Origin of the sequence: Streptomyces sp. NPDC002138, from assembly GCF_040296485.1 — a bacterium.
Classification (GTDB): domain Bacteria; phylum Actinomycetota; class Actinomycetes; order Streptomycetales; family Streptomycetaceae; genus Streptomyces.
This window is the reverse complement of the sequence record NZ_JBEOXE010000001.1, coordinates 165,742-220,795: the sequence shown is the minus strand read 5'-3', so window position 1 is coordinate 220,795 and position 55,054 is coordinate 165,742. Positions and strand designations below refer to the sequence as shown.

Here is a 55,054-nt window from a genome sequence, read left to right as displayed (position 1 = left end):
AGTCGAAGGCGACGGCTTCGGAGAGCGGCAGGCCGGTCGCCGCGGACAGCCGCTCCCGCAGCACCATCGCCGTCAGCGAGTCCATGCCGAGGTCCCGCAGCGCGGTCCCCGGCTCCACCTCCTCGGGCGCGCAGCCGAGTACGTCCGCCGCCGCGCGCCGCACCAGGGCCAGTACGTCCGCCGCCGAGCGCCGGACGGGAGCCGTCGGGCCCGTTGACGCCTGCTCGTGCGGTGCCGTTCCCAGCGACCGCGCGGGCAGGTCGGCGAGCGCGCGCCGGCGTACCTTCCCGGAAGCGGTACGGGGGATGCGGTCCACCTCGTACAGCGCGGCGGGGACCTTGAAGGCGGAGAGTTCCCGGCGGCAGGCGGCCAGGATGCCGGCGGGGTCGAACCCGCGGTCGACCTCGATGTCGACGCCGTCGCCGTCGCCGACACCGTGGCCCTCGCCGACGCCGTGGTCGACGCCGTGGCCGCGCTCGCGGACCAGGTAACCGACCGGCACCTCGCCGAAGACGGGGTGCGGGCGTCCGGCCACGGCGGCGTCCGCCACCCCGGGCAGCCCTCGCAGGACCGCCTCCACCTCCGAGGGGTGGATGTTCACCCCGCCCCGGATGATCAGATCACCGGCCCGGCCGGTGATGACCACTTCCCCGCGGGCGTCCACCCGGGCCAGGTCGCCGGTGCGGAACCAGCCGTCGCGCAGCACCTCGGCGGTGTCCTGCGGCCTGCCGTGGTATCCGGCCATCACGCCGGGCCCACTCACCCACAACTCGCCCTCGCCGACGTCTCGTCCGGCCACGCCGCCGCCGACCCGGACCCGGGTGCCCGGCAGGACCCGGCCGCACGACTCGGCCGCCGTCGTGTCGCCCGGCGCCGCCATGGTGACCGGTCCCAGCTCGGTGCTGCCGTAGTGCTCCAGGTAGGGGACGCGGCAGGTCGCCTCGAACGACCGGCGGAACGCGGGCCCCGCCGAGGCACCGCCGCTGACGCACCCGCGCAGGGCTCCCGTGCCGAGGCCCGCGCCGTCGCGCACCTCGTCGAGCAGGGCCGAGTACGTCGTCGGCACCCCGCCGAGGAGGGTGTACGGGGCGTCCGTACGGCGCAGTTCGGCGCGTACCTCCGCCACCGTGAACCGGGTCAGGATCATGGCGCTCGCCCCGGTCGCGGCCGCCCCCACCACGCAGACCACGTGGCTCATGGCGTGGTGCAGCGGCAGGGGCCACAGCAGCCGGTCCTGCCGGGACATCCCCAGGACGCCGACGAGTCCGGCGGCCACCGGTGCGAGCCGGTTGCGTTGGGTGAGCAGTACGCCCTTGGGGGTGCCGGAGGAGCCGGAGGTGTACAGCAGCCAGGCCACTTCATCGAGCCCGAGGTCGTCCCGGGCGGGCGTCTCCGGTTCGTTGCCCACCAGTTCCTCGTAGCGCAGCAGGCCGCTGTCCGCGCTGCCCGGCCGCGGGTGGCTCGGCCCAGCCGGTTCCGCGGGCGGGTACGGGCGTCCGCGTGCCGGCGCGGCGGTGTCACGCTCTTCCGCGGACTCGGCCACCAGCACGACCAGCCCGGGGCGCGCCGCCAGGAGCGGCCGCAGCCGCGCCAGCCGGGTGGGGTCGGTGATGATCACGCGGGCGTCACTGTCGTCCAGCAGGTACGTCAGCTCCGCCGCCGTGCCGGCGGGATCCAGCGGCACGCCCACCGCGCCGGCCCGGGTGACGGCGAGCAGGCTCTCGACCGCCTCGACGCGGTTGCCGAGCAGGATCGCCGCCCGCTCCCCCCGCGCCAGGCCGAGCCCCGCCAGATGACCCGCCAGGCGCCCGGTTCTGCGTTCCAGCTCGCGGTAGGTCAGCCGGGTACGGCGGTCCTCGAAGGCCACCTTCTCCCCGATGCTCCGGGCGTGCTCTCGCAGCAGCACCGGGAGCGGCCTGACGATGTCCGCGTCTGTCGCCACGCGATCGCTCACCTGCTCGAAACCTCCTGAGTGGACTCGTCGTTGAGGATGCCGCCACGGCCCGACGGGTTCCTTCACGGTGGCACGAACTGGTCAGGCAGGCGCACGTCGATGCGGCTGATGCCTCACGGCGCCCCTCAGGGGCCGCGGGAAGAATTCCCCGGCCGGGTGCGCTGAGGAACGTATGACACGTGGACACGAGATCACCATCGACCAGGGCAACGAGCACGTGCGCGTCGTGAAGGACGGGCGGGTACTGGCCGACAGCAGGCGCCCCCTGGTGCTGCGCGAGACGGGGTGCCCCCCGCGGTACTACCTGCCGCCCGAGGACGTGCGCACCGACCTGCTGACCCCTTCCGAGACCCGTACCCACTGTCCGTTCAAGGGGGACGCCGGCTACTGGTCCGTACCCGGCGCCACCGACCTCGCCTGGGCGTACGCGGACCCCAAGCCGGACGTCGCCGCGATCAAGAACCACCTCTGCTTCTACGACACCGAGATCGTCTGAACCACCTGGGGTGCCGCGGCCCCCTGCCCGTCGGCCCGGTGTCTGCGCCCCTTCCCGTACCACGGGCCCCTGCCAGGAGTCTGGCAGGGGCCCGTGGTGCAGAGAGCCGAGGCGAGCCAGGACCTGTCCCTAGAGGAGCGGTGCCCCGGCCCGGCACGGCCACCGTCTGCCGGTGGCCTGACGGCCCGGCGTCACTTCAGGTGCCGGGTGAAGAACTGGGCCGCCGCGTCCCCCGCGAACTGAGGCACGCCGGTGTGCCCGCCCGTATTGGCGTGCAGCGTCTTCTCCTTGGAGCCGAAGGCGTCGAACAGGTCCAGGGCCGCCTGCCGGTCATTGCCTTCGTCGTCCCACTGCAGCAGGACGTGCAGCGGAATGGTGACCTGGCGGGCCTCCTCGAGTACGGCGCGCGGGATGAAACTCCCGGCGAACAGAACCGCGGCCGAGATGCGCGGCTCGACCACCGCGAGCCGGGTCCCGATGGAGATCACTCCCCCCGAGTACCCGACCGCGCCGCCGATCTCGGGCAGCGACAGGAGGGCGTCCAGGGCGCTCTGCCATTCGGGGACCGCCTTGTCGACCAGGGGGAGGACGAGGGCGTCAATGATCTCGTCGGTGACCGGCTCGCCGGCCGCCATCACCCGGCGCAGGTCGGCGCGGGCCTGCTCGGCGGCGGGCCAACGGGGCCGGTCGCCACTCCCGGGCAGCTCGATGGTGGCGGTGGCGAACCCGTCCGCCGCGGCGTGCAGGGCCCGGGCCACCAGCCGGGGGTACATCGTGCGCAGCCCGAGAGGAGCAGGGCCGGCCAGGATCAGCGGCGTGGGTGCGGACGCGGACGCGGATGCGGGCGTCCACAGGATGCCGGGGATCTCGCCGAGGGTGAATTCGCGTTCGAGGACAGCGTCGTCGAGACGCTGTTCAGAAGTGAAGTGCATGGTCGTACCTTTCGGAAGTGCCATGGAACGGCGCTCCCGGACGACCTATCGCCCGACCGTGGCCCCAGAGGGGAGCACCCATGTCGATACTGCGTTCACGGGTACCACCTCCTCGGTCTCTTGCACGGCCTCCGGCAAGATAGCAGTGGCCGCCGTGGTACCGCCAACGGGTTTTCACGGCGACTTTGTGGCGACCGCGACGGCGTCGCCGGTGCACGGCTGGGGCCCGCGGCGACCTACGGGCTTCACCTCACTGTCGGCTCCTGCGGCGGGGCGAGGTGGCCGCCATTGAGTTCCACCTGGGTGCCGACGAAGCGGGCGCGCATACGGCGGTCGTGGGTGACGATGACGACCGCGCCTTGGTAACCGGCCAGGGCTCCTTCCAGTTCCTCGACCAAGGCCGGGGAGAGGTGGTTGGTGGGCTCGTCCAACAGCAGGAGGTCGACGGGGGCGCTGACCAGTCGGGCCAGCTCGATCCGGCGCCGTTGCCCATAGGACAGTTCACTCACCTTCAGGCGCAGGTCGGCCGGGCTGAACAGGCCGAGCGACAGCAGGTGATCGGTGTGCTCGTCCAGGTCGCCTCCGCGGCCGTCGGCGAACGCTTGCGGGAGGGTCAGGCCCGGCGGCCACGGTGTTTCCTCCTGCCTCAAGTGCCCCACTCGCCCCCGCGTGCGCACCGTCCCCTCGTCAGGCCGTAGTTCACCCGCCAGCACCCGCATCAGCGTTGTCTTGCCCGCCCCGTTGGGCCCCGTGACCAGGAGCCGTTCCCCGGCGCCGAGTCGCAGCGACGGCACGTGCAGCCGGTCCCCGACACGGATGCCCGTGAGTTCCGCCGCCTGCTGTGACGTCTGATCGCCGGTGGTGGTCATGCGGGCGGCGAACAGCAGCGGTTCGGGCGGTGGCGCGACGGGATGGTCCGTCAGTCGTTCGACACGCTCCTTCGCGTTGCGGATACGGACCGTCGCCCCGTGGCCGCGGCCGCGGGCCCGGAAGCCTCCGTGGCCGAACACGGCGAACGGCAGCTTGCGCGGAATCGCCTCCAGCCGTGCCACGTTCGAGGCGGCCAGCTTCTGGTTGCGGGCGAGCTCGGAGGACCAGTCCTCGTACTCCCGCAGACGACGCCGGCGCTCGGCCGCTTTGGCGGCGAGGTAGCCGTCGTAGCCGTCGCCGTGACGCGTCACCTTGCCCGCGCGGACCTCCAGGATCGTGGTGGTGACCCGTTGCAGGAACACCCGGTCATGGGTGACCGCGAGTACCGTGCCGCGGTGCGCCCTCAGGTGTGACTCCAGCCAAGCCATCGCCTGGTCATCCAGATCGTTGGTCGGCTCGTCCAGCAGCAACAGCTCCGGCTGGGAGGCCAGGGTCGCGGCCAGCGCCAACCGCGACCGCTCTCCACCCGACAGCGTGCCCAGGGCTCTGTCCCGGGCCAGGCTCGGGAGCCCGAGTCCGTACACGGCCGCCTCCACCCGGGCATCGGCCTCGTATCCGGAGCGCGCCTCGTACTGCGCGACCAGGTGCGCGTAGGCGTCCAGCCCGACGGCGAGCTCCGCCCCCGCCAGGCCCTGGAGCCCGGCTTCGGCGTGACGCATCCGTGCTTCGAGATCACGCAGTTCGGCGAGAGCCACGTCAACCGCGTCCTGGACGCTGGCCTCGGCAGGCAGGGCCAACGACTGGGCGAGGTAGCCCAGGCCGCCGGGCGCGATCACGGTCAGCTCGCCATTGTCGGGCCGGTCCTGCCCGGCGATCAGTCGCAACAGGGTGCTTTTTCCGGCTCCGTTGTCGCCGATGATGCCGGCCCTCTCGCCCGGCTTGAGGCTGAAGGACACGTCGGCCAGCACGACGTGGTTGTCGTAGCGGCGGGTGACGTTCTGAAGAGATAGCTGTGCGGTAAGCATGCAAAAGTCCCCTGTTCTCGGCCGAGCCGATCGGAACCGGTGGATGGACGCATCCGCGCGCAAGGACACTCCGCGGCTCGCCGGGCAGGCGGCATCACGGAAGAAGAGCGCGATCGCGGATGAGAACGCGCGACGGCGGAGCCAAGCTCAACGCGGTCGCGCGGGGACTGTCAGAGGGAACCCATGCACAACACCGTAGGGCGCGAATTCGCGCGCCTGCAAGCCATTTCCTCCCGACAGCAGAGACCGAGCAGCCGTTGCCTGCCGCCGCGTCCGGAGCGAGCGCCGAGGAGTGGGCCGACCCGACTGGCGCTGGCAGATGCGCCACCGGATCACGACGCTGCCCGCGCTGCGTCGCTGGATCGAGGTGACACCGGCCGAGGAAGCCGCGATCGCGGGCGTCAAAGCGGGAAGGTGAGCATTGCTCGTGCCCCGTCGGTGGGATAAGAAACGCATAAGATCGAGTGCATGGGCGGGCGGGGGCGGGGCAGGCGTGGGCTTGGAGGTTGATAACTATGGTTCCCCTGCTTCTCGTTCTTCTGCTGGCTCTGATCCTCTTCGGCGCGGGATTCGCGGTGAAGATCCTCTGGTGGGTCGCCATCGCCGTCCTGGTGCTGTGGCTCATCGGCTTCGTCGCCCGACCCAAGGGCGGCAGCGGACGCTGGTACCGCTGGTAGCAGCACCACGCCACGCCCACGAACAAGTCCACACGCGGTACGACGGTGGCCCGCCCCTCCACAGAGGGGCGGGCCACCGTCGTGCCCGCACCTGATCCGTTCACGTCACGCGGGTGTGGGTGGGCGGAAACAGGCGATGACCACCTTCCCCGTCGGGCAGGCCCGCACCGTCCAGTCGTCGGCCAGGGCGTCGACGAGGAAGACGCCGCGTCCGCCGTCACGGTCGATGCTCGGCGGCCGGAGGACGGGGACCTCGCGACTGCTGTCGTGAACGGCGATGTGGAGGCACTGCTCGTCCCACGTCATGACGAGCTGCGCACTGCTGCGCGCGTGTACGTGGGCGTTGGTGACCAGCTCCGAGACCGTCAGCAGGACATCGCACACCGTCTGGGGCGTGCCCTCGGTCCACGCCAGCGTGCGCAGATGTGCGCGGGTCCAGTCCCGGGCCGTCTTGGCATCGGTGTCCAGTGGCAGGGAACGCGCCCAGCCCACAGCTCGTACGGCGCGATGGCCCATGACAACGGTCCTTCCCTTCCCGGCCTGTTCCCGTCGTCTGCCCCGGCGGAAGGCTCCCACCCCGCGTGAAAGGGATGAAGGGAAGGGATGGGACGTGCGTACGAGGTACTGGGGGACGCCGACACGGCCGATGGCGCCACCGGGGACGCCGGTGGCGCCGAACGCGCGGCCCGCACCGCTGAGCCGGCGCGGGCGGCCAGCGCGGTCAGGCGGCGGCGGGGTGGGGCCGGCGCAGTTCCGCCTGGCCGAACAAGAGCGCGTAGCCATCGGGGAGTTGGTGCAGGATGCGGGCGACGAGGTCGGGTCCGGCGAGGCGGGTGACGACGGCGAGTACGGCGCCGGTGTCCCAGCGGGTGGTGGCGGGGGTGGCGCCGGTGCGGGCGGCGAGGTCCTTGACGAAGCCCCATCCGGTGAGGTGTTCGGTGGCCGGGATCTGGGCGGTCAGGCTGAGGGCCGCTTCGACGGGCAGGCACTGGGCGAGGTCGACGCGTTCGTGACCGGTGAGCTGGCGGCCGAGGGCGGCCAGGACGTGGTGGACGGCTTCCGCGGCGCGTTCGCGGGTGGGGTAGGCGCCTTCGTAGCGCACGCGTTCCAGCATCTGGTCGAACGTCATGGCCGTCCGGGACGGGTTCGATCGAGACTGGTCGTACATGGCTGCGGTTGCCTTTCTCTGCGAAGGGTCCGGGTGTGCGGACGGTGGACGTAAGGGGTCAGGTGGGCTGGGGGTGGCCGAAGAGGAGGTCGTATCCGTGGGGGAGCTGAAGGAGGACCTCGCGGGTGAGGACGTCTCCCGCAGCCGCGGCCACGGTGGACAGGACCGCGCCGATGTCCCACAGGGCAGTCTTCTCGGTGGCGCCCTCGATCCACGCCGCGGTCGCCCGGACGAACCGCTCGGGCGAGAGCGGCTCAGCGGCCTGCAACGGGTTGAGGAGGATCAGGGCGTACGTCTCGGGGAGGCGGGCCGCGAGCTCGGCCCGCACGCTGCCGACCAGATGCGCGCCCAGCAGGGCCAGGACGACACGGGCCACCCGCTCGGCCTCTTCTTCGGTTTGGTACTCGCCGCGCTCCTGGACGTGGGCCAGGAACGACTCCCTGCGCATCGGCATCACGTCACCTCCGGAAAGGGGTGAAGGGGGCAATGGAGTGAAGGGGCAAGGGGGTGCGGAGGGCGGGGTGCCGGAGGGGGATTCGGATCGCCGCGCCCTCCGCTGCCGGCTGTACGGGGGAGGTCAGCCGGAGATCTGCTTGCGGTCCGCTTCGCCGCCGATGCTGATCTTGCGGGGCTTGGCGCGCTCGGCGATCGGGATGCGCAGGGTCAGGACACCCGCCTCGTAGTCGGCCTGGATGCGCTCGGTGTCCAGAGTGTCGGCCAGGACGAGCTGGCGGGAGAAGACGCCGAGGGGCCGCTCGGAGAGCTCCATCTGCACGGTGTCGCTCTTGGTTGCCGGGCGGCGCTCCGCCTTCACGGTCAGCATGTTCCGCTCGACGTCGATGTCGATCGCCTCTGTGCTCACACCGGGAAGATCGAACGCGATCACATACGCGTCGCCTTCGCGGTAGGCGTCCATCGGCATGACGGACGGCTTCGACCACGTACCCGACGTGCCCGACAGCTGCTGGACGATCCGGTCCATCTCGCGGAACGGGTCAGTGCGCATCAACATCGCGAAACACCTCCAGTTGGTTCAGGCAGAGACTGCCAATGCGCTTCAACGTGCTTCCGTTGTAACATGTCATCGAAACGATGACAAGCAGGTCGTCATCTGGAGGATGACAAACGACGGAGAGCCCCGTGAACGACGCCACCCGCCCGCCCGCCCCGGTCCCCTTCCCCGCCGCCGCGGCAGCGCTGGAAGCCATCGACCGGTCCATGAAGAACGCGCAGCGATCTTCCGCGGCCACACCGGCCACACCGGACGCACCGGACGCACCGGACGCACCGACGACCGTCACGCCGCCCACGGCCGATACCGGCCCGGGCTCCGGCCCCGGCCCCCATCAGGCTCTGGCCGCGCTGCTGATGCTGCGCGAGGTCCGCGAACAGCTCGCCGGCTGGGAAAGCGGACTGATCGAAACCGCCCGCGGATACGGCGCGAGCTGGGCCGACCTCGCCGGCCCCCTCGGGGTCGCCAGCCGCCAGGCCGCGGAACGCCGCTACCTGCGCCTGCGCCCCGGCGCGGCGGGCAGCACCGGTGAGGAACGCGTCCAGGCCACGCGCGACACCCGCGCCGCCGACCGCACCGTCACCGCCTGGGCCCGCGACAACGCCGCCGACCTACGCCGCCTCGCCGGCCAGGTCACCTCCCTCGCCGGTCTGCCCGCCACGGCCGACGACGCGGTCGGCGACCTGAACCGGGCTCTCGCCCACGACGACGCCGCCCGCCTCGTCCGCCCCCTGACGGCCACCCGGGCCCACCTGCGGCCCCAGGACACCGACCTCGCCGAACGCATCGACGCCCTCACCCGGCACACGGAGCAGCTCCGACAGAACACCCACGACCAACGAAGCACGTGAACGTGACGGGGAGCCCCGGCCCCGCCCCAGGGCCGGGCCTCGCCCACCTTGCGGTATCCCCACGCCCGGTAGGCCGCGGACGCCGCCCGGCTCCCCGCGTCCGCCGCGCGGAGGAGCGGCGAACCTTCGTCGCCCGGCGAGGCGCGGTGCCACACTGACCGGCAAGGGGGTGGGGCCATGACAGATCAGCCGTTCCAGGCGCCGAAGAATCAGGGCGCCGCAGGGGGAACGCCGCCGGACCGGCGGGCGAACGCGGCCGAGTTGAAGACGGCGATGGAGGAGACGCTCAGGCTCAAGGGCAGCGAGATCACCACGTGGGCCCGTGCCCGGATCCGCTCGCTCGACACCACACTGGCCGCGGCGCTGCACGGTACGGAGTTGCGAGACCTCGACCAGCTGCGGCGCGCGGTGTGGAAGGAGATGCTCACCGAGGTGATCATGGCGCGAACCAACGCGCTGGTCGCCTCGCTGGGCGCGAAGCAGGCGGATTCGGTGGCGAAGGCGCTCAAGGCGCTCTCCGCGGCCCAGCACGGGCTCATGCTCTCCCAGGTGCACCCGTTGCTTCCGGACATGGCTTCCTACCTGGGCGGCCAGTTCGCCTACGACACGGATTTCTGGACCGGCGTCGAGCGGGAACTGGCCGCCTTCATGGCGGACATCGCCGCGTACGTCCAGCGGATGGTCAGGGTCGAGCGGATCGTAGCCCTGCGCATGGCGAGTCTCGACGAGAGTCGGACGCTCCTGCGGCAGCGGCTCGACGCCGCGACCGTCCTGCGGGGCAGCGTCGCCGCGCAAGGGCTGGAGCCGTACGTGGGACCGCTGTTGAAGCCGATCGTCCTGGAGTGCCAGGCCGCGCAGCAGGCCCTTCAGTCCCTGCCGGACGCTCTCCTGAACCAGACCGGCGACCAGCTGCGCACGGCCGCCGCAGCCACCGAACAGGCCCAGACACAGCTCGTCACCGACATCATCGGCCCTCCCATGGACCTGTGCGTGGCGGTGGAATCGCGGCTGCGCGTGAGGATGTCGCGCCTGACGCCCGAGACGCTGCAGCAGCTCCAGGTGGTGCCGAATCTGCCGGCCGAGAGTCGCACGGCGTACGTGAAGCTCCTCGACTTCTATCAGGTGCCGTGGATCCACTGCGTGTGCGCGTTGGAGCCGAAGGTGATCACGCGGCTCCTGGAGCGCTGCAGCCGCCCCACGGGCATGAAGGCGCTGAAGGACAAGGTGCCGACGCATGACACCACGAACCTGTCCATGGCCCTCGAGGTGCTCAACAACCCCAAGGACGAACCGGACGTCGCCTGCGGCAAGCTCAAGCAGCTCGGCTTCACCAGGATCCCGCTGCCGACCGGCGTCACCGCGCTGAGCTGGCACGGCGTCGGCCCGGCCTGGGCGCCGAAGGCGTTCTCCGCGTCGTCCATGGAGACCGACCTCGCGTGCATCAAGCACATGGTCCAGGAACTCGGCCCGAAACCTACCCTGGACAAGGTCGCCACGTACTTCCAGGACATGGTCAAGGCCTGCGTGACCGCGTGCGCCCAGTGGGTCAAGGAGGGGCGCCCGGCGACGTTCAAAGCCTCCCCCATCGAGGTCAACGGCGCCGAGTGGCACATATCCGTGCGCAACGTCGCCGACAATCCGCAGGTGTTCCACATCGACAGCGGCTACGAGGCGTCCGTCTGGACCACGCGCTAGGTCGTCGGCGATGCGTACGGGTGGTTCGAGTGCTGCGGCTCGGGCCAGGCGATGGTGGTCTCGTCGGGCTGGTCGTAGTCGACACCATCGAGGCCCCATCCGTACAGCTCACGGAGCTGGGCCATGAACCAGGTGGCGCCTTCGGCCGAGCGCGCCAGTCCGGCGTGCGGGTCGGCCCACAGCTCCCGGACCTGGTCCTGGACCTTCGGGTCGAGCTCCCAGCCGTCGAGGCGGATGCGGCCCTGCTCGTCGGTGACGAGTGCGGTGGCGCCGGTGAGCTGGTCCCACAGGTCTTCTGCCTGCTGAGCGGTGGTGCGGAAGCCGTCACCGAGGACGGTGTGGAGGAAGGCGGTGTACAGGGCGATGGAAGGGATGGCGCTGGATGCCTGGGTGACCGCCGCCCCGGCGACGGCGGTGAACGCCCGCTGGCTGCCGACGAGGACGGTGTCGTTGAGCTCCCCGGCCGTGTTCTCCAGGTGCTGCTTGGCGGCGCCGATGGTGCCCTGGCGGTAGACGGGGGCGGTCAGTTCGGAGCCGATGTAGGTGAGGGCGGCGGTGGTGAAGCGGTCGGCGAGCAGGGATCGCCCGGCGAGGGCCTTGACCCACAGCTGCCAGTCGGCGCCGCCCATGACCTGCACGGTGGCCTCGGTCTCTTCTTCGGTGGCGGGTTCCAGGTGGAGGCTGGTGACCTTGGCGGTGCCGTCGGAGAAGTCCAGCGCGGGGGCCTGGTAGGGCCGGCCCAGGGGCTTGATCACCGAGTGGTGGACGGTGCCGGTGACCGGGTCCGTGCGGCGGGGCGCGGCGAGGCTGTAGATCAGGTGGTCGACCTTGCCGAACCGCTTCTCCACCAGGTCGAGCACTTCGGCCTTGCCCTGTTCGGAGAAGGCGTCGGTGTTGACGAAGGCGAAGTCGTTGCCCGCCTCGTCGGCGAGGCGGGCGGCGGCCGCGGTGCGGTACCAGCCGGCGGTGGCGGTGCGCCGTTCGGTCTCGGCGCCCTCGTAGGCGACGCCGACGCCCCGGATTCCGTGCTGTCGGAGTCCTGTGAGGAGGGTGGCCAGGCCGTAGCCGGCGCTGTGGCCGAGGAGGAGGACCACCGGGCCGCTGCCGTCGGTGCGGGCCGGGATCCGCTCCCACATCCGTTCGACCGTGGCGGCGGAACCGGTGGGGTGGGAGTTGACGATCAGGAAGCCGCGCTGTTTCGGGTCGATCTGCCGGAGGCTCACGAGGTGGGTCCGTTCCGCTGGTGGGTGTGGGGCCGTCGATGCCCAAGTGGTGCTGGAAGTGGGCCTCTTCTGGGAGCGTAACGGCGGCGCGGGTGGCTGATCCGTGCGATCAAGGTACGGAGAATCCGCTCGCGCGTTGTGGGGTCCGGCATTGACGGCTCCCCCGTGCGGCCGACGCGTGCCGCTGGTCGCTGGCGGTCGCGTGCCGCTGGTCGATGGCGAGTGCGGGGCGGTGCGGCAGCTGTCGGGAGGCCGGCCCGCACCGGGTGCTCACCCCAGGTCCGGGCGCCGCCGGGCGGTGGAAGTCTGGTGTTCGGGGCCGGCGGAACAAGGTAACGTCTTTGTCATGTTCTTCCAGGCACAGATTTACGAGTGAGAGCGTGACGGGCCCTTGCTGACGCCCTCCGACGTCGCCGCGCCCGTCCCCCACCGATGAATCCGTAGATCACTTCACATCACCACCGGGGAGAACCCGTGACCGACAGCAAGAACATCAACAACCCCGTGGGCCAGGGCGGCGGCCAGCGCAAGAAGCTGTCCCGCGCGGAACGGCAGAACAACGGTCCGCACCGCAACCGCGACCGCCAGGGTGCCGCCGACCAGAAGGCGGAGCTGGTGCGCAAGATGCGCGAGAAGGCACACTCGGCCGAGGCCGCCGAGCAGGCGGGCGACGACACCGCACAGAGCTGACGCACCGCCGCCGCACGGCGGCACCGCACGGGGCAGGGCCCGGACCGCGACACGCGGTCCGGGCCCTGCCGCCGTATCCGGACCCGGCCGGTCCCGCCACCAGCGGCCGAAACCCGGGGTCGGGCCGCAGCGCGCACGTCGTCATGCCGGACCGAGCCGAGGAATGACGGGTTCGCGCTCGGCTCACCGCCCGGGCTGTACCGGGCGCAGGCGGGAGACGGCGTGTTCCTGGCCGGTCGTGCCCTCGCGAATGGCCTGCGCACGGTCCATGATCCCCCATCCCGCGCCGCCCTCCGCGTTGACCTCGTCGCGTACGTCCCGCACGCCGTAGTGCCTGTACAGCTGCTCCTCCTCCGCCATCGAGAGCACGTTCCCGCAGTCCAGCGCCGCGCAGGGAGCCTGCTCGATCAGCGCCACCGGGTAGGGGACCACCAGGTGGCCGTCTTCCCACTCCGCCTGCCGCAGCGGGACGAACACGCCGCCCAGCCCCGATGTCCGGTCGATGATCCGTACCCATTCGGGCCTGCCGGTGGTGTCGTCCACCAGGACGTACTCCACCTGCCCCAGGCGCTGCCCGTGGTGGGTGTGCGCCGCGCATCCGGCCATGGCCGGGAGCTGGTCCTCGGTAATCACTGCTGCTCCTTGCTTCGCTGCCCTGATTGCTGTCGTCCGTCGGCTACCCGCCCGAGCCGGGGGGAAGCGCCGCGCGGGCGGCGATCCGGTACTCGCGAGTAGAGGTGGTGTGAGTGCGGAACGACCTGGTCAGCGGTCGTGTGCCGTGACGTCCACCGGCGGTTCGGGGTCCGCCGAGGGCAGCTCCGGCTCCAGGCCCTCCGCCACGTCGGCGGGCGGCAGCCCGGTGTCGGCCCGCCAGGCCTGGAAGACGAGCGTGGTGGCGGTGACCACGACGAGTCCCAGCAGCCAGCCACCGACCACGTCGCTGACCCAGTGCACGCCCAGCGCGACCCGGGTGTAGCCCACGCCGACCACGGTGGTCACGGCCAGGACCCAGGCCACGGGACGCCAGGCCCGGGGCACCATCGGGAGCAGGACCAGCAGCAGCACCGCGCAGGACGTGGTGGCCGTCATCGCGTGTCCGGAGGGGAAGGAATAGCCGGGGGCGTGCGAGACGGGGTCGGGCAGCTGCGGCCGGGCCCGCTCCACCGCGTTCTTGACCAGCAAGCCGATCTGGCTGCCGGCGAGGGCGGTGACGGCCGCCCACGCGGCCAGCCGCCAGGCGCGCCGGACCAGCAGCCACACCACCAGTGCGGCCACCAGCAGCCGCATCGTCACCGGATCCCACAGGACGCCGGTGAGGAACTCCAGCACGCGCACCCACGCCGGGTGGGCGAGGGCGGTCTCGTGCAGCCGCTGCGCCGTCCCCCGGTCGAGCCGGGAGAGCGGGGACCACCCGGACTCGACGAGCACCAGCGCGAGCGCGAAGGGGACGGCCGTCACCGCGGCGGCGGCCGCGGCCAGGATCAGCCGGGTGCCGTACGTCGCGTCGGGCCCGGAGTGGCGGGCCAGGAAGGCCCGGAGGGGCCGGACGAGCCGGGCGAGTCGGGCGGACAGCCCGGGGCGGCGGGTGGTGCGCTGTGCCATGGTGGCGGCGCCTCCGTTCGGGTCGGAAGGTCGGGGGTGGGCCGGGTGCCGCGGAACGGGCCCGTGCCCCGGGGCCGCGGGCCGGGCGGGTCAGACGCCCGGGTCCGCCACGATCGGATCCTTGACGCCGGCGCGTACGGCTTCCAGCTGGGCCGCGAACGACAGCCCGAGGAAGAGCGCCATCGAGGTGAGGTAGGACCACAGGAGCAGGGACATGACCGCGCTGAGCGGCCCGTACACGCTGCTGAAGGAACCGCTCGCGCCGACGTACAGGCTCAGCCCCCACGTGGCCGTCAGCCACAGCACCAGGTAGACCACCGCGCCGAAGGCCAGCCAGGTGTAACCGGGCTGGGCGCGGCGCGGGGAGAGCCGGAAGACCGCGCTCGTGGCCAGCACCGCCAGCAGGACCCCGACGGGCCAGCGCAGGATCTCCCACGCGCGGGTGGTGTCGGGGCCGAGCCGGTATACCTCGGCCACCGCGCGCGTGAGGTCGTGGCCGAGGACCGTGAGGATGAAGCTGAGTCCCAGCGGGAAGCCGGCCAGGGCGGCCATGAGCAGTCCGCGCGTGTACTTGCGCAGGAACGGCCGGTCGCGCTCGTTGCCGTAGATGCGGTTCGCGCCGCGCTCCACCTGGCAGAGCCCGGTGGTGACATTGACGAGTGAGAACAGCAGGCCGAGCCAGAGCGCTGCCTGGCCGCCGTCGCCGCCGTGACGCCTGCTCTGGCCCAGCGCGTCGTCGACGAGGTGCTGGCTGGGCCCGCTGGTGGTCTGGCGGATCGTCAGTTCGACGACGCGGCCGACCTCCTCGGAGTGCAGGACGCCGGACAGGCCGACGGCCGCGATGGCCAACGGTACGAGGGTCAGTACGGTCTGCAGGGCGAGCGCGCGGGAGTGGCTGAAACCGTCGGCGTAGCGGAAGCGCACGAAGGAGTCGCGCGCCAGGCTCCAGCCGCCGTAGCGGCGCAGGGCTGCCCAGGCCTCGTCGGCGGACAGCTCCTCGCCCTCCACGTCGCGTCTCTGCGGAACCCGTGTCGCGGTGCCCATCGTTTCCCTGCCTGCCTGTGTCCGTCGTGGTGTGCGTGCCGTCGTGGTGTCTGCCGTCGCCGTGTGTGCCGTTGCGGGGTGTGCCTTCGCCGTGGGTGCCTTCGCCATGCGTGCCGTTGTGCGGTGTGCCTTCGCCGTGTGTGCCTTCGCCGTGTGTGCCGTTGTGCGGTGTGCCGTCGCCGTGGGTGCCGTCGCGGGGTGTGCCGTCGCGGTACGGGAGTTCAGCGGTGCGGGGCCAGCGCCGTGTCCGGATCCGTGCTCGGGACGGTGCCGGCATCCGCGCCCGGGGCCGTGCCGGGCTCCGTGCCCACGGCCGTGCCCGGGGCCTCGGCGCCGCCCTCCGACGGCCGGGCCCGCGGCGCGGGCAGCGCCTCGGGCCGGGTTCCGGGCAGGGTCCCGGACCGCACCCGTGGCAGCCGTACGCGCAAGGCGCCGGGCTCGATCTCGGCCGTGAGGCGGGCGCCGCAGGCGATGGCGTCCCCGTCCATCTCCCGGGGCTGCGGGGTGGCGCACCGGATGTCGACCCGGGTGGCGCCGAAGTACTCCAGCGCGCCCCCGGCCACGCCCCCCGCCCCGGCTCCGGGCCCCCGGGGGGCCGCTTTCCGCAGGGCCCGCCGGGCGAGGTGAGCGGCTGCCGCGAGCCACCCCGCGGGGCCGCTGGGCGCGAACAGCACCACGTCGAACCGGCCGCTGTCGGCCCGGGCCTCCGGCAGCAGCGGCAGCCCGCCCTGGAGCACGCCGACGTTGCCGATCACCACCATCCGGGCCCGGCGCCGGAGTCGGCGCCCGCCGTCGAGCCGGATCGTCAGCCGGATTCCGGGGTCCCCGAGGTGGCGCAGGGCCGATACGACGTACGCGGCCCAGCCCATCCGGGACTTGAGGCGCGGCGAGGCGTCCTGGACCATGGCCGCGTCGAAGCCCGCGCCCGCCATCACCACGAACCGGGTCGGCTCGATGCCGTCGCCCCGCATCCGGCCCACGTCGATGCCGTGGCTTTCGCCCGACAGGGCCTGGTCCAGGGCGGTCAGGGGGTCCAGGTCGAGTCCCAGGTTCCGGGCGAGGAGGTTGCCCGTACCGCACGGCACGACCACCAGGCCGGTGTCGGTGCCCGCAAGCAGTTCGGCGCAGGCGCGGACCGTGCCGTCGCCGCCGCAGACCACGACGAGCGCGACCGGCCCGGCGTCGAGTGCCGCGGCGAGTTCCCCGCACGGGAGTTCCTCGCTGGTCGCGATCCACTGCTGCTCGGCGAGACCGTGCCGGGTGAGCACGGCCCGTACGCGGTCGGCGAGTTCGGCATCGCATCCGTGCGGATGCCGTACGACGACGGTACGTCCGGCGCCCCTCGGCGAGTCGGGCGGAGCCGGGGCGGCCTCGGAGGGCTTCTCCCCCGGCTCCGGGACCCGGCGGCGGCCGACCAGCAGGACCGTCCCGATCACGACCAGCGTCACGGCGCCGTTGAACAGGCCGCCCAGCACGTCGGTGGGGTGGTGCATGCCCCGGTACAGGCGCGAGGTCGCCACCGCGAGGGGTACCAGCAGCAGGAGCCCGGCCACGGGCCGGCGCCAGGCGCCGCGGATCCGTACGAGGGTCAGTACGGCAAGGCCTCCGTACAGGGCCATGGACGCGCCCACGTGTCCCGAGGGGAAGCTGGACGTCGGCGGCGCGAGGTCGAGGTGCGGGACATCGGGGCGCGGGCGTTCCACGACCAGCGTGATGAGGAGGAACATCGCGGACTGGACGGCGACCGACGCGGCGAGGAAGCCCGCCTCGGCCCAGCGCGGCGCCGGCGGTGTCAGCAGCAGCGCCAGCACGCAGACCAGCGTGAAGCCGGTGATCACCTGGGTGTTCGCCAGCAGCGACAGCCATTGCGTGAGCCCGTTGAGGGCCGCATCGCGGTGGGTGGCCAGGAACCGGTTGACCCCGTCCTCCGCCGACAGCGGCCAGTACCCGGCGAGCGGGCCGGTCACCAACCGGCCGATGGCCATCAGCAGCACCACGTGCACCGGCAGTACGAGCAGGAGCCGGGCGCGTCTCGCGGCCCCCGGGCCGCCGCTCCCGCTCACGCGAGGACCGCCGTGGGTGCGACCGCGGTCGGTGCGACCGCGGTCGGTGCGACCGCCATCGGGGCGGCTCCGACCGCACGCGCCCGCGCACCGGAGCGGTCCCGCGCGCCAGAGCAGTCCGGCGCACTGCACTCCTCGTAGCGCGGGCGATGTGCCTGCGCGCGGGCCTGGGGAGGCATCAACACGGGGATTCCCTTCGCTAGCCCGGTCGTTGTCCCCCGCCTGCCCACCAACGCCCCGCAGATGCGCCGCACTCGAGCGCCCGTGGCACCCGTGGCGCCCAGAGCCCGGAAGCGATGCCGCCGCGCTGTTGACCCACGCCACTGACACACGCCACTGCCCCACCCCACACAGGGCCTTCACAGGACCTTTGCGAGGGCAACAGCGGGGCTCACGCGCAGATGGAATCCCGGTACGGGTACACCCTGACCACACCGCGTGACCAGGCGACAGACCGGCATTCAAGCTGGACACCGACACAAAACCCGCCCCCAGGCCGCCCACCTGCAACTTTACTTTCGCCACGGCTCGCCTTTGTCAAGTCTTTAGCCACGAGGCGCCCTCATGATTTGCCTGGAGCAACCAACTATTTTTATGGTTGCCCGAAGCAACGATGCGGGAGGCGCAATGGCCGAGCGGGCGCAGTACGAGGAATTGGCTCGCGAACTCAGTGCCATCGGCGCCGTGAAGAGGGACCTGGGGCGGATCCTGCCCCCGGACTGCCCGGCCGGTTCGGCCGCCGTGCTGCACCTGTTGGACCGGCACGGAGACATGCGGATGAGCAGGCTCGCCGAGCTGCTGTCCGTGGACATGTCGGTGACCAGCCGCCACGTCGCGCACGTCGCGGACCGGGGCTGGATCGAGCGCGAACCCGACCCGGCCGACGGACGCTCCCGCATCCTGCACCTCAGCGCCGCCGGGGAGGAGCAGCTCGACGAGCTCGCCCGGCGCTCGTCGCGGCTCCTCGCCGACCGGTTGAGCGACTGGTCGGACGACGAGGTGAGCCGGCTCGTCCGGCTCATGTCCCGGCTGCGCGAGAGCTTCGGTGACTGCCGGTCCCCCCGGCGGGCACCGGCCACGACTGACCTGATCACCCGTACACCCGCATGAAGAACGTTAGGAAGCCCATGGCAACGACCACACCAGCAGGTGTGCGGGCCTCTCACGCCAAGCACGGAGGCGGCCAGGACGGCGCACCGATGACGCACCGGCAGATCATGGAGGCGCTCTCCGGGCTGTTGCTCGGCATGTTCGTCGCGATCCTGTCGTCGACGATCGTCTCCAACGCCCTGCCCGAGATCATCGGCGACCTGGGGGGCGGCCAGTCCGCCTACACCTGGGTCGTCACCGCGGCCCTGCTCTCCATGACGGCGGCCACCCCCCTATGGGGCAAGCTCTCCGACCTGTACAGCAAGAAGGCGCTCGTCCAGATCGCCCTGGTCATCTACGTGCTGGGATCGGCCGCCGCGGGTCTGTCCCAGAACGCCGGCATGCTCATCGCCTGCCGCGTGGTCCAGGGCATCGGCGTCGGCGGCCTGTCCGCCCTCGCGCAGATCGTGATGGCCGCGATGATCTCCCCGCGCGAGCGCGGCCGCTACAGCGGCTACCTCGGCGCGGTCTTCGCCGTCGCCACCGTCGGCGGCCCGCTGCTGGGCGGCGTCATCACCGACACCGACTGGCTCGGCTGGCGCTGGTGCTTCTACGTCGGCGTGCCCTTCGCGATCATCGCGCTGATCGTGCTCCAGAAGACCCTGCACCTGCCGGTCGTCAAGCGCGAGGTCAAGGTCGACTGGGGCGGCGCGTTCTTCATCTCGGCCGCCGTCTCGCTGCTGCTGGTCTGGGTGACCTTCGCCGGTGACAAGTACGACTGGATCTCCTGGCAGACGTACGCCATGGTCGGCGGCTCGATCGTCCTCGGCCTGCTGTTCGTGCTCATCGAGTCCAAGGCGTCCGAACCGATCATCCCGCTGCGGCTGTTCCGCAACCGCACCATCGCCCTGTCGTCGATCGCCTCGCTGTTCGTCGGCGTCGCGATGTTCACCGGCACCGTGTTCTTCAGCCAGTACTTCCAGCTGGCCCGCGACAAGTCCCCGACGATGTCGGGCGTGATGACGATCCCGATGATCGCCGGGCTGTTCGTCTCGTCCACCGTCTCCGGTCAGGTCATCACCAAGACCGGCCGGTGGAAGGCGTGGCTGCTCTGCGGCGGCGTGCTCGTCACCGCGGGTCTGGGTCTGCTCGGCACGATCCGCTACGACACGGCGTACTGGCACATCGCGATCTTCATGGCGCTGCTGGGCCTCGGTATCGGCATGATGATGCAGAACCTGGTGTTGTGCACGCAGAACCAGGTGGCGCCGTCCGACCTCGGGTCGGCCAGCTCCACGGTCACCTTCTTCCGTTCCCTCGGCGGCGCGATGGGCGTCTCCGCGCTGGGCGCGGTGATGGCCAACCGGATCACCCACTACGCGACGGACGGGCTCGCCACCCTCGACCCCAAGTACCGTGCGGCCGCGGCCGCTTCCAGCTCCGGCGGCAGCATCCCGCACATGGACAGCCTGCCGGGTCCGCTGCGCACCGTCATGGAGAGCGCGTACGGCCACGGCATCGCGGACGTCTTCCTGATCGCCGCGCCGCTCGCCCTGATCGCCTTCCTCGTCACGGTCTTCATCAAGGAGGTCCCGCTGCGGACGTCGGGCGGGCTCGAGCAGTCGGCCGCACACTCCGCCTCGCACTCCGCCGTGCCCTCCGGGGCGGCCGCGGACCAGGACAGTGCAGAGGCGCAGGCGCAGGCGGAGGCGGAGGCGGAGGCGGAGGCGGAAAGCGGTACGGCGCGGGAAGCGGCCACCGCCGCCCCGGTGGTGAGCGGAGCGACCGGTCCCCTGGACGGCGGCACCCCCGTCGGCGGCCACGTGCGCGGCTCCGAGAGCGCGCCCGTCCCGCGGGCCGCGGTGACGCTGATCTCCCTCGGGGGGCGTCAGCTCGACCGGACCGTCTCGCGGGCCGACGGCTCGTACGCCGTGCACGCGCCGGGACCCGGCTCGTACGTGCTGATCGCCTCGGCCGACGGCTTCGAGCCGCAGGCGTCGACGATCGTGGTCAACGGCGACCCGGTGGCGTACGACGTCCTGCTGAGCGGTACGAGCGGGCTGAACGGCCTCGTCCGCACCGCCGGCAGCGGCGAGCCCGTCGAGGAGGCCATGGTCATCGTGACCGACGTCCGCGGTGACGTGCTGGCCGCCGCGACCACCGGCGAGCGGGGCGAATTCGCCTTCGCCGACCTGGTACCCGGCTCCGTGACCGTCGCGGTGAACGCCCTCGGCCACCGCCCCGCGGCCCGGCCCGTAGAGATCCGCGGCGCCGGTGCCACCCGGGTCGAGATCGAGCTGAGCCCCGGGGCCCGGGTCCAGGGCGTCGTACGGGCGCCCCACGGCCCGCTCGACGACGCGCGGGTCACGCTGATCGACACGGCGGGCAACGTGGTCGGTACGGCCAGGACCGGCGCGGACGGCGCGTACGCCTTCGCCGACCTCGACGGCGGCGAGTACACCGTCATCGCGACGAGCTACCCGCCGGTGGCCACGGCCCTGACCGTGGACGGCTCCGGTGTCGACGACCACGACATCGAACTGACCCACCCCGGCGCATAGCCGGACCCGGCCCGCGGGGCGCGCCCCGGCAGGAGGCGCGCCCCGCGGGCCGGCCACTTTCACATGATCTCGACATGTTTTTGCAGGGAGAAAACGGGATGGGTCTGACCGCACGGATTCTCACGCGCGACGGCTGGGCCGTGTCGCACGCGATCGTCACGGTGACCGACCGGACGGGCGCGCAGGTGGTGCGCGCCGAAGCCGACGACGAAGGCGGCGTGCGCGACACGACCGCGCTCGCGCCGGGCTCGTACACCGTGATCGTCACCGCGGTCGGCTACGCGCCCACCGCGTCGAGCGCGATCGTCACGGCCGGTGGACGCACCGAGATCGGCACCGTGGTCCTCGCCCGTCAGGGGGGCGCCGAGCTGCCGCCGCCCGGGCCGTGGACGATCGATCCGGCGCACTCCTCGGTGGGCGCGGTCGCGCAGCACCTGGGCATCTCCAGCGTGCACGGCCGGTTCACGGAGTTCTCCGGCCGGATCGACATCTCGCCGGACGCGGTGTCGGCGTCGCGCGTGGAGGCACGCATCGGGGCGGCCTCGATCGACACGGGCAATGCCCTGCGCGACGGCCACCTGAAGTCGCCGGACTTCCTGGACGTGGAGACGTACCCGGAACTCTCGTACCGCTCGACGGGGCTGACGCCCGCCGGCTCCGACCGCTGGACCGTGCACGGCGAGCTGAGCATGCGCGGCGTCGTACGCCCCGTGGACCTGGACCTCGCCTACCTCGGCACCGGCGCCGACCCGTGGGGCGGCACACGCGCCGCCTTCCGCGCCACCGCCGAGCTGCGCCGCGAGGACTTCGCGATGAACTACAACCAGGTGGTGCGGGCGGGCATCGCCGCCATCGGGACCACCCTGAAGGTGGAGCTGGACATCCAGGCGGTACAGGGCGAGTCGCTGCCGCTGGCATAGGTACAGGCATAGGTACATGCATAGGCGCAGGTGCCCCTGCAGGTGCAGGTGCAGGCCCGCGGCGGGACCCCTCCCCCGCCCCGGCCTCCGCCCCGGTCAGGCGCTTTCGGCCTGGAACATCCAATGGCGATGTCCCAGTTCAGGCTCTGACCTGCGTCAGAGGCATAATCGCGCTCCGAGATTCCGGAATCCTTCCGCCCGCCTCCGAGGATTCCGCCGAGGGGGAATCTGCGACGGGCTCCGCGGGCGTTCCCGGACCGGATGGAGGCGTCGAAGGCGACGGCGTCGGCCCACTCGGCCGGCTGCTCGTCGCGCAGTCGACGCCACTGGGCGTTGCCGTGGAACGGGCAAGTTATTGAGAATTGAGACAGGGTCGTGATCCTTTGTTCGGGGGTTGAGGCCGGTCTGAGGGGTCACCGACTGTGTGACAGTCCGGTCATTCCGGGCGAGTGTCAGTGGTGCCTGCGATCGTGTGCGGCGTGGATGAACTCGTGGAACGTGTTGACGCTCAGGACCGTGTGCTGGGGGTAGTCAGTCGCCGGGACGCCGTTCGAGAGGGCTGGCTGCACCGGGTCGGCGTGGCGGTGTGCCGCGATAGGCGAGGCCGTTTCCTCGTCCACCGGCGGGCCGAGCACCTGTCCCGTTTCCCAGGGCACTACGAACTCGGGGTCGGGGGTGCCGCGGGAGTGGGCGAGTCCTATGAGCAGGCAGTTGCCCGCGAGATCAGTGAGGAGCTAGGAGTGCGGGCGGCGCCGTGCTTTCGGTTCAAGTTCCTCAACCGGGACGGGCTCAGCCCTCACTGGCTTGCGGTCTGTGACGCCGTGCTTCCGGAGATCGTCGCCCCTCATCCGGAGGAGGTGGCCTGGCACGGGTGGCTGACCGAGTCCGAGCTGCGGCGGGCTCTGCAGCAATGGACCTTCACTCCTGATAGTCAGGCGGTTTTCGATCGATATCTTGCTTGTCGTGCTGCCCCGGATTCCGCGCAGGAACGGTGTCCTTGAGCTGGGTCAGTGGGACGAAGGCGCCGGTCGTCCCGAGATCCCTGGGAGTGGGGCCGGCGGGGGTAGGAATGTCCGCGAGACGTTCGGCAAGGGCGGTGACCGCTTCGCGGTCACCTTCGAGTGCTTCGCGCTCGTCGTCGGTGAGGTCGACCTGTTCGAGCATCTTGTTGATGCCGTCCTTGACCGCGAGGAGCTGGCCCTTGGTCGACTCCTTGGGGACGTAGAAGGGGCAGCGGGCGCAGGCCATGCGGTGGGGGCACTTGGCGAAGAAGTCGTAGCTGCAGTAGCCGTCGCCGAGGTCGTAGTACTTCCAGGGCTGTTCGCCGCCGGCGGCGGCGCCGGTGAGGATGCTGTCGCGGTCGATGAGGACTTCGATGGTGCGGATGTTGCGGGCGAAGTAGTCGGCCTTTCGGTAGGCGGCGGTCAGGGTTCGTTGGAGGATCTTGGCGTAGTAGCGGGTGCTGGCGGGATGTTTGTGGCCGAGCCATTGCTGCAGGTCGCCGAGGCTGAGGGGGTCGCGGGCATTGAGGAGTTGAGTGGCGATGGTGCTGCGGGCCCGGTGGCTGGTGAGGGCGCCGCGGGAGTCTTCGGCGGGGATTCCGGCCTTCTGGCAGAGGGCCGGGATGATGTTGTCGTTGAGGTAGGTATTGCCCACCAGCTGGCCGCGGTGGCAGAAGAGGTGCTGGCGGGGCAGGCCGGTCTTGCGGTCCGCGAGGTCGGGCTGGGGCGAGCGGACGAGTTTCCAGGCGTCGATCAGTTCTCCGACCAGTGGGTCGACGGGCTTGGCGAAGGGTCGGCTGGTCTTGTTCTGCGGGATGTGCAGCAGGCAGATGGGGTAGGTCTCGCCGGTCCGTTCGTCGGTTCCTTCGTCCCAGGTGATGCAGTCCAGATCGAGGCGGCGGAGTTCGTCCATGCGACAGCCAGCGAACAGCCAGACGCCGACCATGGCCCGGACCATCTCGATGGGGTAGTAGGTGGCCTGCCAGCCCGCGGAGCGGGCTCGCGGGGTGCCGTAGGGCTTGAGATCCTCGCTGTTCAGGGTCAGGCCAGCGGCCATGAGCTTGGCCCAAGTCGCGTCGTCGATGATCCGCGGGTTGGGTCCCATGAGGGCGCGGAGCGACAGCGGCATGCTCAGCACCTGCCGCGGGTCGAACCGCGGCTTGATCCACTCCCATTCGGTGAGGTCGTTGAAGAAGCCGCGGATGCTGTCAATGCGGTTGGCCTTCCCGCTTGGCATCAGAGGCTGGCCGAAGCGAGAGCGGTTGCGGCTGTGCCCGGCCCACTGCCCGACGGTGGCGGTCATCGTGTCGGCGATGTACTCGGCCGCGATGTCACGCGTCCAGTGCTCGGGAGCGACGGCCTCAGGGTGTTTCTCTGCGGCCCAGCGGCCGGCGACCAGGATGGCCGAGAGCATCGACCGCTTTGTCCCGGGTTCGTGGGTGACCAGCCGCATCCACCGCAGGGCCGCATCCCGCCACTGGGGCGGGACCGTGGCCAGGGCCCCGGTTTCAGGCCCAGCCTTGTCCTGGTTGGTGCGCAGAGGCGAGGAGATGATGCCTTTGTCGGCCAGGACCCGGGAGATCTTGAACAAGCCCCGGCGGCGACCTGTCGCGCCGGTGGAGCGGTATTGCTCCATCAGGTCTTCCAGAAGGGGTTCGCGCAGGTCCTCGAGGTGAGGGCTGTTGTTGCTCAGCAACACGTCGATGGTCGTGTTGCGGACCTGCCAGGGCAGCAGGTGAGTGGAGCTCCGCCAGGCGGTCAGGGTCTCTTCGATGGCGTTGACCGCGGGCCGGATGGCCTGGGGGCCGAAGACGAGGTCCGCGAGCCGGGCCAGGCTGGTGATGCCGACGGTGCCGTGCAGTCGGTGGTGGCCGCCGAGCTGGTGGCCCAGGGCCACCACATGGAACCGGAAGTCCCCCGCCTCCGCCGCGGCCTCGGCCCACGTCGCCTCGTCCCAGACCCAGTACGGCCTCTGCTGTCGGTGGACCTCCTTCAGCAGGCGAAACCGCGCCGAGCCTGCCTTGCCTGGGTCCCAGGCTTCGGTGACCTTGTCGATCGGGATGATCAGGCGGGCCAGATCGGCCGCGGCCCGGGCGTGCATTGCCGTCAGCGGGGCGATGTGCTCCAGCGCGGTTACCTCCTTCGCTATCAGGTCGGGCGACAAGTGCATGGTCAGCCGGTTGCCGGGGGTCTGGTTCACGGTGTCTCCAGAAGACGGGCGAGGAGTCCCTCACGGTCGGCGTGGAGGGTGGTATTGGCCCGGTGGAAACGTGCTGCGAGCTCACGGCCGGACAGGTGGATGTAGCGCATGGTCGTGGCCAGGTCACGGTGGCCGGCGTACTGGGCGATCTGGTCGATGGTCCAGTCGGCCCGGGCCAGGTCCGTCAGCCGCAGATGCCGGAACGTGTGCGTGGAAAGGCTGGTGACACCGGACGTGCTGCTGAGACGTTCGACGATCTTCGACCAGCTCGACGCTCCGAGTGGACCACCCGGATTCCGGTTCGATGTCGACCGCAGCAGCGGCCCGCCGACTCTGCCGACCGCACTGCGTCGTTCGGCCAGGTAGGCCATGAACAGCCGCCCGGTCGCTTCGCCGTAGGTGACTTCCCGCGACCGCTTGGACTTCGTCGTCTCCGCCCTCAGCCGGATCAGGCTGTAGGCGGGGTCGAAGTCGTCCCCGGAAAGTTGGACGAGTTCCTCGCGTCGCAGAGCGCCGTCGTAGGCGAGCGAGATCATCAGGCGGTTCCGCAGCGGCTCGGCACGAGCCGCCTCCAGGATCCGCTGCCAATCGGCCTCCGTCGGTATCCACGGCGCCTGCTCAATACGCCGCACCAGGCCCCGCTTGGGCCGGCGCCCCCGTCTGCCCGCCTGCCCACGCCGAACCGGGTTCCGCTCCCGCAGTCCGTCCTCCACCAGGAACTCGTAGAAAGATCGGACTGCCACGAGCCGCTGCTGCACCGTCGCGTTCGCCAACCCCGGACCCGCCCGACTCGCGCCCTTCCGCCGCGGCCGGCCAGGCGGGCGCTCCAACATCTCCCCGACCCACGCCGCCACCGTGTCCGCCTTCGCGTACAGCGGTTCCGTACCCTCCGCAGCGCAGAACCGCAGATGGTCCTCCACCGCGCGGCCGTACGCGTCGATCGTGTTCGGCGCCCGCCCGATGTTCGCCATGAACTGCAACCACCTGCGCGCTTCTTGATCCGCTGCCAGGGTGGGGAACTTGCCCCACGGGACATCGACCATGGCTCAAGGCTGCCCACGCTCGATTCCACATAAGGCAGCCGATGCAGTGGCTGGACCACGCGGCAGAAGAGGCCGAGGACGGCCGCCTCAACTCCTACCCCCTCACCGTGGCCCGCGCGATCCTCGGGAGCCAGCCCGAGACCATCACCGTGCCCCGCTGGCTCTACCTGACCCTGCTGTGCTGCCTCGCGATCAACACCGCCTCGCAGCTGTTCCGCATCGCTGTCCCTTCATCCGCTGAACGCAGACCCCGTGAGCCTGTCCAGCGTCATCGTCTTGTCCGTCACCGCCCTGCTGATCACCCTCATCCGGGCCAGCACCAAGCAGCCGAAGGGGAAGTAGCCATGGGATGGGGATCCGCCTAAGGGATCTTCAACGACGTCGCCGCCCTCATCGAGGCCGGAGCCAGCGACGAGGTGAAGGAGAAGACCCTCACCAAGATGATCGGCAACCTCCGCGCCGAGGACTGGGACACCGGACTCGACAGCCTCCAGAGCTACCTCGACGACCCCGCGATCGTGCGCGCGTTCGCGGCCCACGACATCCGGTGGGAGGGCTGATCCGTCAGCGACAACGCCCTCGAAGCCGTCCGCTACCTGTGCATCACCGTCGTCACCCTCGGCATCGTCATCGGCTCCGTGCTGGAGCACCGCCGGAAGCCCTGAACACGCGCGAGGGGCGCGCCGCTTGTCTCCCCAGACCGGCGCGCCCCCAGGTGCTGATCACGATACGCCCCACCGCCCACACGGAGCGCACCATGACCAACACCGCCACCACTCTCCGCACGTTGATCGCCACCTGGCCCGATCTCCAAGCCGCCCTCGGCGACCGCCCCATCCACGGCGCCCAGGGCCGGGCCGTGACGTACGTCGGTGACGGCTGGCCCGCAGGGGTCGGCCCCGAAGTCGTCGCATGGGGACGGAGCCGAGGCTGCGCCGGGGTCCGCCCCACGTGCGACCTCGTGTCCCGCCACACGGACGGCAGCATCGCCCGGCTGATCGAAGTAAAGGGCCGGGGAGCCCAGACGTCGATCTCACTCCCCGACCGGCAGCGGAACGCCATGCTGGACTACGGCGTCGACTGGTGGCTGTACGTGGCCCTTAACTGCACGACTACGCCCGAGCTGCGCATCATCGAGAATCCCAGCCGCCTGCCCTGGCGGCTGTTCACGCCAGCCGCGGACATCCCGGCGGGCTCGTACCGGCGTGTGAGTGCGGAGGGTGTCTGGCACGTGGGGCACGACGTGGCGAGGAACGCGGGACAACTGACGTAGCAGCCGCGGCCGCATACCACCACGCACGACATGCCGGGCAATGTTGGGGTCCCGCTGTTCGGGGGCCTGGGAGTTCCACTAAGGGGTGAACAACCCACACAGGAGGTACATCATGCCCGACAACCAGACCGCCGGTATGTCCATGTGCGGCTGCGGCCGCCCCCTCATCACGCCGGCGCACCTCGTGACGGAGCTGCCGAAGCCGCCCCGCCACTTCGGCATCCCTGGCGAGCCGATCGAGTGCCCCGAGTAGCACGCCCAGCGGGCCCGTCACTCATTCAGCGTGGCGGGCCCAGGCGCACGCGCCATCACGGCAGGTCAGCAGGCGGCGGCACGACGCAGTCCGCGGAGGCGGGCGCGCCCCGTGCGGCAAAGGGTACGGAGTGCTGTGACCCGAAGCCGGAGTGATCGTGGCCCGGACATGACCGCACCCCGCCCCCGAGCAGCCGGTGGCGGGGTGCAGCAGACCCCCAGGTCAGGACACGTCACCTCGGACCGCGGTACCGATCAGGCCATCCGTGTACCACACCGTCTTGGGCGTGAACGCCCCCTTGCCGGTGATCGCGCCGGTCACGTTCTCGCCCGGCGCGAGCTCGACCGTGGCGATCTGGTTTTCGTCGGCACCCAACTCGGCAGTGTGCTTGCTGCCGTTGGTGTCGGTGATCGCGAAGTACAACGGATTCACGTTGATCGACTTCGAGCTGTTGTTGGTGACAGTTACCGACACGCTCGTGTACTCGCCGTCCTGCGCGATGACGGACTTCGCGAACGCCGTCTTCTTCCCCACCACGGCGACCGCGGCCTTCTTCTCCGCCGCCTTCGACGGGGCAGCCTGAGGAGCCTTCGACGGCGCCACGCCGTTCGCTGGCTGCGAGGCGGCCGGCGGCTTGGCCGTCTTGTCGCTGCCGCCGCTCACCGCCCCGATAGCGGCGATCAGGACGAAGAGGCCGACGATGCCGAGGCATCCGAACCCGACGATCTTCCCCACGGGGCTCTTCTTCGGTGCGGGCGGCGGGTAGCCGTATCCGGGCGGGGGTGTCTGGCCGTACGGGGGCTGCTGCGACATGGGCGGGCCTCACTACGCGTTCCGACGTGATCGCGCCAAGCTATGGTCGGGGCCCCGCGCAGCGTGCGGCAGTGGCCAAACCGTGACAATCGAAGATTCACTGGCTGGAGTCCACCCGCGCCGGGCCACGGCTCGCAGACGTGCGGGGCGTCGCTCTGCCACTCGGTCACCGGCAGGTCTCCGTAGACCACCTCGTCCGGGTCCGGGACCCCGAGCCGACGCCGGAACTCGACGACGTCCTCGTCACGGTGCGCGACACCGAGGATCATGTCGACCCCGCGCACGCGGATCGTCACCCGCCGGCCGCCGCCCGAGGGACTGATCCGGTGCACGACGATCGGGGCGTGTTCCATCCCCCCACACTGCGTCGTCCTGGTCAGTCCAGCACGCCGAGTGCCACCTCTGGCGAGCAATAGGGTTCTCTGTCAAGTCCGAGTGTGTTGCGTGTGCTCATCGTTGTGCCCCGGAGCTCAGCTGGCTGCATAGGTGAGAACGGAGAGCGTCTGTAGGTCGGTTTGGAGAACAGCTGTCGAGTCCGGGGTCGAGGTGTTGGTCAGAACCGGCAGCGGTGCGCACCGTCAGAGCGGCGACGTCGCCTGCGTTTCGTCTCCGGTGAGGGTGTGAGCAGGCCGCTGGTGGTGTCGCCATCGGCGGAGTAGAGTGCGACTTCATTATGAAGCACGTACATAAATCTGGTCTGGCCCGCGACGTCGATGGCTTCCTCTACGACCCTGGTGTCCGGGACTCCATGCAGGCGTTCGCGGCGGGCGACGACACCCTCACCCTGGAGACGGCCGCAGCCGTCCGGTCGGCCTCGCAGGCGGTCGACCGGTTGCGTTCGCAAGGTGCGGGGGGACGTGGGCTCAGTGCGGGGGCGCTCGACGTCCTCGCACGACTGAGCACGGCGACGGACGAGGGGCTGAGCATCGGCGAACTTGCCCGCGCGGCGGGGGTGAGTTCCCGCAATGTCACTGGCCTGGTCGACACGCTCGAGCGCGACGGGCTGGCGCAGCGGGTCCAGGACCAGCGCGACCGCCGGTCGGTGCGAGCCAGGATCACACCAGTCGGCCGGGACTGGCTGGACTCCTTCCGGCAGCCGACGCAGCGCGCCATGTCCGCCGTCTTCCAGGGCTTCACCGAAGACGAACTCGCCCGGTTCCGCGACCTGTGCCTGCGCGTGGTCGAGAACCAGCAACGCATCGAGCAGTACCTCAACGCGGACCGGCGCGACCAGCCGGCTCCCTGAACCGACCACGACGGAGCTCCACATGACCACCGACTCAGCCAACGCCGCCACCCGACGCACCGTCAGGGCCTACCACGAGGCCCGGTTCCGGGGAGACGTCACCACGGCCGCGGCCCAGATCGGCGAAAGCTTCGGCTTCCGCAGCCCGTTCATCACCTCTGACAGCCCGACCGGCCACCTCGACGGCCTGGACGGACTCCTGGGCATCGTCACCAGCGTGGAGCTGATCAGCGAGCTGTACGGCGAGACCGAGGCCACCCTGGTCTACGACGTCCACACCGCCCCGGCCGTAGGCATCACCCAGCGCACGGCCGAGCACTTCCGGCTCCACGACGGCCGGATCACCTCCATCACGCTCATCTTCGACTCCGCCCCCTGGCAGGCCATCATGTCCGCGGCCGGCCCGACCCACGACGAGGCCGTCACCCTGGCGTGACTGGCAGCGTGTCATCAGACGATGGAGTGCATCGACTGCGCCGCCGAAGCAAGTACCCAAGCGGTCTCGAAACTCGGTTCTGGCACAGATCTTGGGGAGCCGTCGCGGAGCGTGACATCGTTGTTCGATTGCGAGGGCCTGGCTCGTACGAGACGGCGTACGCCTTGTTGTCTGACGACCGGAAGTGACGCTCCCTCAGGTGCATTGCGTTCGCTGCTGTGGTGGGCGGTGGGCGGTGATGGTGCTGGGCATGCAGACCGACGCGCTGTTCTGGAACTGGCTGGTGTTCGGCGGGATCGACGATGTGGATGTCGAGGCCCTTACGGCCGCGTTCGGCACGGTCGAGGCGGTGGCGAGAGGGCGCGTGGCCGAGGCAGCGTGTCCGGACTGCGGCCGCTTCTCGGGCCGAGTCCACGACCGTTGCCAGCGCAGGCTGAGGGACCTTCCTCTGGCTGACCAGGGCTTTGTGATCCGGCTGACGGTCCGGCGCTTCATCTGCGGGTCAGGGGACTGCCCGCGCCGGACGTTCGCCGAGCCGTTCTCCCGGCTGACTGTCCCGCACTCTCGGTTCACCACGCGTCTCAACCTTGCCCTGGAGCGGGTGGGGCTCGCGCTGGCGGGGCGGGCCGGCGCTCGGCTGGCCGCCCAGCTCGGCTTCGGTGCGGGGCGGATGACCTTGTTACGCAGGGTTATGGCACTGCCACTCCGCGGGTGCTGGGCGTGGACGACTTTGCGATCCGTCGAGGCCAGACCTACTCCACCGTCTTGACCAGCGTCGAAGACCACCGCGTGGTTGATGTACTCCCGACTCGTGAAGCCGGGCCGCTGGCCGTGTGGCTGGACCGTCACCCTGGCGTGGAGATCATCTGCCGGGACCGGGCGGGCGCCTACGCCGAGGACACCCGGCGCGGTGCCCCCGATGCTCTGCAGGTAGCTGACCGGTTTCACCTGTGGCAGGGTCTCGGCCGGGCCGTGGAGACTTGTGTCGCCGCCCACCGCGGCTGCCTGCGCAATCCGACGCCCGGCGGCGGACTGCCGCAGGACACCTCACCGGGATCCGATCGGCCGGAGGACGACGTGGCGCCCGTCGGCCGGCGGGCCGAGCGCAAGAAGGCAGCACATGCCCTGGTCCACGAGATGCTCGCGCAGGGCCACTCACGCCGGGCGGTCGCCCGGCACCTGGGCTGGGGCCTCAACACCGTGCTCCGATACGCGAACGTCGCACGCTGGCAGGACACCATCCGCGAGAACCGGCCCCGGCCCAGCAGGCTGGACCCCTACAAGCTCTACCTGGAACGACGATTCACGGAGGGATGCACGAGTGTCACCCGGCTCCACGGCGAGCTGGTCGCCGAGCAGGCACCCGTCAGCTACGGCATGGTCCGTGCCCACATCGCCACCTTGCGCGGGGCTCCGTCCACTGCACCGCCGCGGCCGCCGACGGTTCGACAGGTGACCGGCTGGCTTACCCGCCACCCCGCCGCCCTGAGCGAGGAGGACCGCGTCGGCCTGAAGGACGTCCTGGCCCGCTGCCCCGAACTGGACACGGCCGCGAGTTCGGCGAGATACCCACCGGCCGCCTCGGCGCCACGCTCCCTGCATGGATCGACGCCGTCGACGCCAGCCAGCTGCCCGGGCTCACCGGCTTCGCACTCCACCTGCTCCGCGACCTCGACGCCGTGACCGCCGGCCTCACCCTGGACTGGAGCTCGGGCAGCATCGAAGGCGCCGTGAACCGCATCAAAAAGATCAAGAGACGGCTCTACGGACGAGCCGGATTCGAACTCCTACGCAAGATGATCTTGCTTCAGTAGTGCATCGCCCGGGTGTCGGCTCGCCGCTTCCCAGCCAGGAGATCAGAGTTCGGTCGTCCAGATCCCGACAGGATGGTCACTCGGGGGCAGCCACAACTGAGGCTGTGACTCACGATGCCCCTCGCCTGCCCGCTCATCCCAGTGGAAACGGCCCTCGGCATCGGGCCACGCGACTTGCAGCACGGGGAGAGGCGGCCGCCGGTAGAACCCGATGGCCTGCCCGAAGAAGGTCCGGTACCAGCCGCGATCAACCTGCCTGAGCCCGACCCGATGCCCGACGACAACATCAGAATGGCTCTGGCCGTCCGCCAGTGCTTCGCCCGCGGCGGACTTCTCTCCGAGGGTGTTGAGCATGCGGTGCATGGTGTGGACATCGAGCCCGAACATGGCGAGTTCAGGCCCGCCATGAGTGTGCGCGAGGCCGATCGTGTAGGCGAATCCAGGCCCGATCTCGTCTCCGGGAACCTTTTCAGTCTGAGGATCGGCGACCAGTCGGCAGCGGCACCACGGAGGAGCGGGTGTGGTTCTGCTCGCCGCGGAGCTGTTCGTTCTCGACTTCGAGGACGTTCACGATTCGTGCCAGCGTCTCTGTGTCGGCCTTGAGCCGCTTGTTGTCTTCCGGCACTTCGGCGAGTCGCTCCTGGGTCCGCTTCAGTTCCTCTCGGAGCTTCTTCTCACTGTCAGGAACGTGCCCCTGGGCACGCACTCTCGCGTAGAACTCGTCCTTGAGGTCGGTGTGCCGGTGCGTGAGAACGTGCCGTTTGACGTTCGCCTCGACGGCGAGCCAGGGCCGATCCGGCAGTCAGCCTCGCGTACATGGAGGTCGGTCCACCTCTGAAGGACGAGGTGTTCACTCGTAGGCGCAGGGGCTCTCGTCACCCAGTGCACACACCAGATCTTGTCAACACGCGTCCCTTCGTGCGCAACAGAATAGGCTGCAACACGAAGATTCAATAGGGAAGTGGATGCAGGCCTCCACGCGATCCACGCCCAGTGCACGCAGGGCTGCATCCCGGGTGAGCGGCGGCCTGCGGGGCCCTGTGCCGCGCATCGAGCAGCCACCCACGTGGACTCGCACGGGGCGCCGGCCGAGGTCGGTCTCCAGCTCCCACTCCGGCGGCGGCGCCACGGGGAACCGGGCAGCTACCTCGGCCTGCCGGGCCTCCTCGGCGGTGATCTGGTGCCGGACCCGTGCAATGGCCGGACGAGCCCTACGGCATCGGAACCACCACGCTCGCGTCCCCCCTCGACCCCCGGTTCCTGCTCAGCGACACCGAGTTCGCGGGGGTCCCGGCCACCGTGGGCAGCAACAACCCCGACATGAGCCAGACGGACGCCGAGCGCATCACCCTGGAGGCACTCAAGTTCGTTGCGGCCGCCGCCCAGTTCCCCGGCGGCATGCGGCCCTCCCGCACGGTCGATGAGGGCTGGCACGCCTCATCCTCCACACGATCGTGTAAGCCCGCCTGTGTGGGCAGCTCGGCCGGTTCGTCCACCACGTGCCCGAGCTGCCTGACCCGACCCGCTACACCCCCGGCGCCCGACCACACCCTCGACCGCGTCCGCGAGGCAGGCTTCGCACCGGAAATGGAGCTGTGGACAAGCCCCCTGGAATGGCGAGCAGCGTGTCGTGTACAGCGAGCCGTGCCTCGGCTGTGGTGGCGGTGCGACCGAGAAGGCGAACACCCCAGCCTGATCGTTAGCCCCGGCCGGCGCCTCCCTTCCGGCCGGGGCTACTCGCGGACGAGGTGCGCGAGGGGGACACCGCAGGCCCGAGCGATACGGAGCAGCATCGTAAGGCTCGGGTCTGACGTTCCGTACTCGATCCGGTGCACCCTCTTGTGATCGATTCCGGCGCGCTCGCCGAGGGCCTCCTGGTGAGGCGTGCGTCGGCCCTGGCCGCACGGATGCGTGCGCCGATGGCCCGTCGGCGGGCGACAGCCCACTCGGGGGGCGGATCGGTAGACACCCGACGCCTGACCAGGTCAGAGCCCCACGGAGTCTCTGACCTGGTCAGGCGCTTTCGGCTTGGAACATCCAGTGGTGCTTCTCGAGGTCGCCGGTCAAGCCGATGAGGATGTCCTCGGTGACCGGGTCGGCGTCGCCCGTCACCCGGATGCGCTCGCGCATCCGGGTGACGACGGCGGCGAGCGCGTTCACCAGGATCTTCACCGCCTCCACGTCCTTCACCCAACCGGCCTGCACCTCCGCGATCCCGCTGGACGACGCCACGGTGCCCGCACGCCCGTCCGGGGTCACGCCGAGGGCGGAGGCGCGCTCGGCCACCACGTCGGAATGCGTACGGGCCGAGGCGACGACGTCGTCGAGCTGCAGGTGGACGGATCGGAAGCGCGGGCCCACCACGTTCCAGTGCACCTGCTTGGCGACCAGCGCCAGGTCCACCAGATCCACCAGCGCGCCTTGCAGGGCCTCACCGACGATCTTCAGGTCGTCGGCGGGCAGGGCACTCTTCACGACGGACACGGGGTTCTCCATTCGTCATACGGCCGACGAGGTATGCGGCCGACGATCACACGGTGAAACGCCTCCTACCCTACCCACCCACATCAAAACGGTCGGTATCGGAAGCCCGTGGGGACCACCGCCCCGGTCCAGGGGGAGTCGGTCATACCGACGCGCGGTGTCTCGGCGGAGGGGCGTACGGGGCACGAGGCGGGGAGGCGACGAGGTGGAGATGCCGGGGCGCATCGGCGGGTACGTCGTGGAGCGCGAGCTGGGTGCGGGCGGGATGGGCACGGTGTACCTGGCGCGCTCCCTCGGCGGGCGCGCCGTGGCGGTGAAGGTGGCCCGGCCGGAGCTGGCGGCCGATCCGCACTTCCGCGCGCGGTTCCGCGCCGAGGTCGAGACCGCGCGCAAGGTGGGTGGCTTCCACACGGCTCCGGTCGTCGACGCCGATCCGGAGGCGGCGGCTCCCTGGCTGGCCACCGCGTACATCCCGGGGCCGACCCTTTCGCAGATGCGCGCCGAGCGGGGGCCGCTGGGCGAGACCGAACTACGCCTGCTCGGGGCCGCGTTGGCGGAGGCTCTGCAGGCCGTCCACGCCTGCGGCCTGGTCCACCGGGACCTGAAGCCCGGCAACATCATCATGGCCAGGGACGGGCCGCGCGTCCTGGACTTCGGCATCGCCCGCGCGGTGGAGTCGACCCGGCTGACCGCGACCGGGGCGGCGTTCGGCACTCCGGGTTTCCTGGCCCCCGAGCAGGCCCAGGGCGGGGAAGTGACCAGCTCGGCCGATGTATTCGCGCTGGGCGCGGTGCTGGTCGCGGCGGCAAGCGGCAGCACGTTCGGGGCGGGCACGCCGATGGGGCTGATGTACCGGTCAGTGCACGAGAGCGCGGACCTGTCCGCCCTTCCGCGCGCACTGGTTCCGGTGGTGGCCGCCTGCCTGGCCAAGGATCCGGAGCAACGGCCGACGCCCCAGCGGCTGTTGGACCTCCTCGCCCCGGATACCGCCCCGGAGATCGTTACGGAGACCCTGCCGGTGTCCGCTCCGGCCGCCCCGCCGGTGTCCGTACCGGCACCACCCGTACCGGCACCACCCGTACGGCACCACCCGTACGGCACCACCCGTACCGGCACTACCCGTACCAGCCTCGCCCGCACCGGACCCGTCCGTACCGACCATCGGGGCGGACGCCGAGGCGGACGGCGAGCGCACCGTCACCGCCGCCGAGGTCCGGCACCGCCCCGCCCCCGCCGACGCGGCACCGCAGGCCGCGCCCCCGGAGCGGAGCCCCACCACCACCGCGGGGCCGAGGCCGGGGCGCGGGCGGCTGGCCGCAGCCGGTGTGGGTGGCGCCCTGCTCCTGACGGCGGGCGCGGTCGCGGGTTACGTCACGTACTCCTCCGACGCCTCGGACGGCACCCCCTTCCCCGCGGCGACGCACCAGCTCACCATGTTCACCACGGTGGCGGGAGGTACGTACGAACTCGTGGACAGGACGCCGCGGCTGGAGAAGGCCGCGGACAGGAAGGACACGACGAGTGTCTCCGTCACCTACACCGGAACGAGCACGTCGTACGTGTTCCGGCAGGTGAAGATCGACGCCCTCTACGGTCGGCTCAAGCACCCGGAACAACACCGCACCAGCATGCTCCCCACGCCCGGCGCGTCGACGGAACCGACCGTCGTCTCACCGCGCAAGGAGGTCCGCTTCCCCGGATACGACGTCGCGTTCAGCTGCGAGACGCTGTCCTCCGGCATCGAGAGCCCCGTCACCTACTGCGCCTGGGCCGATGACAACACCGCCGCGCGCCTGGAGTTCACACCGGACCGCAGCATCGATCGGGCGGCAGCGGAAGCCCGTGAAATTCGCGACGACATCCACCGCCCGGTCTACTGACCGGCGCGCGGGTGAGGGACGCGTGGCACCTGGCGCTCCTCGCACGGCGTGTCCTACGGCCCCGCGGAACCGGCGGCGTCGTCCGCGACGCGGCGCCGGACCTGGTCCTCCTGGGCGAGGCGCCTCAGCAGCTCGAACACCGGGGCGCAGATCGCGAAGACGATGACCGCCCGCTCGGCCAGGGCGACCGGGTCGTCGAGGCCGTCCGCGCGCTCCAGGTCCAGCCGGGCCACCGACTCGGCCAGCCGCGCGTAGGCGGCCAGCTCGCCCGGGGCGTACTGGGCGTCCAGCCGCCGCAGCTCCTTCAGCGCCGCGGTCAACCCGTTCACGTGGGGTGAGGTGCCGGGAGCCTGCCAGTCCAGGGTCGCGAGCAGCTCCGCGACCTCCGCCCCGGCCGCCGCGTCGGCCTCCGCCTCCTCCTCGTCGCCCGCGGGGCCCTGTGACGCGACGGGCACCGGCAAGGCGTAGCTGATCGCTCCGAGGGCGCCTTCGGAGGTCTCGGCCTGGTCGACGGCTCCGAGCACGTCACGCGTGGCGGCGATGGACAGACCGCCGAGGGTGGTGAGCGCCTTGATCAACCGCAGCCGCTCCGCGTGCTCCTCGCCGTACTCGGCCAGGGTCGCCGCCGTCGGCCGCCCGGCGGGCAGCAGGCCCTGGCGCCGGAAGTACTTGATGCTGGCGACCGGCACGCCGGTCCGCCGGCTGAGCTCCGAAATCTTCATTCGGCCTCCCTGCTGCTCGTGCGCTCCGTTACCCGGCATCGGCATTGGCATCGGTGTGGGTGTCGGTGTCGGTGTCGGCGATGGGGGTGTCGGCGATTGGACACCAGAACAAGGTACTGCCACTATCTAGCATCTGGATACCTGAAGTATCCAGCATGGAAACGCAGCCGCACCGGAGAATCGATGCCACACCCCACGCCCCCCTCCGTGCTCCGCCGACCCCAGCTGTGGATCGGGACGGGACTCATCGCCGCAGTGGTCTCGATGGTGTTCGCCCTGCTCTACGTCGGCGGCAACGTCAACCCGAGGGGCAACCTGCGCGACCTGCCCGTCGCGCTGGTCAACACCGACAGCGGCGCCGACGCGGGCGGCCGCCACGTCAAGCTCGGCGAGCAGATCGTCGCGGGCATACAGAAGGCCGGCGAGGGCGACAAGAGCATCGACTGGCAGGTGGTCAGCCGCGAGGAGGCCGACAAGCTGCTGGGCCGCGGCAAGGTCTTCGGCGCCCTCGTCATCCCCAAGGACTTCAGCGCCACGGTGACCGCGCTCGGCTCCCCGCAGCCCGCGCCCCAGGGCAAGGCGGCTCCGCCGACCCTGACCGTACTGACCAACCAGGCCGCCGGCAGCATCGGCTCCTCCATGTCCTCCCAGGCCGCCCAGAAGGCCGCCCACGCCGCCTCCGCCCAGCTCGGCCAGGAACTCCTGAAGCAGGCCGGAGCCCAGAAGACCCCGCTCCCGACGGCGGCCCAGCTCAAGCTGGCCGATCCGGTGACGGTGACCGTCGCCGACGGCCACCCCCTCGGCTCCCGCAGCGCCATGGGGCTCAGCGCCTTCTACTACGCGCTGGTCCTGGTCGTCTGCGGCATGCTCGGCGCCAACGTGGTCAACTCGCAGGTCGACACCGCACTCGGTTACCTGCATACCGACTTCGGCCCCTTCCGCAAGCGCGAACCCGTCCAGCACACCAGCCGCGTACGCACCCTGGCCATCGGCATCGCGCTCATGCTCGGCCTGTCGCTGGTCATGGGCACCCTGGTCGAGGTCGCCACGGTCGGCATCCTCGACATGGACGCCTCTCACCTCGGCCTGCTGTGGCTCTACTCGGTGGCCACCATCGCGGTCGTCGGCATCGGCAGCCTGGCCCTGTTCGCCGCCTTCGGCACCCCCGGCATGCTGCTGGCCACCATCGTCTTCGTCGCGATGGCCGTCCCCTCCTCCGGCGCGACCGTGCCCGTCCAGGCGCTGCCCGGCTTCTTCCGGGCCCTGGCCGAGTTCGAGCCGCTGCGCCAGATCACCGAGGGGCTGCGCTCCCTCCTCTACTACGGAGCCCAGGCCGACGCGGGCCTCTCCCGGGCGTGGGCCGCGATGGGCATCGCCCTCGTCGCCGCCCTGGCCTTCGGCTTCGCCGTCACCCGCCTCTACGACCGCCGGGGACTGCACCGCATCCCGCACCCCGCCGCCGAGGGCGCGGAGGCCGCTGAGCCCGCCGCACCCACCGCACCCGTCGCCTCCTGAGCGGGGGCGGGTAGATCCACTGAAGGCCGCGTGCGGTGTCGGTGCGGCGGTCAGGTCCGGCAGCAGCCGATCTGACCGCCGCACCGGCACCGCGTCGCGGCCTTCGGCGCGTGCCCCGGGAATGCCCACGCGTGGGGCTGCCCAAGGGACTTCCGCGGTTCGCCGGAACCGGGCCGCACGACCCGGCGTCTGTCATGACCATGAGAGACCAAGCAGATCCCGGCCCCGGCCCCGGCCCCGGCCCCGAAGCCAAAGCCGAACCCGAAGTCGCACCCGAAACCGAAACCGACGGTGACACGCACAGCCGCCCGGCCTCCAGGACCGGAGCCATACGCCGTGTCCTCGCGGGGATCGGCGCGGCAGCCGGACTGCTCGTGTGGGCTCCCCGGGCGGCGTTCTCCATCGATGGCGGTTTCGAGGGCCATGCCCGCGACCTGAGTGTGGTGTTCGTCGATCTGCCCCTGATCCTCATCGGCAGCGTCCTGATACCGCTCACCACCTGGAAGCTGACCAGCCGCTGGGTCCGCGACCCCTGGATCGCCACCGCGGTCTCCCTCGCCGCGCTCGGCCTCGGACTGTGGGCCCTGACCGAGTGGTGGACGCCGCGACAGCGCCCCGACCCCGGGTACGGACCCGGTCTCTGACCAGGGCCGCCCGGGGGCCGCAAGTCCGGCGGACGCACGGGCGCGCGGACGTCAGGACGTCAGGACCTCAGGACCTCAGGACGTGGGACGGGACCGAGCGCCAGTCAGGGAGTGTCGCCGTCCCACCCGAACGTGCCGTCGGGATCGGCCTCCGAAGGGCTGTACAGCGCACGGCCGCCCGGCCCGAACATGCCCCGATCAGTGATCAGGAGCACGCCCTCCACCCGCTCCTGCTCGGGCAGGTTGGTCACGTCGAGAAGCTGGCCGTCCAGGGGGCCACCCGACAGGCGCACGTACAGCCGCCCGGGCGATGGCCGGACCCAGTAACCCTCGTCACCGCAGTACACCTGCCCATCCACCATGCTCATCCCGCCCGCCTGCCCTCTCCCCCGGTCCCCCGGCCCTGGTCACCCCACCAGCGGATGATCCCCCGCGCACCCGTTCCCGCGCCAGTCGCGGAGCGCGGCTCCCCGCGGAACTGTCACCTTGAGTGAAATCTCGGGAGGAATTCAGGCCCGTCGGTAGACGACGCTCGCCATCGGGGAGCGGGTGGTCCACCCCAGCGCGCCATAAAGCTCCCGCCCCTCGGGAGTCCCGACCAGGACGCCCACCCGCGCCCCCGACTCCCAGGCCGCGTTCTGCAGCGCCCGCATCACCAGCCCGCCCAGACCCCTGCGGCAGTGCTCCGGCGCGGTCTCGATCTGGTCCGGCACCGCGGTGGTCCCCGAGATGCCCAGCTGGCCGCGCGCGGCGAGCCGGCCGTCCTCCGCCCCCCTAGTGCACGTAGGTGTAGCTGTGCCAGGGCGAGGCCTTGGGGGCGGTGGTGCCCATCAGGCCGGTGGCGACGTACGCCGTCGACCGTCCGGTGCAGTCCGGGGTCTCGTACATGACCATGTCGATCAGCGTGTGATTGGTCAGCAGGGTTGCGCCGTTCGGGGGAAGCCGGTGGCAGCCCCTGACGGACTGGCTGTGCTCGACGGTCACCGCGATCACCTCGCCGCCGTGCGCCGACCCGTAGGAAACGGGGCCCGCGGCCGTGCGTCCCAGGCCCGAGCAGGCGCTGACGGAGGCCAGGAGCAGGGCGATCCCGGTCGCGGCGCGCAGCGCCCGGCGGCGCGGTGCGGTGTGCGTGGACCGGGTCTCGGGCTGGAGCGGTGGCACGGACATCGGCGGGCCCTCCTCATCTGTCGTGACTCGCCGTGGAAGCGTCAGACAACACCGCCATCCTGCCCCCTGGATCCGGGGTCGGCATCCAGAGCGCCCGCCCGTGGCGGCCGAGCCACCCGTCTGCCGCTTCCCCCTGCGGCCCAGACGCATTCTCGGTTCTCGCCACACCCCTGGAAACCCTGCGGGCCATCTCCCTCGCCGCGGGAAATGCGCTGGGATTCCACGGACAGTGGCGCCGACCCGAACGCCCCCGCCCGACGGGCCGCCACGGGTCGCGGCGGCTCCAACAGACCTACGCCAGGGAGGGGAGACTTTCCCCGCCTTAGGATGGCTGAATTTCGCTCTCAAGTTTTCGTAAAATCGCCACAACCATTCCACAAAGTGGTGCAAGTCACTCCCATCATGGTCGATATGCGAATGTACACCCTATTTATCCGCCTGGCTGGACGGCCTATGGCTTGGTTTCATTCAGGAGATCGTCAGCCACTGCAAAACGCCGTCACATTCCCATTTCGGCTGCGTTGATCAGCCATGCCCCAGGCGTGCGCGAGAATTCGCGCGCACCGTTCCCCCGGCCTGGCGATTTACTCCGCCGCGCCTGTGCGCGCGTTCGAGAATCACCTGGATTCGACACTAAGGATGAACATGAAGGCACGTGGTGCTGTTCTGCGGATCGTGGGCGCGGCCGTAGGTGCAGGTGCTCTGACCTGGGCCGCAGTCATCGGCGGCGTGACCGGATCCTCCGGCACGGCGGATATCGCAACGAAGTCGATCGCCGATGAGGGACCGGGTTATGCCATCGAGGACTTCGCCTACCCGAATGCCGACAAGATCCTCGCGGAGCAGAAGATCAAGCTCAAGAGCGGCGACGGCCACATCCTCCTCGCCCAGTGCACGGGAGCACCCGAGCTCATGGAGGTCTTCTCTCACCAGAACGAGAAGATCTGCTTCCGGGTCACCGGGGACAAGGGCTATCTCAGCCTGGAAATTCCCGCAGTGTTCGGAATCAAGGGAAACGCATACTCCTCGCAGGTCAACATGACCACGGGCACCGAGGAGAAGTCGTTCACCGTCAGCAAGGATTCGTGGACCGCCGTGGGTGAAACGGCGGACGAGCAGGGCCGCGATTTCATGCTTCTGGAGATCAGGACTTCCAAGTAACCGCCGCCGGGCCCCGCCCTCACGCGCCGGGCACACACCGGACGTCACTGCCGACGGCAGCGGCTCATTCCTTACGCTCCGAAAGAAGATCATGACTGAACCTCGTTTCTCCCCCGCGCGGGTGACCGGCCTACTCGTCACCGCCACCGCGACCGCCACCGCCGTCGCGGCAGGCCTCGTATCGGCCGGATCCGCCCAGGCCGTCGCGGGTCCCGATGCGCTCGCCGGTCAGTACGCCTTCACCGCGAAGCTGGTCATCGGCGACGAGACCAGCAGCCGTGGCTGCACCGGCACGCTGGTCGACGCCAACTGGCTCCTGACCGCCGCCAGTTGCTTCGCGACGACGCCCGGTACGACCGTCCCGGCCGGTAAGCCGGCGCTGAAGACCACGGCAACCCTCGGCGACGGCAAGACCATCGAGATCACCGAGATCGCTCCGCGCGCCGACCGTGATGTCGTCCTCGCCCGTCTGGCCACCCCCGCGACCGCTCTCGCCGGTGTCAAGCGCGCGAGCGCGGCACCCGTGGCAGGTGCCGATCTGACGGCCGCCGGCTTCGGGCGGACCAAGACCGAGTGGGTGCCCGACAAGATCCACACCGGTTCCTTCACCGTGAACGCCGCGGACGCCACCGGCCTCACGATCACCGGCAAGGGCACCGACTCCCTCTGCAAGGGCGACACGGGCGGCCCTCTGCTCAATACCGCCGGCGAGCTCGTAGGCGTCAACAGCCGCTCCTGGCAGGGTGGCTGCTTCGGAGGCAACCCCGCCGAGACCCGTACGGGCGCGATCGCCGCCCGCGTCGACGACCTGCGGGAGTGGATCGACGGATACCGCGCCACGACGCCGGGCTGGCAGACCGAGACCCTCGTACAGTCCGGTAGCAGCCTCTACCAGGGCATTCGCCTGCCCGACGGCTCCTGGACCGGGTTCACCGACCTCCAGAGCAAGGTCAACAGCCTGGGTGGAATCCGCAGCTCCGCCGTGGCCGGCATCAACGGTGACACGCACGTACTGGCCATCAGCGCAAACGGCGGTCTCTTCCACACCATCCGCAAGGCGGACGGCACCTGGGGCCGGTTCGGAGACGTCTTCGCCGCGGCCAACACCCTTGGCCACCTCACCCAGGTCTCGGCCGTCTCCATCGGCTACGACCTCCACGTCGTGGCCGTCGCCGACGGAAAGGCCTTCCACACCCTCCGCGACGCGACGGGCAACTGGACCCCCTTCCGCGACGTCAGCTCCGGCTCCGTCAGCAACGTCACGGCCGCCGCGACCGCCAGCGTCCGGGGCGAGCTCCAGGTCGGCCTCGTCAGCGGCGGAAAGCCGTATCACAGCATCCGTCAGGCCAACGGAACCTGGCTGCCCTGGGGCAATGTGGCCCAGGCCGCCGGCAGCACCGGCCCCATCACCGCGATCAGCATGGCCGGCGCCAACGACGGGACGCACTTCACCGTCGTCACCGACAACGGCACCCGCCAGTACCACGCGCTCCGCAACCCCGATGGCACGTGGAGCCCCTTCGGTGACCTGAAGCCCTACCTCGGCACCATCACCGCCACGTCCCTCTCCGCCGCCACCGTCAACGGGGAGCTGCAGGTCGCCGTCACCACCCTTGACGGCAGGATCCTGCAGATCACCCGCCACACGGACCGCACCTGGGGCGCTCCCGTGACCGTGCCGCTGGAGGGCCTGCCCGCGGCCCCGGGCGCTCTCGCCATCGCGGCCACCCTGCACAGCTGATCCGGCTTTCCGCCCCCGCGGCCCCCGGGGTCCCACAGGTGGGACCCCGGGGGCCGCGGGGGATCGATCCGTCAGGGCGTGGTGTGCGGGCACTGCCTGTCGGCGGCCATCGGCAGGATCCGCATCCGGCGCAGCAGGTCGCGGGGGGTGCGCAGGCTCAGGGTGCTGCGCCAGGTCATGTCGGGATGGCGGGAGCGCAGATGGGACAGCGCGCGGGTGCCCAGTCCCGTGGTCAGGAAGTGGTCATCGATGTGGATGTCGGTGATGACGGCTTCCGCGCAGTCCGAGCAGATCCGGTACTGGACCTGCCCGACCACCTTGCGGACGTGGACCAGGAGGAGGCATTCCTTCCCGGGGCCCGGGTCCCCGGGAAGGTGTGAGGACAGGAACTCCACTTCGCGGTAGGCGAGCAGCCGGCGCCGGAGGCGGCCCAGGAGGTGTGGTCGGCGGGAGTGCCTGGCTTCCCTCTGACCAACGGGCGCCCTCGGCGAGCCAGTTGGTGCAGGGGTGGACAGAGTGCTCGTCGGGCGCGCGTGTTGTCCGGACATGCGGCCCGTATACCCCGGAGCGCGCCGTCTAACGGGGCCGGTAAGGCGGCCCCGGTTCCGCCTCACACGGCCGGCGCGGAGCGGGCGGGGTGGGGCGGGGTGCGGCGGGGTGGCCGGCGCGTTCCGAGGGTGGCCTGGAGCTTGGAGCTGCGCCAGATGCCTTGGCCATCGGCGGGCCGCTTTGTGTACAACTCGGCGCCTGTCCCCGTAGGTTCGTAGTTTCCACCAGTACGAGGGGCCGTCGATCATGGCGAAGACTTCCCGATGAGGGCCGCGGCTCGTTCTGGAGCCGACGCCACAAATCGAGGGGAACCACCACGATGAGTGGTCAGTTGTACGACAACATCGGCGAGGCATTCGAAGGCTTCAAGACCCTGCCCATCATTCGCTACGCGGAGGTACCGGGCTTCCTCGCCCTGGTCGGCGACGTCACCGGCAAGTCCGTTCTCGACATCGCATGCGGTACCGGCTTCTACAGCCGCGAGCTCAAGCGCCGTGGCGCGTCCCATGTCTTCGGGTTCGACATCTCCGGCGCGATGATCGATGCGGCCAACTCCCTGGAGAAGGCGGAGCCCCTCGGCATCGAGTACGAGGTCGGCGATACGGCCACCCTGCAGGCTTTCGCTCAGCCGTTCGACATCGCGGTGGCGGTGCAGGCGTTCAACTACGCCGGCGACGTCGCCGAGATCGGGCAGATGATGCGCAACATCCGGCGCAGTCTCGTCCCCGGCGGTGCGTTCTTCCTGTTCGCGCAGAGCCCGGAATACGACTTCAGCGGCCCCTCGCTGGAGAAGTACGGGTTCTTGTGCGAGTCGACCGGTAAGGACAACGAGATCGGCCGGGGAACGCGGATCACGGCGCTGCTGGATCCGCCGGTCTCGTTCGAGGCCACCACACCGTCGAAGGAGACCTTCGAGCAGACGCTGACAGCGGCCGGATTCACCGGGATCGAATGGGTTCGGCTGGACGTCTCGGATGCGGGCGTGGAGGCGTTCGGCGAGGAGTTCTGGGCGGACTACGCCTCGAACCGGCCGCTGACCATGATCCGCTGCACCGCCTGACCGACGCCCCCGGCGGACCGAATGCACGAAGCACCTCGTGTGGGGATATCGGCCCTGACCCGCTCCCGGCAAGGGTGTTACTTTCCCTCCCGTGATGGAGCACCAGGACGAGACCAGGGCGGCCTACGACGGGGTCGTCGAGCTGTACGCATCGCTGTTCGCCAACCGGCTGGAGGAGCGGCCGTTCTCGCGAGCCATGATCGGCACCTTCGCCGAGCTCATACGCGCGACGGGGAACGTGCGGGCAGCCGACGTCGGGTGCGGGCCCGGGCATCTGACGGCCATGCTGCACGACCTGGGGCTGGATGCGTTCGGTCTCGACCTTTCCCCGGCCATGGTCGACCACGCCCGGCGGGCCCATCCGGCGCTGCGGTTCGACGAGGCCCGGATGGAGTCCCTGCCGCTCGAGGACCGCACGCTCGGCGGCATCCTGGCCCACTACTCGATGATCCATACCCCGCCCGCGGAAGTACCGCGGCTCCTCGCCGAGCAGGCCCGCGTCCTGGCACCGGGGGGCCTGCTCCTGGTCTCGTTCTTCGCGACCGAAGGGCCGGAACCGGTCCGTTTCGATCACAAGGTGACACCCGCGTACAGCTGGCCGGTCGACCGGTTCGGCGAGATGCTGGTCGAAGCCGGACTCGTCCCGTTTGCCCGGCTGCTCCACGACCCGGCCTCCGAACGCGGCTTTCTCGACGCCCACTTGCTGGCCCGCCACCCCTGAAGCGGCGGCTGACTGCTCCCGCCCCGCCACTCACTCCCAACCCGCCATCTCTCGGATGATTCTCACCCGCATGCTCCGGACCAGACCGGGTATACGACCCCGGCCAGTGGAGGACGCTCGAGGTGAAGGCGGGACGCATGAGCCAGGTGGAAGCCGGTAAGGGCCGGCAGGTCCTGTTCAGTGGGCCCATGGGGGTGTCCGCCGCTTTCGAGAGCGGTGACAAGATCGCCCGGGCCCGCGATCTGGCCCGGTCGTTCCTGGCCCGCGTGCAGGCTGCCCACGGGTTTCCGGTGTCCGCGCGAGCGATGGAGGTCGTGGAGCTCGTCGTCAGCGAGCTGGTGACGAATGCCCGCACCTATGCCCCGGGTCCCTGCCTGCTGACCCTGGAGCTGAACGGCGGCGCCGTCGAGGTCACGGTGTGGGACAGCGCTCCGGTCATGCCCACCGCCAGGCCGGCGGATCCGGAGCGGGTGGGCCAGCACGGGCTCGAGATCGTCATGGCCGTCTGCCGGAGCTTCGAGGTGCATCGCGAGCCGGTCGGCAAACGGATCAAGGCGGCGGTGGTACTGGCCGATGACCCGGGCGGCGATGTGGCCGGCCACCAGTTCGGCTAGGGGGTGTCTCTTTCGGATCTCGCCAGGGGATCGTCCCGGCCCAGAAGGCGGCGGCCCGACGGGGTCAGGGCAGGGAGGCGGCGGGCGAGCCCCGGTTCCCGGCGGCTCTGCTCACAGCCAGCCCTGCTGCGCCGCCTTGAGCCCCGCTTCGAACCGGCTGGTCGCGTGGAGGCGTTCCATGAGGGCGGCCATCTGACGTCTGACGGTACGCAGGGACACGCCCAGGCGCTTCGCGGCCGTCTCGTCGGTCATCCCCGAGGCCAGCAGCTTCAGTAATTCCAGCTCGGCCGTGGTGGGGCGGGTGTCGCTGGGCCGCGGCCGGTCCGCCCCCAGGGGGACGGCGGACTCCCAGGTCTGCTCGAACAGGCTGACGAGCGAGGCGACGATGCCGGGTGCGCTGGTGCACAGGGCGCCCAGGCGGGAGTTCTGCGGGTCGATGGGGACGACCGCGACGGTGCGGTCGAACACCAGGAGGCGCGGCGGAAGCAGCGGACTGGTGCGGACCTGGGCGCCCTGCTCGGTCAGCCACCGGGCGTAGGCCAGTGTCGTCGGATCGTTGCGGGTGCTGTCCTGGTAGACCGAGCGCATCTCGATGCCGCGGCTCAATGCCCGTTGGTCCAGGGGGCGGGAAGCCTCCAGACTCGCCTCGGACAGCGCGCCGCCCGGCAGGATCGCCAGGCATTCCCGGACCAGTCCGTGGGCGAGCTTCTCGAGACGGCTCTGGATGGCGTCCATCCCGACGAGCCGCTCCGCGCCGTCGGTCTCGGTGTTCGGGCGGAGCCCGGCATATTCGGAGACCACCTGTGCCGCGGCGGCCTTACTGCGCGCCAAATCCCGCTGCTGTCGCGCCAGTTCCTCCTCCTGGCGGCGGAGCAGCAGCTCCAGGCCCAGTTCCGGGCTCACCGCCCGCAGCGCGCCCGGACTGTCCCGTGACGGTCTGAGCAGGTCGAGGTCGACGAGCCGGTCCAGGCCCTCGCGGACCCGCGCCTCGGGCATGCCCAGGCGCGCGCCCAGCTCGGCCACCCCGCCCGAGGCGTCGGCCAGCATCCCTCGGTACACGGCTTCGACGTCGGCCCCAAGGCCCAGTGCTTCCAGCATGTCCCCAGCCCCCCAGCGGAATTCCGCCCCGCCCACTACGAGCGGACGTGGACATGATGGCAAACGCGTCGTGTCACCAAGGTGCCAGGCCCCTTGGTGACGGTCGGGATCCCTTCTCCGCCGTTCGGCACGGCAGCACCATGGGGACCACCGGAACGGCGGGGGCGCAGTCCCCGACTCGGGCCGGGCAGCAACGACTTCCGATCCAGGGGGATCCCATGTCCCGCACCGCACGCTTCGCCGCCGCAGCCGCCGTCTCCGCCCTGCTGTGCGCCGGCGGCATCACCGCCGCCGCCTCGGGTGCCACCTCCGGAGGCCACCGCGTCAGCGCCGCCGGTGACGCCAGCATCAACTGGGACGCTCCTCCCGCGTCGAGCGCGGACAGCATCAACTGGGACGCTCCCCCCGCGTCGAGCCCGGACAGCATCAACTGGGACACGGCGCCCGGGTCCGCCGCGTACCGCGTCAACGGGGACTAGCCCGCGGTGCACACCATCCGCGTCTCCCTCGCCGGGCCTTCCCGCGGGGCCGCCCAGGACCGCGTGCTCGCGCTCGTCTCCGACCTGATCTGGGCGCACGCCGCTCCCCTACTGGGTCTGGAGCACCTGCGGGCCAAGGCCTCCGACGACGGAGTGGACGTCTACCTCTTCCTGCGCGCCGACTCCGAAGCCGCGGCGCTCGCCCAGGCCCACGCCCTCGTCGAGCGGGCCCGGATCTCCCTCACCTCCCACGGCTACCGCACCGACCTGACCCGCCGCTGAACCGCTGTCCGCCGGTGCGTCTCCGCCCGGCCGCGAACGTTCCTAGGGGGAACGCAGTGCCCACCACCCTCCGTCAGGCTGCCCGCAGAACCACCGCCGTCGCCCTCTCCGGCGCCCTCGGGGCGGGGCTGCTCACCGCCGCCGCGCTCACCACCGCCCCGGCCGCGCAGGCCGCCACGACCTGCGGCGGGACCGCCTCGATCTACGGCATCCTGCCCGACGGCCGCCTCACCTTCAGTACCATCACCCCGGCCACGGGTCAGCTGAAGAAGGTGCTCACCGGCGCGGACCTGGGGTTCGAGCCCAGGGCGATGGCGACCCTCAACTTCAATACGGTGCTGGTGACATCGACCAGCGGCGCCCTCTACCGCGTCGACGTCCTGACCAACAACACGTCCCTCACCCTGGAGCGCCCGCCCGTCAAGATCTTCGACAGCGGCTGGACCCACGACAAGCTCACCTACGACGGACACGGTCACCTCTACGGCACGGCCGGCGGCCTCCTCCTCCAGTACCTGGTATCGCAGCCCAAACCCACCGGCGCGGCCCACATCGGTCAGCGCAAGGAGATGGGCAGCGGCTTCGTGCTGAAGACCCTGACCGCCGCCGCCGACGACCGGCTGCTCGCGACCACCTCGGCCGGCGCCCTCCTGTCGTACAAGGTCAACGCCGACGGCACCTGGAACCGCGACGACCTCAAGCCCTCCGGCTGGTCCGGCTTCGACCAGGTCGTGTCGCCCGGCGGCGGCCTCTACTACGGCCGGATCGAAACCACGGGCGCCATGTACTGGTACAAGGACGCCAACCCGGCCGACGGCAGCGGCGCCGACATCGCCTACCACAACGACACCCCGGTCAACACCGGGGGCTGGACGCAGAAGCTGCTCTCCGCGCAGCCGGAGACCTTCGCCTGCACCACCACCACGCCGCCGCTCGACGGTACGGACATCCCCGCCGTGAAGGCGGTCGGCCGCGACCTGATGAACGCGTACGACGGCGGCTCCTGGAACAGCAGCACCCAGTGGAACTGCCTGGAACAGCTCTGGGACAAGGAGAGCGGCTGGCGCTACTGGGCCGACAACCCCGGCTCCTCCGCGTACGGCATTCCGCAGGCCCTCCCCGGCTCCAAGATGGATGCCTTCGGTGACGACTGGCGCACCAACCCCGTCACCCAGATCAGGTGGGGCCTGTCCTACATCGACGGCCAGTACGACACCCCCTGCGGTGCCTGGACCCACTTCGTGAACCACAACTGGTACTGAGCCGCTTCCGGACCGCGACCGCCTCCCCCGCCCTCCCCGCTTCTCCTCACCCCTTCGGCCCGGCGCACGTACGTCCGGGCTGCCCCGAACCTGGAGACACCCATGCCCTCCTCGTCCCGCACGCTCCGCTTCGCCGCCTCCCTCGCCGTCGGGGTCACGACCCTCGGCCTGGTCACGCTCAGCTCGGCGCCGGCCCAGGCCGCCGCCATCTGTGGCGGTGACGTGTCGATCTACGGCACCCTCGCCGACGGACGCCTCACCTACACGGCCATATCCCCGAACACCGGGGACCGCGTCAAGACGCTGATCGGCACGAACCTCGGCTTCACGCCCAAGGCGATGGCCACCCTCAACTTCAACACCGTCCTGGTGACCTCGACGGCTGGCGACCTGTACCGCGTCGACGTGCAGACCAACGACAACGCCCTTGCCCTGGCCGGTGTCACCAAGATCTGGGACGGCGGCTGGACCTTCGACAAGATGGCCTACGACGGCGCGGGCCACCTCTACGGCACGGTCTCCGGCCAGCTCCACCGCTACAACGTCTCCCAGCCCAAGCCCTCGGGCCCGGCCCACATCGCCAAGCACGTGGTGATCGACGACGGCTTCGTCCTCAAGACCCTCGCCGCCGTCGGCGACGACGTCCTCATCGGCAGCACGTCCGACGGCAAGCTGCTGTCGTACCAGATCAACGGCGTCGGCGACTGGGAGCGGTCGGAACTCAAGACTGACGGCTGGTCAGCGGTCGACAGCCTGGTCTCGCCCGGCGGCGGTCTCTACTACGGCCGCACCAACGGCGGGATGTACTGGTACCACGACGCCGACCCCACCGACGGCAAGGGCGACGACATCGCCTACCACCCGAACGACCCGGTCGACGCGAGTGGTTGGACCCAGACCCTGCTCTCCGCCTACGCCGGCGACTGCACCTACCAGCCGCCCGTGCCCTCTACCCCCAACCCCTCCAGCCAGGGCGGTCAGATCACCCGCAGCGAGGTCATGAGCCGCGCCGTCAACTGGCTGGGCCGTGATGTCCCGTACAACCAGGGTGCCTCGGCCTCGGACCCGGAGGGCGACCACGTCTACCGCACCGACTGCTCCGGCTTCGTCTCCATGGCCTGGCACGCCAACTCCAGCTACACGACGGCCAGTCTGGCGAACATCGGCACCCCCATCTCCAAGTCCGACCTCCAGCCCGGCGACGCGCTGAACACCCTCGACGGACACGTCGTGCTCTTCGAGAGGTGGGTCGACAAGGCCGCAGGCAAGTTCTCGTACATCCACGAGGCCAACACCTCGGACGACATGATGCGCGGCCAGGACTACCTCAACGGCGGCTCCGACGCCCGTATAGCGGGCCACGCCGCCTCCGGCTACGTCGCCCTGCGCTACAACAAGGTGGTGGGCGGATAGCCCCGCCCGGCCGACCGCCCTGCGGGGCGGGGGCCGTCCGGGGGGCGCCACGCCCGGGTCGGCGGCGTCCGCGGTGTATCGGTGTCCTTCCACCCCATACTGGTCGGGCAGGCACGAGAAGTCAGCCGCGCACCCGCCCGGCCTGTCCGGAGGTGCTTTCACCCGTCAGGAGCAGGCGTCACGTCCGAAACGTCGGCCGTCACCGGAGACCGTCCGACATCGCGCAGGCACTACGTCGTCCCCGCCGTGGGATGCGCCGCGGGAATGATCAGCATCGATCAGACCGTCGTCGCGGTGGCCCTCGAGCCGATGGCGCGCAGCCTGGGGCTGACCACCTTCGTCACGCACGGAGTGGTGCTCGTCTACATCCTGGCGCTGGCCGCGTTCGTGCCGGTGGGCGGCATGCTGGTCCGGAGGTTCGGGCTGCTGACCGCCTTCCGGTCCGGGATTACGGTCTTCGCCCTCGCTTCCGGGGTCTGCGCCCTCGCACCGCACGGTGATTCCGCCGAGCCGTTCCTGCTGACGGCGAGGGCCGTGCAGGGCATCGGCGCCGCCCTGTTGATGCCGGTCGGTACGGCTCTGATCACCGAGGTGTACGAGGAGCGCAGGCGGGGCAAGGCGCTCTCCGTCTACGCGGGTCTGGCTCAGGTCTTCCTGGTCGTCGGCCCGATCGTGGGGGCGTTCCTCACCCAACTCCTCGGGTGGCGCTCGGTCTTCCTCATCAACGTGCCGGTCGGCGCGGTGTCCCTGTGGCTGATGACCCGGGCACGCTTGACCAACGAGCCGCAGGGTGGCCCGCTCAGCATCATGCAGCCGCTCCTGATGGTCTCCTCCATGGTGCTGCTCGTCCTCGGCCTCTACCAGTGCGGCAACTGGGGGGTCGCCGATCCCCGGACCCTCGCCGCACTCGCCGCGGGCGCGGTGACCGTGGCCGTGGGGGTGCGGCTCCTCCTCCGGTCCCCCCGGCCCCTCGTCGACCTGCGGCTGCTGCGCATCCGCCCGTACGCCGTGGGGGTGGCCCTCACCTTCCTCGTGCAGGGACCTCAGCTGGTCGTGCTGGTGCACGGCACGCTGTTCCTGAGGCAGTCCATGCACCTCTCGCTCCTGGCCACCGGCATCGCTCTGCTCCCTCTGGTGGTGGCTTCGGCGACCGGCACCTTCCTGTCCGGATTCCTGCGCGACCGTACGGGGTCGGCCAGGGTGCCCGTCCTGGCCGGTCTCACGGCCGCCACCATCGGCGCGGCCGCGTGGACCGTCGCCCTGCCGTCCCAGGTGTACGTCTGGCAGGTCCCCGGGATGATCCTCACGGGACTCGGGACCGGCCTGCCGGTCCCCGCCCTCAGCGCGGAACTGATGCGGGTCGTCCCCGCGGACAAACGGGCCGACGCCTCGGTCCTGCGCTCGACGCTGCGTCAGCTGGGTGGCGCGATCGGGCTGGCCGTGGCGGGGGCGGTCGTCCTGGCCGTCAACAACGACCTCTCCGACGCGGTCGGCATCATCACGCCCACGGCCACCCGAGCGGCGTTCGCCGTCGCGAGCGCCGCCTTGGCCCTCGCGCTCTCGCTGGCGGCCTTCCTGCTTCCCCGCGAGGGCCGGACGCGCTGACTTCTCCGCCGCGGCCGCCCGCGCCATCGGCCGCCCCTTACGCCCGCCCTCGCCGCTGCCCCTAAAGTGCGCTCATGACCGAAGGAAACACGACGCCGGAAGCTGTTGAGCACGGGCGGTCCGAGGTGTTGGGCGAGCGGCTCAAGGAGCGCATCTACGCCTCGCTCACCTTGCTCGCCGTGCTGGTGGGCCTGGCGCAGGGCGGGCATCCCACGCACCGGGGTGCGGCGGTCTCGGTCGTGGTGACGGCGCTGGGTCTGTGGTTGGCGACTCTGGTGGCGGACGTGCAGGCGCATCCGGTCGCGCACGGACGCAGGCCCACGGTTCGGGAGGTACGGCGCGCCCTGTTCACCAGTAGTCCGCTGCTGACCTGCGCCGTCGGCCCCGTGCTGCTGATCGGGCTGTCCGCGGCGGGCGTGATGGAGCTGACCACGGCGCTGTGGATCTCCGTGGGCAGCGAGGTCGTGGCGCTGGCCCTGTGGGGTTTCGTCGGTGGGCGGCGGGTCGGGGCGGGCCCGGTGCGGGCCTTGGTGACCGCCGCCCTCAACACCGCGATCGGTCTGGGTGTGGTCGCCGTGAAGCTGTTGGCCGGTCACTGACCCGCGCCGGCGGCCCGCCCACCCCCCGTCCGGCATGCGGCGTGCCTGCCGGAATACCGAGGAGCACTCCCCTGACCCGTACCACTCCCCCGCGTCCCGTCGACATCGAGGCGCTGTTCCCCGCCCTGGCGGGGTTCCGGCGTACGGCCACCCGGTCCGCGACCCACGCCCCGGAGATCCGCGACGAGGGCCCGGCGGCGGTGTAAGCGGAGGCGAAGGTGAACGCGCGGGGCGGCGGCCCGTGCGCCCGCAGGTCCGCCAGGCGCTCCAAGGCCTCGCCGACCGTCGGGAGATGGCCGGCCGGGACCCACCAGAGCACCAGGTGTGCCTCGACGTGCCGTTCGAACCCGTCGCGGGGCCCGTGCATCGCCTCCAGGTGTCCGCTGCGGTAGACGAAGTCCCACAGGGCCTGCCGGGTCTCCCCCACGGACAGGGTATGGAGCGCGTGGCGGCCCGGCGGGCGCCTTGAAGAGAAAACAACAAAGGCAAGGAGATCGCTCTCCTTGCCCTCTCCAACTTATAGCGCACTGGGGGGCTTGCGGCAAGGCCCCGGTGGTGACGCAAAATCGTCCGCTGAAGCCCGAACCCGTAGGGATGCGGCGGGAATGCGGCAGGGGTACGGCAGCGGTACGGCAGCCAGAGACGGGGACGAGGGCGTGGCTGACAAGACGTTCGACACACTCAACAGGGTCGACAGAGCGGGAGGCGCCGGTGCTTCGACCGGCCAGTGCGGTAGTAGGACGGGACACGACCCCCTCGGAGGTGGCGCGATGATCGAGCAGTACGTACGGGATCTGCGGGAGGTCGACGAGACGCAGCTCGCGGTCGTCGGCGGCAAGGGCGCTCACCTGGGCGGGCTGTCGCGGATCGACGGCATCCGTGTGCCGCCCGGTTTCTGCGTGACGACGGACGCCTTCCGGCGGATCATGGCGGAGGCGCCCGCGGTCGAGGACCGGCTCGAGCGGCTCTCACACCTGGACCCGGACGACCGGGAGGCGATCCGCACGCTCAGCGCGGAGATCCGCAGGACCATCGAAGGGGTCGAGATCCCGGGCGATCTCGCGGCGGCGATCACCAGCGCGCTCGTCCCGCTGGGCGAGCGGGCCGCGTACGCCGTCCGGTCCAGCGCAACGGCCGAGGACCTGCCGACGGCTTCCTTCGCCGGCCAGCAGGACACGTACCTGAACGTCGTGGGGCCGACGGCGATCCTCCGGCACGTCAGCCAGTGCTGGGCCTCGCTGTTCACCGAGCGGGCCGTCACCTACCGCCAGCGCAACGGCATCGACCACCGGACGGTCCACATGGCCGTGGTCGTGCAGCGCATGGTCTTCCCGCACGCGGCCGGCATCCTCTTCACGGCCGACCCGGTCTCGGGCAACCGGCGGGTCGCGACCGTCGACGCCGGTTTCGGCCTCGGCGAGGCCCTCGTATCCGGCCTGGTGAACCCGGACGTCTACCGGGTGCGGGGCGGCGAAATCATCGCCAAGTCGATCGCCGCCAAACACCTCGCCGTTCACGCCGAGCCGAGCGGCGGTACCAGGGAAGTGGCGATCGACGCGCGCCGACAGGAGCTGCCGGCGCTGACGGATGCGCAGGTCGTACGGCTCGTACAGCTCGGGCGGCGGATCGAGACGCACTTCGGCCGCCCGCAGGACATCGAATGGTGCCTGGCCGACGAGGAATTCCAGATCGTCCAGAGCCGCCCGATCACGACGCTGTTCCCCATCCCCCGGGCCGATGACCAGGAGAACCACGTCTACGTGTCCGTCGGCCATCAGCAGATGATGACCGACCCCATGAAGCCCCTGGGGCTGTCGGTGTGGCAGCTGACGGCCATGGTGCCGATGCACGAGGCCGGCGGGAGGCTGTTCGTCGACGTCACCGCGCGCCTGGCCGCGCCGACGAGCCGCGCCGGGCTGCTCGACCTCATCGGGCGGGGCGATCCGCTGGTCAGGGACGCGCTGGAGACCGTACTCGACCGCGGCGATTTCATCCCGTCGCTCCCGGACGCGGGGCCCGCAGGCACATCGTCCGGCGCCGCGTCCGGGACGGGCGCGTCCACCCCGGCCGTGGCCGTCCCCGCCCCCGCCCCCGCCGAGACCGATCC

Annotated in this window: 60 protein-coding genes and 2 pseudogenes (2 of these 62 running past the window's edge); 36 read left to right on the top strand and 26 right to left on the bottom strand. The window is 70.8% G+C overall.

Annotated elements, in window-relative coordinates:
- Positions 1-1,954: the 5' end (the start) of a type I polyketide synthase gene (locus tag ABT084_RS01110; RefSeq protein ID WP_351037494.1), read on the bottom strand. 6,917 nt of this gene lie to the left of the window's left edge; the window shows 1,954 of its 8,871 coding nt (coding positions 1-1,954); its start codon is at positions 1,952-1,954; its stop codon lies beyond the left edge, outside the window.
- Between the two features lie 172 nt (positions 1,955-2,126).
- Here ABT084_RS01110 and ABT084_RS01105 point away from each other — a divergent pair, with 172 nt between their 5' ends.
- Entirely contained in the window at positions 2,127-2,450 is a 324-nt protein-coding gene (locus tag ABT084_RS01105) for a DUF427 domain-containing protein (RefSeq protein ID WP_351037492.1), read from the top strand.
- A 191-nt stretch (positions 2,451-2,641) separates the two neighbouring features.
- Here the strand turns inward: ABT084_RS01105 and ABT084_RS01100 are convergent, their stop codons facing one another.
- Both ABT084_RS01100 and ABT084_RS01095 read right to left on the bottom strand, forming a co-directional pair.
- Positions 2,642-3,382: a dienelactone hydrolase family protein gene (locus ABT084_RS01100; RefSeq protein WP_351037490.1), complete on the bottom strand. Its 741-nt coding sequence runs from the start codon at positions 3,380-3,382 to the stop codon at positions 2,642-2,644.
- A 245-nt stretch (positions 3,383-3,627) separates the two neighbouring features.
- On the bottom strand, positions 3,628-5,277 hold the full coding sequence (locus tag ABT084_RS01095) for a TlrC/CarA/OleB/SrmB family ABC-F type ribosomal protection protein (protein WP_351037488.1): 1,650 nt from the start codon (positions 5,275-5,277) through the stop codon (positions 3,628-3,630).
- Between the two features lie 292 nt (positions 5,278-5,569).
- Here ABT084_RS01095 and ABT084_RS01090 point away from each other — a divergent pair, with 292 nt between their 5' ends.
- Positions 5,570-5,695: a hypothetical protein gene (locus ABT084_RS01090; protein WP_351037486.1), complete on the top strand. Its 126-nt coding sequence runs from the start codon at positions 5,570-5,572 to the stop codon at positions 5,693-5,695.
- 97 nt (positions 5,696-5,792) lie between these two features.
- Positions 5,793-5,954, top strand: a complete 162-nt coding sequence (locus ABT084_RS01085; protein WP_037792689.1) for a hypothetical protein — start codon at positions 5,793-5,795, stop codon at positions 5,952-5,954.
- A gap of 105 nt (positions 5,955-6,059) precedes the next feature.
- On the opposite strand, the gene ABT084_RS01080 is transcribed toward ABT084_RS01085, so the two are convergent.
- The 4 genes from ABT084_RS01080 to ABT084_RS01065 all read right to left on the bottom strand — a co-directional run bounded on the left by ABT084_RS01080 (position 6,060) and on the right by ABT084_RS01065 (position 8,134).
- Positions 6,060-6,470, bottom strand: a complete 411-nt coding sequence (locus ABT084_RS01080) for an ATP-binding protein (RefSeq protein ID WP_351037484.1) — start codon at positions 6,468-6,470, stop codon at positions 6,060-6,062.
- A 205-nt stretch (positions 6,471-6,675) separates the two neighbouring features.
- Positions 6,676-7,122: a DUF2267 domain-containing protein gene (locus tag ABT084_RS01075; RefSeq protein WP_351037482.1), complete on the bottom strand. Its 447-nt coding sequence runs from the start codon at positions 7,120-7,122 to the stop codon at positions 6,676-6,678.
- Positions 7,123-7,180: 58 nt separating this feature from the next.
- Positions 7,181-7,576 (bottom strand): DUF2267 domain-containing protein, encoded by a 396-nt coding sequence (locus ABT084_RS01070; RefSeq protein WP_351037480.1) that lies wholly within the window; start codon positions 7,574-7,576, stop codon positions 7,181-7,183.
- 123 nt (positions 7,577-7,699) lie between these two features.
- Positions 7,700-8,134, bottom strand: a complete 435-nt coding sequence (locus ABT084_RS01065) for an Hsp20/alpha crystallin family protein (RefSeq protein WP_351037478.1) — start codon at positions 8,132-8,134, stop codon at positions 7,700-7,702.
- A gap of 128 nt (positions 8,135-8,262) precedes the next feature.
- Here ABT084_RS01065 and ABT084_RS01060 point away from each other — a divergent pair, with 128 nt between their 5' ends.
- Both ABT084_RS01060 and ABT084_RS01055 read left to right on the top strand, forming a co-directional pair.
- Positions 8,263-8,985, top strand: coding sequence for an HSP18 transcriptional regulator (locus ABT084_RS01060; RefSeq protein ID WP_351037476.1), 723 nt, complete (start codon positions 8,263-8,265; stop codon positions 8,983-8,985).
- Between the two features lie 177 nt (positions 8,986-9,162).
- Positions 9,163-10,680, top strand: coding sequence for a hypothetical protein (locus tag ABT084_RS01055; RefSeq protein ID WP_351037474.1), 1,518 nt, complete (start codon positions 9,163-9,165; stop codon positions 10,678-10,680).
- Here ABT084_RS01055 and ABT084_RS01050 read toward each other — a convergent pair.
- Positions 10,677-11,903, bottom strand: a complete 1,227-nt coding sequence (locus tag ABT084_RS01050; RefSeq protein ID WP_351037472.1) for an enoyl-[acyl-carrier-protein] reductase FabV — start codon at positions 11,901-11,903, stop codon at positions 10,677-10,679. The genes ABT084_RS01055 and ABT084_RS01050 overlap by 4 nt on opposite strands.
- Positions 11,904-12,377: 474 nt before the next feature.
- Here ABT084_RS01050 and ABT084_RS01045 point away from each other — a divergent pair, with 474 nt between their 5' ends.
- Positions 12,378-12,593, top strand: a complete 216-nt coding sequence (locus tag ABT084_RS01045) for a DUF6243 family protein (protein WP_351037470.1) — start codon at positions 12,378-12,380, stop codon at positions 12,591-12,593.
- 183 nt (positions 12,594-12,776) lie between these two features.
- Here ABT084_RS01045 and ABT084_RS01040 read toward each other — a convergent pair whose 3' ends face one another.
- The 4 genes from ABT084_RS01040 to ABT084_RS01025 all read right to left on the bottom strand — a co-directional run bounded on the left by ABT084_RS01040 (position 12,777) and on the right by ABT084_RS01025 (position 17,302).
- Positions 12,777-13,226: a hypothetical protein gene (locus tag ABT084_RS01040; RefSeq protein ID WP_351037469.1), complete on the bottom strand. Its 450-nt coding sequence runs from the start codon at positions 13,224-13,226 to the stop codon at positions 12,777-12,779.
- Between the two features lie 129 nt (positions 13,227-13,355).
- On the bottom strand, positions 13,356-14,195 hold the full coding sequence (locus ABT084_RS01035) for a phosphatase PAP2 family protein (protein WP_351037467.1): 840 nt from the start codon (positions 14,193-14,195) through the stop codon (positions 13,356-13,358).
- A 90-nt stretch (positions 14,196-14,285) separates the two neighbouring features.
- The gene (locus tag ABT084_RS01030; RefSeq protein WP_351037466.1) at positions 14,286-15,239 is read right to left on the bottom strand and encodes a YihY/virulence factor BrkB family protein; all 954 of its coding nucleotides are present in this window, start codon (positions 15,237-15,239) and stop codon (positions 14,286-14,288) included.
- 221 nt (positions 15,240-15,460) lie between these two features.
- The gene (locus ABT084_RS01025; RefSeq protein ID WP_351037465.1) at positions 15,461-17,302 is read right to left on the bottom strand and encodes a bifunctional phosphatase PAP2/diacylglycerol kinase family protein; all 1,842 of its coding nucleotides are present in this window, start codon (positions 17,300-17,302) and stop codon (positions 15,461-15,463) included.
- A 627-nt stretch (positions 17,303-17,929) separates the two neighbouring features.
- Here ABT084_RS01025 and ABT084_RS01020 point away from each other — a divergent pair.
- From ABT084_RS01020 to ABT084_RS01005, 4 genes are all read left to right on the top strand, one after another.
- Positions 17,930-18,412, top strand: coding sequence for a MarR family winged helix-turn-helix transcriptional regulator (locus ABT084_RS01020; RefSeq protein WP_351037463.1), 483 nt, complete (start codon positions 17,930-17,932; stop codon positions 18,410-18,412).
- 89 nt (positions 18,413-18,501) lie between these two features.
- The gene (locus tag ABT084_RS01015) at positions 18,502-20,952 is read left to right on the top strand and encodes an MFS transporter (RefSeq protein ID WP_502968800.1); all 2,451 of its coding nucleotides are present in this window, start codon (positions 18,502-18,504) and stop codon (positions 20,950-20,952) included.
- A gap of 98 nt (positions 20,953-21,050) precedes the next feature.
- On the top strand, positions 21,051-21,872 hold the full coding sequence (locus ABT084_RS01010; protein ID WP_351037459.1) for a YceI family protein: 822 nt from the start codon (positions 21,051-21,053) through the stop codon (positions 21,870-21,872).
- A gap of 491 nt (positions 21,873-22,363) precedes the next feature.
- Entirely contained in the window at positions 22,364-22,873 is a 510-nt protein-coding gene (locus ABT084_RS01005) for an NUDIX domain-containing protein (RefSeq protein ID WP_351037524.1), read from the top strand.
- Here the strand turns inward: ABT084_RS01005 and ABT084_RS01000 are convergent.
- Complete coding sequence (locus ABT084_RS01000; protein WP_351037457.1) at positions 22,791-25,073, bottom strand: tyrosine-type recombinase/integrase; 2,283 nt, start codon at positions 25,071-25,073, stop codon at positions 22,791-22,793. The two genes, ABT084_RS01005 and ABT084_RS01000, sit on opposite strands and share 83 nt — an antisense overlap.
- Positions 25,070-26,116 carry a tyrosine-type recombinase/integrase gene (locus ABT084_RS00995; protein ID WP_351037455.1) on the bottom strand — a complete coding sequence of 349 codons (1,047 nt, stop codon included), beginning with the start codon at positions 26,114-26,116 and terminating at the stop codon, positions 25,070-25,072. Before ABT084_RS00995 ends, ABT084_RS01000 begins: the two co-directional genes overlap by 4 nt.
- Before the next feature lie 416 nt (positions 26,117-26,532).
- On the opposite strand from ABT084_RS00995, the gene ABT084_RS00990 reads away from it, so the two are divergent.
- The 3 genes from ABT084_RS00990 to ABT084_RS00980 all read left to right on the top strand — a co-directional run bounded on the left by ABT084_RS00990 (position 26,533) and on the right by ABT084_RS00980 (position 27,642).
- Positions 26,533-26,676, top strand: a complete 144-nt coding sequence (locus tag ABT084_RS00990) for a hypothetical protein (protein WP_351037453.1) — start codon at positions 26,533-26,535, stop codon at positions 26,674-26,676.
- 197 nt (positions 26,677-26,873) lie between these two features.
- On the top strand, positions 26,874-27,389 hold the full coding sequence (locus ABT084_RS00985; protein WP_351037451.1) for a protein NO VEIN domain-containing protein: 516 nt from the start codon (positions 26,874-26,876) through the stop codon (positions 27,387-27,389).
- Positions 27,390-27,501: 112 nt separating this feature from the next.
- On the top strand, positions 27,502-27,642 hold the full coding sequence (locus ABT084_RS00980; protein ID WP_351037449.1) for a hypothetical protein: 141 nt from the start codon (positions 27,502-27,504) through the stop codon (positions 27,640-27,642).
- Between the two features lie 222 nt (positions 27,643-27,864).
- Here the strand turns inward: ABT084_RS00980 and ABT084_RS00975 are convergent, their stop codons facing one another.
- Positions 27,865-28,377 carry a DUF4352 domain-containing protein gene (locus tag ABT084_RS00975; protein ID WP_351037447.1) on the bottom strand — a complete coding sequence of 171 codons (513 nt, stop codon included), beginning with the start codon at positions 28,375-28,377 and terminating at the stop codon, positions 27,865-27,867.
- A gap of 751 nt (positions 28,378-29,128) precedes the next feature.
- Here ABT084_RS00975 and ABT084_RS00965 point away from each other — a divergent pair.
- The 5 genes from ABT084_RS00965 (at position 29,129) to ABT084_RS00945 (ending at position 31,951) form a co-directional block, all read left to right on the top strand.
- Positions 29,129-29,701 (top strand): MarR family winged helix-turn-helix transcriptional regulator, encoded by a 573-nt coding sequence (locus ABT084_RS00965; RefSeq protein ID WP_351037445.1) that lies wholly within the window; start codon positions 29,129-29,131, stop codon positions 29,699-29,701.
- A 22-nt stretch (positions 29,702-29,723) separates the two neighbouring features.
- On the top strand, positions 29,724-30,137 hold the full coding sequence (locus ABT084_RS00960) for a nuclear transport factor 2-like protein (protein ID WP_351037444.1): 414 nt from the start codon (positions 29,724-29,726) through the stop codon (positions 30,135-30,137).
- Positions 30,138-30,375: 238 nt separating this feature from the next.
- Positions 30,376-30,906: a transposase family protein gene (locus ABT084_RS00955; protein ID WP_351037442.1), complete on the top strand. Its 531-nt coding sequence runs from the start codon at positions 30,376-30,378 to the stop codon at positions 30,904-30,906.
- A complete protein-coding gene (locus tag ABT084_RS00950) occupies positions 30,903-31,820 on the top strand; it encodes a transposase (protein WP_351037440.1) in 918 nt (305 codons plus the stop codon). The genes ABT084_RS00955 and ABT084_RS00950 overlap by 4 nt, the downstream gene beginning before the upstream one ends.
- A complete protein-coding gene (locus tag ABT084_RS00945; RefSeq protein ID WP_351037522.1) occupies positions 31,703-31,951 on the top strand; it encodes a transposase in 249 nt (82 codons plus the stop codon). Before ABT084_RS00950 ends, ABT084_RS00945 begins: the two co-directional genes overlap by 118 nt.
- Before the next feature lie 42 nt (positions 31,952-31,993).
- Here ABT084_RS00945 and ABT084_RS00940 read toward each other — a convergent pair whose 3' ends face one another.
- Positions 31,994-32,443, bottom strand: coding sequence for a DUF4262 domain-containing protein (locus tag ABT084_RS00940; RefSeq protein WP_351037520.1), 450 nt, complete (start codon positions 32,441-32,443; stop codon positions 31,994-31,996).
- A 28-nt stretch (positions 32,444-32,471) separates the two neighbouring features.
- Here ABT084_RS00940 and ABT084_RS00935 point away from each other — a divergent pair, with 28 nt between their 5' ends.
- On the top strand, positions 32,472-32,789 hold the full coding sequence (locus ABT084_RS00935; RefSeq protein WP_351037438.1) for a hypothetical protein: 318 nt from the start codon (positions 32,472-32,474) through the stop codon (positions 32,787-32,789).
- Between the two features lie 63 nt (positions 32,790-32,852).
- Here ABT084_RS00935 and ABT084_RS00930 read toward each other — a convergent pair whose 3' ends face one another.
- From ABT084_RS00930 to ABT084_RS00920, 3 genes are all read right to left on the bottom strand, one after another.
- Entirely contained in the window at positions 32,853-33,080 is a 228-nt protein-coding gene (locus ABT084_RS00930; protein ID WP_351037436.1) for a DUF6233 domain-containing protein, read from the bottom strand.
- A gap of 604 nt (positions 33,081-33,684) precedes the next feature.
- Positions 33,685-33,897 (bottom strand): helix-turn-helix domain-containing protein, encoded by a 213-nt coding sequence (locus ABT084_RS37920; RefSeq protein WP_502968799.1) that lies wholly within the window; start codon positions 33,895-33,897, stop codon positions 33,685-33,687.
- A gap of 67 nt (positions 33,898-33,964) precedes the next feature.
- The gene (locus ABT084_RS00920) at positions 33,965-34,435 is read right to left on the bottom strand and encodes a Dps family protein (protein ID WP_351037432.1); all 471 of its coding nucleotides are present in this window, start codon (positions 34,433-34,435) and stop codon (positions 33,965-33,967) included.
- A gap of 211 nt (positions 34,436-34,646) precedes the next feature.
- Here ABT084_RS00920 and ABT084_RS00915 point away from each other — a divergent pair.
- A pseudogene (locus tag ABT084_RS00915) lies at positions 34,647-35,345 on the top strand (serine/threonine-protein kinase); the annotation flags it as partial.
- A gap of 415 nt (positions 35,346-35,760) precedes the next feature.
- The gene (locus ABT084_RS00910; protein WP_351037530.1) at positions 35,761-36,315 is read left to right on the top strand and encodes a hypothetical protein; all 555 of its coding nucleotides are present in this window, start codon (positions 35,761-35,763) and stop codon (positions 36,313-36,315) included.
- Between the two features lie 53 nt (positions 36,316-36,368).
- On the opposite strand, the gene ABT084_RS00905 is transcribed toward ABT084_RS00910, so the two are convergent.
- The gene (locus ABT084_RS00905) at positions 36,369-37,037 is read right to left on the bottom strand and encodes a MerR family transcriptional regulator (protein WP_351037430.1); all 669 of its coding nucleotides are present in this window, start codon (positions 37,035-37,037) and stop codon (positions 36,369-36,371) included.
- A gap of 183 nt (positions 37,038-37,220) precedes the next feature.
- On the opposite strand from ABT084_RS00905, the gene ABT084_RS00900 reads away from it, so the two are divergent.
- Both ABT084_RS00900 and ABT084_RS00895 read left to right on the top strand, forming a co-directional pair.
- Entirely contained in the window at positions 37,221-38,552 is a 1,332-nt protein-coding gene (locus ABT084_RS00900) for a YhgE/Pip domain-containing protein (RefSeq protein WP_351037428.1), read from the top strand.
- A gap of 200 nt (positions 38,553-38,752) precedes the next feature.
- Positions 38,753-39,196: a hypothetical protein gene (locus tag ABT084_RS00895; RefSeq protein ID WP_351037426.1), complete on the top strand. Its 444-nt coding sequence runs from the start codon at positions 38,753-38,755 to the stop codon at positions 39,194-39,196.
- Between the two features lie 104 nt (positions 39,197-39,300).
- On the opposite strand, the gene ABT084_RS00890 is transcribed toward ABT084_RS00895, so the two are convergent.
- The 3 genes from ABT084_RS00890 to ABT084_RS00880 all read right to left on the bottom strand — a co-directional run bounded on the left by ABT084_RS00890 (position 39,301) and on the right by ABT084_RS00880 (position 40,363).
- The gene (locus ABT084_RS00890) at positions 39,301-39,564 is read right to left on the bottom strand and encodes a hypothetical protein (protein WP_502968798.1); all 264 of its coding nucleotides are present in this window, start codon (positions 39,562-39,564) and stop codon (positions 39,301-39,303) included.
- 141 nt (positions 39,565-39,705) lie between these two features.
- Positions 39,706-39,909 (bottom strand): GNAT family N-acetyltransferase, encoded by a 204-nt coding sequence (locus ABT084_RS00885; RefSeq protein ID WP_351037424.1) that lies wholly within the window; start codon positions 39,907-39,909, stop codon positions 39,706-39,708.
- Between the two features lie 61 nt (positions 39,910-39,970).
- On the bottom strand, positions 39,971-40,363 hold the full coding sequence (locus tag ABT084_RS00880; protein ID WP_351037422.1) for a hypothetical protein: 393 nt from the start codon (positions 40,361-40,363) through the stop codon (positions 39,971-39,973).
- 639 nt (positions 40,364-41,002) lie between these two features.
- Here ABT084_RS00880 and ABT084_RS00875 point away from each other — a divergent pair.
- Complete coding sequence (locus ABT084_RS00875; protein ID WP_351037420.1) at positions 41,003-41,524, top strand: hypothetical protein; 522 nt, start codon at positions 41,003-41,005, stop codon at positions 41,522-41,524.
- A 91-nt stretch (positions 41,525-41,615) separates the two neighbouring features.
- Positions 41,616-43,265 (top strand): S1 family peptidase, encoded by a 1,650-nt coding sequence (locus ABT084_RS00870; RefSeq protein ID WP_351037418.1) that lies wholly within the window; start codon positions 41,616-41,618, stop codon positions 43,263-43,265.
- A 71-nt stretch (positions 43,266-43,336) separates the two neighbouring features.
- Here the strand turns inward: ABT084_RS00870 and ABT084_RS00865 are convergent, their stop codons facing one another.
- Positions 43,337-43,660: a hypothetical protein gene (locus tag ABT084_RS00865; protein WP_351037416.1), complete on the bottom strand. Its 324-nt coding sequence runs from the start codon at positions 43,658-43,660 to the stop codon at positions 43,337-43,339.
- Positions 43,661-44,145: 485 nt separating this feature from the next.
- Between ABT084_RS00865 and ABT084_RS00860 the strand changes: the two genes are divergently transcribed.
- The 3 genes from ABT084_RS00860 (at position 44,146) to ABT084_RS00850 (ending at position 46,209) form a co-directional block, all read left to right on the top strand.
- Complete coding sequence (locus ABT084_RS00860; protein ID WP_351037414.1) at positions 44,146-44,874, top strand: class I SAM-dependent methyltransferase; 729 nt, start codon at positions 44,146-44,148, stop codon at positions 44,872-44,874.
- Positions 44,875-44,965: 91 nt separating this feature from the next.
- Entirely contained in the window at positions 44,966-45,595 is a 630-nt protein-coding gene (locus ABT084_RS00855; RefSeq protein WP_351037413.1) for a class I SAM-dependent methyltransferase, read from the top strand.
- Positions 45,596-45,783: 188 nt separating this feature from the next.
- Entirely contained in the window at positions 45,784-46,209 is a 426-nt protein-coding gene (locus ABT084_RS00850; RefSeq protein ID WP_351037516.1) for an ATP-binding protein, read from the top strand.
- Between the two features lie 111 nt (positions 46,210-46,320).
- Here ABT084_RS00850 and ABT084_RS00845 read toward each other — a convergent pair whose 3' ends face one another.
- Entirely contained in the window at positions 46,321-47,307 is a 987-nt protein-coding gene (locus ABT084_RS00845; protein WP_351037411.1) for a LuxR C-terminal-related transcriptional regulator, read from the bottom strand.
- Positions 47,308-47,525: 218 nt separating this feature from the next.
- Here ABT084_RS00845 and ABT084_RS00840 point away from each other — a divergent pair, with 218 nt between their 5' ends.
- The 7 genes from ABT084_RS00840 to ABT084_RS00810 all read left to right on the top strand — a co-directional run bounded on the left by ABT084_RS00840 (position 47,526) and on the right by ABT084_RS00810 (position 53,153).
- Positions 47,526-47,786 carry a hypothetical protein gene (locus ABT084_RS00840; RefSeq protein WP_351037409.1) on the top strand — a complete coding sequence of 87 codons (261 nt, stop codon included), beginning with the start codon at positions 47,526-47,528 and terminating at the stop codon, positions 47,784-47,786.
- Positions 47,787-47,792: 6 nt separating this feature from the next.
- Complete coding sequence (locus ABT084_RS00835; protein ID WP_351037407.1) at positions 47,793-48,068, top strand: hypothetical protein; 276 nt, start codon at positions 47,793-47,795, stop codon at positions 48,066-48,068.
- A 56-nt stretch (positions 48,069-48,124) separates the two neighbouring features.
- Positions 48,125-49,330 (top strand): aggregation-promoting factor C-terminal-like domain-containing protein, encoded by a 1,206-nt coding sequence (locus ABT084_RS00830; RefSeq protein ID WP_351037405.1) that lies wholly within the window; start codon positions 48,125-48,127, stop codon positions 49,328-49,330.
- A 102-nt stretch (positions 49,331-49,432) separates the two neighbouring features.
- Positions 49,433-50,743 (top strand): NlpC/P60 family protein, encoded by a 1,311-nt coding sequence (locus ABT084_RS00825; RefSeq protein ID WP_351037403.1) that lies wholly within the window; start codon positions 49,433-49,435, stop codon positions 50,741-50,743.
- Positions 50,744-51,007: 264 nt separating this feature from the next.
- Positions 51,008-52,348: an MFS transporter gene (locus ABT084_RS00820; RefSeq protein ID WP_351037402.1), complete on the top strand. Its 1,341-nt coding sequence runs from the start codon at positions 51,008-51,010 to the stop codon at positions 52,346-52,348.
- A 74-nt stretch (positions 52,349-52,422) separates the two neighbouring features.
- Positions 52,423-52,947, top strand: coding sequence for a hypothetical protein (locus ABT084_RS00815; RefSeq protein ID WP_351037401.1), 525 nt, complete (start codon positions 52,423-52,425; stop codon positions 52,945-52,947).
- A 41-nt stretch (positions 52,948-52,988) separates the two neighbouring features.
- Entirely contained in the window at positions 52,989-53,153 is a 165-nt protein-coding gene (locus ABT084_RS00810; RefSeq protein WP_351037528.1) for a hypothetical protein, read from the top strand.
- A 44-nt stretch (positions 53,154-53,197) separates the two neighbouring features.
- Here the strand turns inward: ABT084_RS00810 and ABT084_RS00805 are convergent.
- Positions 53,198-53,374 (bottom strand): annotated as a pseudogene (locus tag ABT084_RS00805) (DUF3291 domain-containing protein); the annotation flags it as partial.
- Between the two features lie 343 nt (positions 53,375-53,717).
- Here ABT084_RS00805 and rph point away from each other — a divergent pair.
- Positions 53,718-55,054, top strand: partial view of a rifamycin-inactivating phosphotransferase gene (rph, locus tag ABT084_RS00800; protein ID WP_351037399.1) — the 5' portion only. The gene runs 1,318 nt beyond the window's last position; 1,337 of the gene's 2,655 nt are visible here — the first part of the coding sequence; the start codon lies at positions 53,718-53,720; its stop codon lies off the right edge, out of view.

What these genes read in the sequence shown, in the direction of transcription:
- ABT084_RS01065 (WP_351037478.1), bottom strand. Translation starts at nt 8,134, where the DNA reads ATGTTGATGCGCACTGACCCGTTCCGCGAGATGGACCGGATCGTCCAG.
- ABT084_RS01075 (WP_351037482.1), bottom strand. Translation starts at nt 7,122, where the DNA reads ATGTACGACCAGTCTCGATCGAACCCGTCCCGGACGGCCATGACGTTC.
- ABT084_RS00905 (WP_351037430.1), bottom strand. Translation starts at nt 37,037, where the DNA reads ATGAAGATTTCGGAGCTCAGCCGGCGGACCGGCGTGCCGGTCGCCAGC.
- ABT084_RS01020 (WP_351037463.1), top strand. Translation starts at nt 17,930, where the DNA reads ATGGCCGAGCGGGCGCAGTACGAGGAATTGGCTCGCGAACTCAGTGCC.
- ABT084_RS00815 (WP_351037401.1), top strand. Translation starts at nt 52,423, where the DNA reads ATGACCGAAGGAAACACGACGCCGGAAGCTGTTGAGCACGGGCGGTCC.
- ABT084_RS00895 (WP_351037426.1), top strand. Translation starts at nt 38,753, where the DNA reads ATGAGAGACCAAGCAGATCCCGGCCCCGGCCCCGGCCCCGGCCCCGAA.
- ABT084_RS00995 (WP_351037455.1), bottom strand. Translation starts at nt 26,116, where the DNA reads ATGGTCGATGTCCCGTGGGGCAAGTTCCCCACCCTGGCAGCGGATCAA.
- ABT084_RS00880 (WP_351037422.1), bottom strand. Translation starts at nt 40,363, where the DNA reads ATGTCCGTGCCACCGCTCCAGCCCGAGACCCGGTCCACGCACACCGCA.
- ABT084_RS00965 (WP_351037445.1), top strand. Translation starts at nt 29,129, where the DNA reads ATGAAGCACGTACATAAATCTGGTCTGGCCCGCGACGTCGATGGCTTC.
- ABT084_RS01100 (WP_351037490.1), bottom strand. Translation starts at nt 3,382, where the DNA reads ATGCACTTCACTTCTGAACAGCGTCTCGACGACGCTGTCCTCGAACGC.
- ABT084_RS00870 (WP_351037418.1), top strand. Translation starts at nt 41,616, where the DNA reads ATGACTGAACCTCGTTTCTCCCCCGCGCGGGTGACCGGCCTACTCGTC.
- ABT084_RS01080 (WP_351037484.1), bottom strand. Translation starts at nt 6,470, where the DNA reads ATGGGCCATCGCGCCGTACGAGCTGTGGGCTGGGCGCGTTCCCTGCCA.
- ABT084_RS00955 (WP_351037442.1), top strand. Translation starts at nt 30,376, where the DNA reads ATGGTGCTGGGCATGCAGACCGACGCGCTGTTCTGGAACTGGCTGGTG.
- ABT084_RS00980 (WP_351037449.1), top strand. Translation starts at nt 27,502, where the DNA reads ATGCCCGACAACCAGACCGCCGGTATGTCCATGTGCGGCTGCGGCCGC.
- ABT084_RS00850 (WP_351037516.1), top strand. Translation starts at nt 45,784, where the DNA reads ATGGGGGTGTCCGCCGCTTTCGAGAGCGGTGACAAGATCGCCCGGGCC.
- ABT084_RS00875 (WP_351037420.1), top strand. Translation starts at nt 41,003, where the DNA reads ATGAACATGAAGGCACGTGGTGCTGTTCTGCGGATCGTGGGCGCGGCC.
- ABT084_RS01035 (WP_351037467.1), bottom strand. Translation starts at nt 14,195, where the DNA reads ATGGCACAGCGCACCACCCGCCGCCCCGGGCTGTCCGCCCGACTCGCC.
- ABT084_RS01095 (WP_351037488.1), bottom strand. Translation starts at nt 5,277, where the DNA reads ATGCTTACCGCACAGCTATCTCTTCAGAACGTCACCCGCCGCTACGAC.
- ABT084_RS01015 (WP_502968800.1), top strand. Translation starts at nt 18,502, where the DNA reads ATGACGCACCGGCAGATCATGGAGGCGCTCTCCGGGCTGTTGCTCGGC.
- ABT084_RS00820 (WP_351037402.1), top strand. Translation starts at nt 51,008, where the DNA reads ATGATCAGCATCGATCAGACCGTCGTCGCGGTGGCCCTCGAGCCGATG.
- ABT084_RS00985 (WP_351037451.1), top strand. Translation starts at nt 26,874, where the DNA reads ATGACCAACACCGCCACCACTCTCCGCACGTTGATCGCCACCTGGCCC.
- ABT084_RS00890 (WP_502968798.1), bottom strand. Translation starts at nt 39,564, where the DNA reads ATGAGCATGGTGGATGGGCAGGTGTACTGCGGTGACGAGGGTTACTGG.
- ABT084_RS01105 (WP_351037492.1), top strand. Translation starts at nt 2,127, where the DNA reads ATGACACGTGGACACGAGATCACCATCGACCAGGGCAACGAGCACGTG.
- ABT084_RS01055 (WP_351037474.1), top strand. Translation starts at nt 9,163, where the DNA reads ATGACAGATCAGCCGTTCCAGGCGCCGAAGAATCAGGGCGCCGCAGGG.
- ABT084_RS00900 (WP_351037428.1), top strand. Translation starts at nt 37,221, where the DNA reads ATGCCACACCCCACGCCCCCCTCCGTGCTCCGCCGACCCCAGCTGTGG.
- ABT084_RS00840 (WP_351037409.1), top strand. Translation starts at nt 47,526, where the DNA reads ATGTCCCGCACCGCACGCTTCGCCGCCGCAGCCGCCGTCTCCGCCCTG.
- ABT084_RS01085 (WP_037792689.1), top strand. Translation starts at nt 5,793, where the DNA reads ATGGTTCCCCTGCTTCTCGTTCTTCTGCTGGCTCTGATCCTCTTCGGC.
- ABT084_RS01010 (WP_351037459.1), top strand. Translation starts at nt 21,051, where the DNA reads ATGGGTCTGACCGCACGGATTCTCACGCGCGACGGCTGGGCCGTGTCG.
- ABT084_RS00960 (WP_351037444.1), top strand. Translation starts at nt 29,724, where the DNA reads ATGACCACCGACTCAGCCAACGCCGCCACCCGACGCACCGTCAGGGCC.
- ABT084_RS00845 (WP_351037411.1), bottom strand. Translation starts at nt 47,307, where the DNA reads ATGCTGGAAGCACTGGGCCTTGGGGCCGACGTCGAAGCCGTGTACCGA.
- ABT084_RS01070 (WP_351037480.1), bottom strand. Translation starts at nt 7,576, where the DNA reads ATGCCGATGCGCAGGGAGTCGTTCCTGGCCCACGTCCAGGAGCGCGGC.
- ABT084_RS00825 (WP_351037403.1), top strand. Translation starts at nt 49,433, where the DNA reads ATGCCCTCCTCGTCCCGCACGCTCCGCTTCGCCGCCTCCCTCGCCGTC.
- ABT084_RS01030 (WP_351037466.1), bottom strand. Translation starts at nt 15,239, where the DNA reads ATGGGCACCGCGACACGGGTTCCGCAGAGACGCGACGTGGAGGGCGAG.